The sequence below is a fragment of the Kitasatospora sp. NPDC094019 genome (genome assembly GCF_044764505.1).
Taxonomy (GTDB): Bacteria; Actinomycetota; Actinomycetes; order Streptomycetales; family Streptomycetaceae; genus Kitasatospora.
Genome location: NZ_JBIWIF010000034.1, coordinates 4396 through 46663, shown reverse-complemented (window position 1 = coordinate 46663; position 42268 = coordinate 4396). Strand labels below are relative to the sequence as shown.

Below are 42268 nucleotides of genomic sequence, written 5' to 3'. Positions count from 1 at the left end.
TGGGGGGGCGCGGGGGGGGGGGCGCCCCCGGGGGGGGGCGGGGGGGGCCCCCCCCCGGGGGGGGGGGGGCGCGCCGCGGGGGGGGCGGGGCCCGGCGGGGGGGGGGCCCCCCCGCCGCTTGGTCATGGACCGAACCAACCGTGAGAAGAGGCACAGTGAGCAAGCCTGAGATCGACTTCCCGGTCGGCGACGCGCCGACCGAGCTCCAGATCCGCGACATCACCGTCGGCACCGGCGAGGAGGCCAAGCCGGGCCAGACCGTCGAGGTCCACTACGTCGGCGTGACCTTCGCGACCGGCGAGGAGTTCGACGCCAGCTGGAACCGCGGCTCGACCTTCAAGTTCCCGCTCGGTGGCGGCCGCGTCATCAAGGGCTGGGACCAGGGCGTCGCCGGCATGAAGGTCGGCGGCCGCCGCGAGCTGGTCATCCCGCCGCACCTGGCCTACGGCAACCAGTCGCCGAGCCCGCTCATCCCGGCCGGCTCGACCCTGATCTTCGTGGTCGACCTGATCGGCGTCTGAGCCCACCCGGCAGAAGCGCGGATCACCAGGGCCGCACCCCGTCCGCGGGGTGCGGCCCCACGCGTTCCCGGGCTCGGCTTTTGCACCGCGTACCGCTACCGGTACGGTCGGTCCCGCCGGGTCCACGACGCCCCGGCGGGCGCACCCCGCGCGCGGCGCGGCACACCGGAAGGGTCAGCGATGGCGATCGCCAAGGCAGAGCGGCTGATGAATCTCGCCCTGTGCCTGATGAACACCAGACGACCGCTCTCCAAGAAGGAGCTGCGGGAATCCATCGAGGCATACCGCGAAGCCTGGCAGCACAGCAGCGAGGAAGCCTTCAACCGGATGTTCGAGCGGGACAAGGACGACCTGCGCGAACTCGGACTGGTCATCGACGTCGACGAGAACGCCCTCGACGGCGAACTCGGCTACCTCGCCCGCGCCGACCGCAACCGCCTGCCGGAGATCGCCCTCGACGCCGAGGAAGCCGCCGCGCTCACCCTCGCCGCCCGCGTCTGGCAGCAGGCCAAGATGTCCGGTGCCGCCAGCGGCGCCCTCCAGAAGCTGCGCGCCGCCGGCGTCCCCTTCACCGAGACCGAGGGCCGCCCCGTCCTCGAACCGCGCATCCCCGCCCGCGAGGCCGCGTTCGAACCGCTGCTCACCGCCGCCCGCGACCGCCGCCCGGTCACCTTCGACTACCGCAAGGCCGGCGCCGCCGCCGCCCAGCAGCGCAGCGTCGAGCCCTGGGCCCTGGAATGCTGGCGCGGCCACTGGTACCTGGCCGGCTGGGACCGCGACCGCGAGGCCGCCCGGGTCTTCCGGCTCGGCCGGATCACCGGCAAGGTCCGCGCCCGCTCCGGCCCCTTCCTCGGCGCCGTGCCCGAGCACGTCGACGTCCGCGCCACCGTCGCCGAGTTCGCGGGCGAGGGCGCCACCGCCACCGCCGTCGTCCGGGTCCGCCGCGGCGCGGGCTTCCCCCTGCGCACCAAGGCGCTCGGCACCCGCCGGATCGACGACACCTGGGACGAACTCGACATCCCCTTCGGCAACGGGCTCGGCGCCGACCTCGCCGAGTTCGGGCCCGACGTGCTCGTCGTCGGCCCCGAGGAACTGCGGGCGGACGTCGTCGACCGGCTGCGCGCGGTGGCCGGTGCCGGTGCCGCGGGTGCCGGTGCCGCTATCGCCGATGCTGCGGGTGCTGGTGCCGCGGGTGCCGGGGCGTCCGGCCTCACGGCGGACCGGACCGCGGCGGGCCGGACGGCGGAGCACAGGAACCAGAACGAGGACGTGCGGGCATGAGCAACGCGATCGACCAGACCCGGCGGATGCTCTCGCTGGTCACCTACCTGCGCGAACGCCCCGGCGCCGAGGTGGCCGAGGTCGCCCGCGCCTTCGGCATCAGCGAGCGCGAACTCATCGCCGACCTCAACGTGCTGCCGATGTGCGGCACCAGCTTCCGCGGCGGCGACCTGCTCGACATCGACACCGACGGCGAGCGGATCTGGTGGCACAACGTCGACGACGTCGCGCAGCCGCTGCGCCTCGCCGCCGATGAGGCCACCGCCCTGCTGGTCGCCGCCCGCGCGGTCGCCGGCCTGCCCGGCCTGCGGGCCGGCGACCGCGAGGCCCTCACCCGGGCCGTCGCCAAGATCGAGAACGCGGCGGGGGAGAGCGCCGAGGGCAGCGCCCGGGTCGGCGTCACCTTCGAGGCCGAGAGCCACGTCTTCGCCGACATCGACCGCGCCCTCAGCGAGGGCCGCCGGCTCTGGCTGCGCTACTACTCGCACGGGCGCGGCGGCATGACCGAGCGCGAGGTCGACCCGATCCGGCTGCTCACCGAGGGCCACACCTACCTCGAAGCCTGGTGCCGCACCTCCGAGGACCACCGGATGTTCCGGCTCGACCGGGTCGCCGAGATCAAGGTCCTGGACGTCCCCGCCGACCCGCCCAAGCGCGAGCCGCGCGACCTCTCCGGCGGACTGGTCAACCCGTCCGCCGACGACCCCGAGGTCGTCGTCGAGGTCACCTCCGGCGGCCGCTGGGTCGCCGAGTACTACACCCACGACCACGCCGAGGAACTGCCCGACGGCGGACTGCGGATCACCCTGCGCAGCGCCGACCCCTCGCAGCTGCGCCCGCTCGCCCTGCGGCTGGGCCGGGACGGGCGGATCGTCTCCCCGCCCGCGCTCGTCGAGCAGGCCCGGGCCGCGGCGCTGGAGGCGCTCGCCCACTACGGTGACGGGCTGGTCTGAGCCGTGGAGCCCGGTACCAGATTCAAGGTGTACTGCTCCGAGTGCCGGGAGAAGGTCGAGGTGCCCGCCGAGGGGTTCCGGCTGACCTTCGGCCGGACGGCGGACCGGACGCACTACAGCTTCTCCTGTCCGCTGTGCGGGGCGGCGGTGCGCAAGCCGGCCGGGGAGAAGATCGTCGCGGCGCTGACCGAGGCCGGCGTGCGGACCATGCGGCTGGTGCCGGCCGAGCAGTGAACGGGGGCGGGCCCCGGCGGCGCACTCCGCGGGGTGCGCTCCGGGCACCGCGCTCCGGGGCGCGGGCGGGCCGATAGGGTGGGGCCATGTCCTGGATGCCCGTCGCCGCAGTCCTCCTCGCCACCGCCGGCCTGCTGGTGCTCGGCGTCCTCGCGGTCCGGCTCTGGCTGGACGTGCGGGCGCTGGCCGAGGGAGTGGACACGGCCTCCCGGGCACTGGCCGAGGCGGCCGAGGAGCTCGCGGCCTCGGCGGCGGCCCGGTCCTGAGTCCTGGCTCCTCGACCCGGAGTCCTGAACCCTCGGCCCTCGGCTCTTGCACGGTCGGTGGCTGCGGGGGGCTGCTGCTCGACCGTAGGAGCGCGTTACGCTCTCAGCAGGCTCCTGAGCGCGAACGGGGGGCCGCTGTCCTGTTCGGGCGGCCGTCGTCACGGTGTCATCCGCAGCGGTTACCATCCCCGCAGCGAGCGGCCCGGTCGGTGCCGCCGAAAACTGAAGGTGGTCGAGCATGCGGGTCTCGTTCACCGCGATCCTGGTGGTCGCGGTCATTGCCATTGTGCTCTTCGGCGCCAAGCGGCTGCCGGACCTGGCACGCTCGCTCGGCCAGTCGGCCCGGATCCTCAAGAGCGAGGCCAAGGCGATGCGCACCGACGGCACCGCCGACACCCCGGCCGCGCCCGCCCCGGTGGCGGCCGATGGCGTCGCCGCGAAGACCATCCAGTCCGCCCCGGGCGCCTCCGCGAGCGCCCGCCCGGTGAGCGAGCAGCCCGCCGGGCACTCCGCCGGCCAGTCCGCCCCGGAGGGCGGGGCGCGCTGAGCGCACGGCACGCGCCACCACTGGAGGCCCGCCGACCGGCGGGCCCCGACGCACGAGTTGAGGACCGGGGTTGAGCAAGCTCACGAAGGCGCCGAAGACGGCCAAGGATCCCGAGGGGCGGATGGCCCTCGCCGACCACCTGCGGGAACTGCGGAACCGCGTGGTCAAGTCGGTCCTGGCGATCGTGGTGTTCACGATCGTCGCGCTGATCTTCCACAAGCAGATCGAGACATTTCTGCTCAAGCCGCTGCCGCAGTGCACCCCGGACACGATCGCGTCCACCAAGGGCCGCTGCGCGCAGGTCTCGACCATCGGTCTGACCGCGGGTTTCAACTGGATGCTCAAGGTCGCCCTGACCGCGGCCGTGGTCGCGACCGTGCCGGTCTGGCTGTACCAGCTGTGGGCCTTCGTCGCGCCCGGTCTGCACAAGCACGAGCGCAAGTACACCGTCATCTTCATGGCCTGCGGCGCGCCGCTGTTCCTGGCCGGTGTGACGCTGGCGATCATGCTGCTGCCGCTGACCGTCGAGGTCCTGATCTCGTTCACCCCGAACGAGACCACGCCGATCCTGCCGCCCTCGGACTACTTCGACATCGCCACCCGGCTGGTGATGGTGTTCGGCCTGGCCTTCGAGTTCCCGCTGCTGCTGGTCATGCTGAACATGGTCGGTGTGGTCACCGGCAAGCGGCTGCTCAGCTGGTGGCGCGGCATGGTCATGGGCATCACCGTCTTCGCGGCCTTCGCGACGCCGAGCGCCGACCCGCTGAGCATGCTGGCGCTGGCCGCGCCGATCTGGGGCCTGTACTTCGTCGCGGTCGGTGTGGCGATGCTGAACGACCGTCGCCGGGCCCGGCGCAACCCGGACCTCGCGCTGGACGACGAGGAGGCTTCGCACGTGGATCTGGCGGTGGCGCCGGTCGCCGGGGCCGAGGCGATCGAGGCGTCCGCGACGCCGAGTGCCTCCGGTCACGTGCCGGCCGCGCGGCACGAGCAGATGGACGACATCACCTGATCCGTCGCCGGTGATCCGGCCGCCGGCGATCCGTCGCCGGTGACCGGGCCGCGGTGATCGCGACGATCACGGTGATCCGAATGCCGGGAGCCCCGGCCCGCCGTTTTGCGGTGGGCCGGGGCTTTTTGGTGCGACTCGCCCGTTCGTACCCGGCGCCGTCTTGGCAGCTTCGATGGCATGTGACATATTACTGCCGTGTCCCACTCACAGAGACTCCCGGACGTCGTGGTCGTCGGAGCCGGCGTCGTCGGCGCCGCCTGCGCGTACTACGCCGCGCGGGCCGGACTCGCCGTCGACGTCGTCGACCGAGGCCCGGTCGCCGGCGGCACCACCGGCGCCGGCGAGGGCAACCTGCTCGTCTCCGACAAGGAGCCCGGTCCCGAACTCGACCTCGCCCTGTACTCCGGCGGGCTCTGGCGCGAACTCGCCGCCGAGTTCGGCACCGAGGTCGAGTACGAGGCCAAGGGCGGCCTGGTGGTCGCCGGCACGCCCGAACGGCAGGAGGCGCTGCGCGCCTTCGCGGCCGGGCAGGCCGGCTCCGGCGTCCTCTCCGAGGAGATCCCCGGTGATCGGCTGCGCGAGCTGGAGCCGCACCTCGCGCCGGGGCTGGCCGGAGGATTCCACTACCCCCAGGACTCCCAGGTCCAGCCCGCGCTGGCCGCCGCCCACCTGCTGCGGGCCGCTCGCCGCGCCGGCGCCCGGTTGTACACCGGCGAGGCCGTCCGAGCACTGCGGATCGGTGCCGACGGCGCCGTGCGCGGGGTCGAGACCGAGCGGCGGCGGCTGGACACGGCCGCCGTGGTCAACGCCGCCGGCACCTGGGGCGGCGAGCTGGCCGCGCTGGCCGGCGTCGGGCTGCCGGTGCTGCCGCGGCGCGGGTTCGTGCTGGTGACCGAGCCGCTGCCGCGGATCGTCCGGCACAAGGTGTACGCCGCCGACTACGTCGCCGACGTCGCCAGCGGCTCGGCCGCCCTGCAGACCTCGGCCGTGGTCGAGGGGACGCCGGGCGGGCCGGTGCTGATCGGCGCCAGCCGCGAGCGGGTCGGCTTCGACCGCACCCTCTCGGTCGAGGTGCTGCACCGGCTGGCGGCCCAGGCGGCCGCGCTCTTCCCGGTGCTGGCCGGGGTGAACGTGATGCGCGCCTACCGGGGCTTCCGTCCGTACCTCCCGGACCACCTGCCCGCGATCGGCGCCGACCCCCGGGTGCCCGGTCTGTACCACGCCTGCGGCCACGAGGGCGCCGGCATCGGGCTGGCGCCGGGCACCGGGTTGCTGATCGCCCAGCAGCTCACCGGCAAGGACCCGGAACGCGACCTCGCGCCCTTCCGGCCCGACCGCTTCCCGGCGGCGGACGCCGCGGCCTGAGGCGGTGCCGTGCACTCTGCAGAGTGCGCAACGGTTTTGCAAAGTGCGCAAAGTGCACTTTGCAAAACGCACGGACACCCGAGAACGGACACCCCGGAGGGCCGCTCCCCGGCGGGACGGGGCGATCTGCCCTCGGGGCCGAGCGCCCGCGGGCACACGATCCCGAGAGAGCGTCCACCCGGGGGACCGTCCACCCGCCGGTGCCCCCGACCACCCCACGATCGGCTCGTGAGCTGAACGGAGAACCCCCACCCATGCGCCGTACCCGCACCCCCGCGGAGCTGGTCCGGGCCGAGCCCGGGCCCGCCCACACCATCGAGTTCGACGGTCGGCCCGTGCCCGCGCTGCCCGGGCAGACGATCGCCGCCGCCCTCTGGGCCGACGGCGTGCTCGCCTGGCGCACCACCCGGGTGGGCGGGAAGCCGCGCGGGGCGTTCTGCGGCATCGGCGCCTGCTTCGACTGCCTGGCCACCGTCGACGGGCGGCCCAACCAGCGCACCTGCCTGCTGCCGGCCGAGCCCGGCACCACCGTCACCACCCAGGAGGGCCACGGCCGTGCCGACCTCGAAGTCTGAGCCCGCGCAGTCCTCCGGAGCCCGCAGCCCCGGCGGCCCGTTCCACGACCTCGCGGTGATCGGCGCCGGCCCCGGCGGCCTCGCCGCCGCCGTGACCGCCGCCGACCTCGGCCTGCGCTGCGTCCTGGTCGACGCCGGCCGGAGCACCGGCGGGCAGTTCTACCGCCACCCCGCGCCCGGTCTCGGCGCCGCCCGCCCCGACCGGCTGCACCACGGCTGGTCCGTCTACACCGCCCTCTCGGACCGGCTCGCCGCCCACCGCGCGGCCGGCCGCGTCGAGCTGCTCACCGGCCACCAGGTCTGGGCGCTGGAGCGGGCCGGGGACGGCGACTGGCGGCTGCACGCCACCACCGGCCCGGACGCCGAGGACCGGACCACCGTCCGCGCCGCCGCCGTGCTGCTCGCCACCGGCGCCTACGAGCGCCAGCTGCCCTTCCCCGGCTGGACCCTGCCCGGGGTGGTCACCGCGGGCGGCGCCCAGGCGATGCTCAAGGCCGGTCTGGTGCTGCCCGGCCGGCGGATCGTGGTGGCGGGCAGCGGCCCGCTGCTGCTCGCGGCGGCCTCCTCCCTGGTCACGGCCGGCGCCGAGGTGCCGGCCGTGGTGGAGGCCACCGCGTACCTCGGGTACGCCCGCCGCCCCGGTGTGCTGGCCGCCGTCCCGGCCAAGCTGGTCGAGGGCGCCGGGCACGGTTCGGCGCTGCTGCGCCACGGCGTCCGGCTGCGGCCGCGCAGCGCGGTGGTCGAGGCGCACGGCACCGACCGGGTCACCGCCGTCACGGTGGCCCGGTTGGACGCCGAGTGGCGTCCGGTTCCCGGCACCGAGCGCCGGATCGTCTGCGACGCGCTCGCCGTCGGCCACGGTCTGATCCCGCAGATCGAGCTGGCCACCGAGCTGGGCGCGGCCACCAGGACCACCCCCGACGGAACGGCCGCGCTCAAGGTCGACGCCCGCCTGCGGACCACCGTGCCCGGGCTCTGGGCGGCCGGAGAGGCGTGCGGGGTCGGCGGCGCCGACCTCGCGATCGCCGAGGGCGAGCTGGCCGCGCACGCCGTCGCGGACCGGCCGGTCCGGGTCGGGCTGCTGCGCCGGCGGTCCCGGCTGCGGGCCTTCGCCGAGCTGATGGCCGCCGCCCACCGGCCCGGGCCGGGCTGGACCGACTGGCTGCGGGAGGACACCGATGTCTGCCGCTGCGAGGAGGTCCCGGCCGGACGGATCAGGGAGGCGGTGGACGGGCTGGGCGCGGGCGACGCGCGCACCGTCAAGCTGCTGACCAGGGCCGGGATGGGCTGGTGCCAGGGCCGGATGTGCGGTCCGGCGGTGGCCTGCCTGGCGGGCGGCGCCGACCGGGCCGAGGTTCCGGCGGACAGCCGGCCGTTCTCCTGCCCCGTTCCGCTCGGGCAACTCGCGGCCGAGCGGGACGACCAGGCCGACCGGGACGACCGGGATAACCGGGACGACCGGGACAACCGGGACAACCGGGTCGACCGGGACGACCGGGCCGACGGGCGGGGCCGGGACGACCGGTAGCACCGCCCGGAAGGGACCCACCGGCCGCTCCCGTCGGCCGGTCGGTCCGAATCCGACCGAAAACGCCCGGTGGTGGCTCTTGTCTCCACCGCGCGCCTTCTAATAAAATGTCACACCTCACCAAGGAGTCATCCGTGTCCCAGATCTCGCACGACACCACCCGGCCCTGGCGCGGCATCATGGTCGCCACCACGCTCCCGCTGCGCCCGGACCTCTCCGTCGACTACGACGCGTACGCCGACCACGTCCGCTGGCTGATCGAGTCGGGCTGCGACGGCGTCGTCCCCAACGGCTCGCTCGGCGAGTACCAGACCCTGACCGCCGAGGAGCGCGCCAAGGTCGTCGAGGTCGCCGTCGAGGCCGCCGGTGACGGTTCCCGGGTGATGCCCGGTGTCGCCGCCTACGGCAGCGCCGAGTCCCGCCGCTGGGCCGAGCAGGCCGCCGAGGCCGGCGCCGGTTCCGTGCTGCTGCTGCCGCCGAACGCCTACCGGGCCGACCACGAGGCCGTCCGCGGGCACTACGCCGAGGTCGCCAAGGCCGGCGTGCCGATCGTCGCCTACAACAACCCGATCGACACCAAGGTCGACCTGGTTCCGACGCTGCTCGCCGAGCTGCACGCCGAGGGCTCGATCGTCGCGGTCAAGGAGTTCAGCGGCGACGTCCGCCGCGCCTACGAGATCGCCGAGCTGGCCCCGGGCCTGGACCTGCTGATCGGCGCCGACGACGTGCTGCTGGAGCTGGCCCTGGCCGGCGCCGTCGGCTGGATCGCCGGCTACCCGAACGCGCTGCCGGAGGCGAGCGCAGCGCTGTACAAGGCCGCCGTCGCCCACGACCTGGGCACCGCGCTGCCGCTGTACAAGGCGCTGCACTCGCTGCTGCGCTGGGACTCCAAGACCGAGTTCGTCCAGGCCATCAAGCTCTCCATGGACATCGCCGGCCGCCCCGGCGGTCCGACCCGCGCGCCGCGCCTGCCGCTGACGCCGGAGATCGAGGCGGCCGTCCGCGCGGCCACCGAGAAGGCGCTGGCCGAGGGCCTCGCCTGACCCGAACCGGAATTCCGGTTCCGAGTGTCCGGGACGGCCGGCTGCGGGGGCAGCCGGCCTCCGGGCCACCTTCCGGCGCCGCCGGTCCACCCCCGTCCGGACCGCCCCGGCCTCGACGAAGCCAGCCACCTCCCCACCCACGGAGCGTCAGCAGATGCGCAGCCGTCACGTCTTCCACGCCGTCGACTCGCACACCGAGGGCATGCCCACCCGGGTCATCACCGGTGGGTTCGGTGTCATTCCCGGTGCCACCATGGCCGAGCGCCGGACGCACTTCCAGGAGCACCTGGACCACTTCCGGACCCTGCTGATGTACGAGCCCCGGGGCCACGCCGCGATGAGCGGCGCCATCCTGCAGCCGCCGACCCGGCCGGACGCCGACTTCGGCGTGCTCTACATCGAGGTCACCGGCCTGCTGCCGATGTGCGGCCACGGCACCATCGGCGTGGCCACCGTGCTGGTCGAGACCGGTATGGTGCCGGTCGTCGAGCCGGTGACCACCGTCCGGCTGGACACCCCGGCGGGCCTGGTGGTCGCGGACGTCGCGGTCGAGGACGGCGCCGCCAAGGCGGTCACCATCCGCAACGTGCCGTCCTACTCGGTGGCGCTGGACCGCAAGATCGAGGTCCCGGGCCACGGCACGGTGACCTACGACCTGGCGTACGGCGGCAACTTCTACGCGATCCTGCCGCTCGCGGAGTTCGGCCTGCCGTTCGAGCGGGAGCGCAAGCAGGAGATCCTGGACGCGGGCCTCGCCCTCATGGACGCGATCAACGCGAGCCCGGACCGGCCGGTGCACCCGGAGAACCCGTCCATCCACGGCTGCCACCACGTGAACCTGCTGGCCCCCGGCTCGACCGCCGAGCACTCCCGGCACGCGATGGCCATCCACCCCGGCTGGTTCGACCGCTCGCCCTGCGGCACCGGCACCTCGGCCCGGATGGCGCAGCTGCACGCGCGCGGCGAGCTGCCGCTGGACCGGGACTTCCGCAACGACTCCTTCATCGGGACCACCTTCATCGGGCGGCTGGTGGAGGAGACCGAGGTGGGCGGGCACCCGGCCGTCGTGCCGACCGTCACCGGGCGGGCCTGGATCACCGGTACCGCCCAGTACTTCCTCGACCCGAGCGACCCGTTCCCGGCGGGCTTCCTGCTCTGACCCCGGGCCTGCCGACCCGGGCCTCCTGGTCCGATCCCGCCCCGCGCTCGCTTCCTCCCGCGCACTCGCTCCCCGCTCCGCCCCGGCGGCGCGCCGACCCCCCCGTCCCGGGGCCGGCCGCCCACCGCCGGACCCGCCGTCCGACCCGCTCCGAAAACCCGTCGAACCCCCGAAGGGCTGCCTGCAGTGACGATCCGTTCGTACAACCCCGCCGACCCCGCGGACCTCGTCGCCGAGGCGCCCGCCCCCGGTGCCGAGGCCGTCCTGGCCACCGTCGCCCGCGCCCGCGCCGCCCAGCCCGGCTGGCTCGCCGCCGGCGCCGGCGGCCGCTCGGCCGCGCTCACCCGGATCGCCGAGGCCGTCGAGGCGCACGCCGAGGAGCTGGCCGAGCTGGTCGTGCGCGAGGTCGGCAAGCCGATCGCCGAGGCGCGCGGCGAGGTCGCCCGCACCGTCGCGATCTGGCGCTACTACGCGCAGGCGCCGTTCGCCGCCTCCGGCGAGGTGCACGAGACCGCCGGCGGGCCCGGCCTGCTGCTCACCCGCCGCCGCCCGTACGGGGTGGCCGGCCTGGTCACGCCGTGGAACTTCCCGCTGGCGATCCCCACCTGGAAGGCCGCTCCGGCGCTGGCCGTCGGCAACACCGTGGTGCTCAAGCCCTCCTCGGAGGCGATCGGCTGCGCCCGCCGGCTGGCCGAGCTGATCGCCGGGGCCGGGCTGCCGGCCGACGTCTTCACCGTGCTGCCCGGCGGCGGCGCCGAGGGCGGCACCCTGGTCGGCGCGGCCGACGTGGTCTCCTTCACCGGCTCCACCGGCGTCGGCCGCCAGGTCGTCCGCACCGCCACCGACCGCGGCATCCCGGTCCAGGCCGAGCTCGGCGGGCTGAACACCGCGATCGTCCTGCCGGACGCCGACGTCGACCAGGCCGCCGCCCACCTGGCCAACGCGATCGCCGGCTACGCGGGGCAGAAGTGCACCGCCACCAGCCGGGTGGTCGCGGTCGGCGAAGCCTACGAGCCGCTGCGCGCCGCCCTGGTGAAGGCGCTCGGCCAGGTCGACGGCACCTCCTGCGGGCCGGTCATCAACGAGGCCACCCGGGACGAGATCACCGCGGCCGTCGTCTCCGCCGCGGAGGCCGGCGCCGAGGTGCTGACCGGCGGCGGCGTGCCCGCCCGGGACGGCTGGTACCTGGAGCCGACCCTGGTCGCCGGGGTGCCGGACGAGCACCCGCTGAGCCGGGAGGAGTTCTTCGGCCCGATCGCCGTCCTGCACGCGGCGGCCGACCTGGACGAGGCGATCGCGCTCGCCAACAACACCCCGTACACGCTGTCCGCCTCGGTGCACACCCGGGACCTGGACGCGGCGCTCGCCACCGCCGACCGGCTGAACGCCGGCATGATCCGGGTCAACGCGCCGTCCAGCGGCGTCGACTTCCACCTGCCGTTCGGCGGTGCCAAGGGTGCCAGCCACGGTGCCCGCGAGCAGGGCCAGGCCGCGCTGGACTTCTACACCCAGAGCCGCACCGTCACCCTGCTGCCGGGCGGGGGCGCCTGATGACGACGGCCCTCCCGGACCCGGAGGCGCTACCTGCGGTGCACGTCGACACGGTCGACTACCACACGGCCGGCGAGCCGTTCCGGATCGTCGTCGGCGGCGCGCCCGTGATCCCCGGTGACACGGTCGCCGAGCGGCGGGCGATCGCGATCGGGGCCGGCGGCACCGCCACCGCGCCCCGGTCGGGCCCGCTGGACGACGTCCGGCGGCTGCTCACCCGTGAGCCGCGCGGCCACGCCGGCATGTACGGGGGCTTCCTGGTGCCGCCGGACGACGACGAGGCCGACCTCGGCGTGCTGTTCTGGCACAAGGACGGCTACTCGACCGCCTGCGGCCACGGCACCATCGCGCTCGGCGCCTGGGCGGTCGACTCCGGGCTGGTCGCCGCGCCCGACTACGGCGTCGCCCGGGTCCGGATCGACGTGCCGTCCGGGCGGGTCACCGCGCTGGTCAACCGGGCCGCAGGGCGGACCACCGGGGTGACCTTCCGCAACGTGCCGTCCTGGGTGAGCGAGTTGAAGCTCCCGGTCGAGACCTCGCGCGGCACTGTCGAGGTGGCCGTCGCCCACTCCGGCGCCTGCTACGTCTCGGTGCCGGCCGCGGCCCTCGGGCTCTCGGTGACCCTGGAGCGACTGCCCGAGCTCACCGCGGCCGGACGGGAGATCCGGGCCGCGCTGGCCGACTCCCCGGCCGTGCGGCACCCGGTGGACCCGCGGCTGTCCGGTGTCTACGGCGTCATCCTGTTCGACGAGCTCCCGTCGGTGGACGGCGCGCTGAACCAGCGCAACGTCACCGTCTTCGCGGACGGCCAGATCGACCGCTCGCCGTGCGGCTCCGGCAGCTCGGCCCGGCTGGCCGTGCTGGCCGCCGAGGGGCGGCTCGCCCCCGGCGCGGAGCTGCGGCACGAGTCGATCGTCGGCACGGTCTTCGGCGGTCGGGTCCTTCCCGGCGGCGACCCGTGGGGCGACGGCGTGGTCACCGAGGTGACCGGCACCGCGCACCGTACCGGCGAGCACCGCTTCGTGCTCGACCCGCAGGACACGCTCGGCACGGGATTCCTGCTGTGAGCGGCGACCCGCGGACCACCCCGGAACCGCCCGGCGTGGCGACCGAGCCGCTCCGGCCCGTCACGCCGGGCTCCGCCCCCGCCTCCCCGGCCGTCGGGCCGACCACCGGGCCGGCGGTGCTGCCGACCGGGGCGGTCGGACTGACGCCGGCGGAGGCGGCCCGGGCGATCGAGGGGGTGCTGCTGGACGGGCTCGACCCGGAGAGCGCCCCCGCCCGCTCGGCGATCCCGGTCCCGGCCGGGGAGCTGCTGATGATGCCGGCCGCCTCCAAGGCGTACGTCGGGGTGAAGATCGCCGGTGTCGCGCCGGCCAACCCCGCCGTCGGGCTGCCCCGGATCACCGGTGGCTACCTGCTGCTGGACGGTCCGACCCTGCAGCCGGTCGCGCTGCTCGACGGGATCGCGCTCACCTCGCTGCGCACGCCCGCGGTCACGGCCGTCGCGCTGGACCGGCTGGCGGTGCCGGAGGCCGGGCACCTGGTGCTGTTCGGTTCGGGCCCGCAGGCGTACGGACACCTGGACGCCCTGCTCGCCGTCCGTCGGCTGACCCGGTTGACCGTGGTGGCCCGCAGCGCGGAGCCGGCCGAGGCGCTGGTCCGGTACGCCCGGGGGCTCGGTCTGGAGGCCGGTGTCGGCACCCCGGCGGCGGTGGCGGGGGCGGACCTGGTGGTCTGCTGCACCACCGCGCGCACACCGCTGTTCGACGGGGCGCTGGTGCCGGACCACGCGGCGGTGGCCGCGGTCGGTTCGCACGAGGTGGACGCCCGCGAGGTGGACGAGGTGCTGGTCGGCCGGTCCGCGCTCTACGTGGAGGCTCGGGCGGCCGCGCTGCGGGAGGCCGGTGACCTGCTGATGGCGGGGGTGACCGGCGCCGACCCGCTGTGGAACCTGGCCGAGCTGGTGCGGGGCGAGGCTCCGGTGCCGGCCGACCGGCCGAGGTTCTTCAAGAGCGTCGGGATGGCCTGGCAGGACCTCGCGGTCGCGGCCGAGGCGCATCGGCGCGGGGTGGGCTGATCGGTCTTCCGGTCGGTACGGGTCTGCTGTGGGACCGGGCCGATCGGGTGCCGGCGCTCGGCGCTGTGTCGGTACCCGTTTCCAAGTCCGTGACCTCGGACGAGGATCGGTCGTTGATGTGTCCGGCCGGAGTCGCGGTCGGCGTGGCGGGAAGGGATCCCCCGCCACGCCGGCCGTTTTTTGCGTCCCGGTCAGGGGGCGGCGGTGGTGGTGGCGACGACGGTGGGTGTCGTCCGCGGCCGGTAGGTGTCGATCAGCCGGGCGAGGTGGCGGCCGGTGAGGTGGAGCGGCTCCTCGCTCCGGGCGACCTGGGCGGCGAGCTCGGCGCCCTCCAGGGTGTTGATGACGGTGGCGGCGAGCTCGCGGGCGTCGCTGAGGGCGATACCGCCGCAGTGCAGCTTCTCCTCGACGACGGCGCGCCAGTGCGCGAACGCCGCGGTGACGGCCTCCTCGATGACCGGCGCCCGGCCGACCGTCTCCAGCGCGGTGGTGGTGATCGGGCAGCCGTCCTGCCAGTCGGACGCGCGTAGGGCCTCGGCGAGCAGCCGGGCGCAGGCGGCGACGGCCTCGGCGGGGTCGGCGGCGCTGTCCAGCCCCGTGCGCAGCAGTTCCGCGAACTCCTGGTCGCCGTGGCGGATCGCCGCAGCGGCCAGTTCCTGCTTCCCGCCGGGGAAGAAGTGGTAGACGGAGCCGAGGGTGGCCTCCGCCTCGCGGGAGATCTGCTTGATGCCGGTGCCCTCGTACCCCTGGCGCTGGAGCAGCCGGGAGGTGGCCCGGACGATCCGCTCGCGGGTGCCGGTGGTCGTGGTCTTCACGGGGGCGAGTCTAGCCGATCGATTGGATAGAGCGTTCGTTCCAGTGCTGTGCTAGCTTCACCTTCTGGGTAGAGCGTTCGTTCTAGTCATCTTCGGAGGGGATCCCCATGTCTCTCGCGCGACAGGAGAGCGAGCAGCGGCAGGACGGGTGGCAGGAGGGCGAGCGGCGGGAGAGCCACGGGCCGTCCGTCACCTTGGTCGGGCTCGGCCCGATGGGCCGGGCGATGGCCGGCGCCTACCTGGACGCCGGATACGCCGTGACGCTCTGGAACCGCAGCCCGGGCCGGGCCGACGGGCTGCTCGCCCGGGGCGCCGTGCTCGCGCCGGACGCGGCCGCGGCGTTCGCGGCCAACGACCTGGTCGTGCTGAGCCTGGCCGACTACGACGCGGTGTTCGCCGTCCTGGCCGCCGCGGAGCCGGAGCTGGCGGGGAAGGTGGTGGTCGACCTCGGCACCGGCACCCCCGCCCGCGCCCGGGAGGTCGCCCGGTGGCTCGCCGAGCGCGGCGCCGGGCACCTCACCGGCGGGGTGCAGGTCCCGCCGTCCGGCATCGGACGGCCGGAGTCGTCCAGCTTCTACAGCGGCCCGGTCGAGCTGTTCCGGCGGCACCGCGCCGACCTGGAGGTGCTCACCGGCGCCGACTACCGGGGCGACGACCCGGGGCTGGCGCAGCTCCACCACCGGATCCGGATGGACCGCTTCTGGACCTCGCTGACCGCCTACCTCCACGCCACCGCCCTCATGGAGGCGAGCGGCGCCGCGGTGGACGAGTTCCCGCCCCGCGCCGCCTCCGCGGGGGCCTCCGGGCGGGGAGGGGCCGGTGCGACCGGACCGGTCCGTCCGTTCCAGTCGTTCCGGAGGGAATGAGGGGGCCGGAATCGAGGAGTTGGGCCGCCGACCGTTGTCAGCGGGCGGCGCTCCTGCCACGATGGGGTCCGACCATGGACGCCGTGCGCTGACAGGTCGTTCGAAATCACGGAATGTTGCACACTCAACGTAACGTGACATTGTACGCTGGTGTTCTGCACTCACCGGAGGAACACCATGGCCGACCTCAAACCCCGCACCCTGATCTCCGTCCAGGAGCGGCTGCGCGACCAGGTCGCCCACGCCCTTCGGGCCGCCCTGATCTCCGGCGAGCTGCGCCCCGGGGTCGTCTACTCCGCGCCCGCCCTGGCCGCCGACTTCGGCGTCTCCGCCACCCCCGTCCGCGAGGCCATGCTGGATCTGGCCCGCGAGGGCCTGGTCGAGGCCGTCCGGAACAAGGGCTTCCGGGTCACCGAGCTCACCGAGCGGGACCTCGACGACTTCACCGAGATCCGCGCCCTGATCGAGGTCCCGACCGTCGGCCGGGTCGCTCGCACCGCCACTCCCGAGCAGCTGGAGGCGCTGCGCCCGCAGGCCGAGGCCATCGTCGTCGCGGCCGGCAAGCAGGACCTCATCGGTTACCTGGAGGCCGACCGGCAGTTCCACCTGGACCTGCTCGGCCTGGCCGGCAACTCCCGCCTGGTCGAGGTCGTCGGCGACCTGCGCAAGCGCTCCCGCCTCTACGGCCTCAACCGCCTGGCCGAGCGCGGCGAGCTGGTCTCCTCGGCGGAGGAGCACCTGGAGCTGCTGGACCTGATGATCGCGGGCGACGCCCCGGCCGCCGAAGCCTGCATGACCCGCCACCTCAGCCACGTCCGCTCGCTGTGGGCGGAGGGCCAGGAGGAAGCGGCCGAGGAGGAGTCCCGCACCGGCCTGCGCCTGCGCGCCCGGTAGGGGCAAACCACCCGTTCGGGGGAATTCTCCGCGATCGGGCGGGGTATCGATCCCGCCCGGGTCATGGTGCTCACCGACCCGCAGGACGGTGAGCACCGGGTGCGCGCCGTCCACCACCCCGGGCAGTCCTTCGGCTTGCCGGAGTCGGTCGGTGCTTCGGTGACGCTCTCGGTGGACGACGTGCTGGCCGCCAAGAAGTAGCTCACACCGCCGCCGGCACCGTCAGTCTGCCGTCCTGGACCTCGGCGACCTGGTCGACCGCCGTCAGGTGGGTGCGGTCGTGCGTGACCAGGACCGTCGCGGTGGCGCGGCGGTGGGTGAGGGTGGTCAGCAGGTCGAGCACGGCGGCGCCGCGTTCGTGGTCGAGGGCGCTGGTCGGTTCGTCGACCAGGAGCACGGTGGGGTCGTTCATCAGCGCGCGGGCGATGTTGACCCGCTGGCGCTGACCTCCGGAGAGCTGGTGCGGGCGGCGGCCGGCGAGGTCGCGCAGGCCGACGGCGGCCAGCAGCTCCAGGGCGCGGGGCAGTGCGCCGCGCGGGGAGCGGCCGTCGAGGTGGGCCATCACCTGGAGCTGTTCGGCGGCGGTCAGTGAGGGCAGCAGGTTGGGCTGCTGGAAGACGATGCCGATCCGGTGCCGCCGCAGCGCGGTCAGTCCGGCCCGGTCCAGTCCGGCGGTGTCCGTGCCGTCCACCACCACCCGCCCGGAGTCCGGGGCGATCAGGGTCGCGGCGACCGCGAGCAGGCTGGACTTGCCGGAGCCGGACGGGCCCACCACGGCGGTGACGGTGCCCTTCGGCACGGTCAGCGACACCTCGTCGAGGGCGGTCAGCCGGTCGTCGCCGTCCGGGTAGGTGAGGGTGACGCGGTCGAGGTGCAGGGTCATCGGGCACTCCCCAGGGCGGTCAGCGGGTCGACGGAGGTGATGCGGCGCACGGACAGGGCCGCGCCGACCGCGCCGAGCGCGATCATGACGGCGGCGGGGACCAGCACCGTCGGGGCGTCCAGGACGAACGGGACGGCGGAGCCGATCAGCGCGCCCACGCCGACGGCGACCGCCGTGCCCAGGGCGGTGCCCAGGACCAGCAGCAGGACGGCCTGCCCGAGCGCGTCGCGCAGCAGGTAGCGGGTGGAGGCGCCGAGCGCCTTCAGGACGGCGATGTCACCGCCGCGCTGGATCGTCCAGACGGTGAAGAAGGCGCCGATCACCAGCGCCGAGATCGCGAACAGGAAGCCCCGCATCAACTGCAGCGAGCCGTTCTCCGAGGTGTAGGAGCCGATCGCGGCCAGCGCGTCGGTCCGGCTCCGGGTCTCGGTGCCGAGGGCGGTGTCGGCGGCGGTCAGGTCGGCGCCCTCCGTGGTGCTCAGCGCGACCGCGGTGGCGTGCCCGGCCCCGCCGGGGGCGGCCTGCTGCCAGTCGGCCAGGGTCGTCCACACCACCGGGGTGTGGCTGTAGGAGGCGTCCCCGGCCACGGCGGCGACGGTCAGCGGCCGGCCCGCGACGGTGAATGCGTCGCCGGGGCGCAGCCCGCCGAGGTCCTCGGCGGCGGTCCGCGACAGCACCGCCCGGCCCGGGACGAGGGAGTCGCCCCGGGGTACGAGCGAGGAGCCGTCGGGGACGCCGAAGACGGAGAGCGCGGCGGTGCGCGGTCCGGCGGCCCCCTTCGTGGTGGCGATGCCGAGCGGCTGCGCCGAGGTGACGCCGGGCGTGCGGGCCCAGCCCTGCCACTGCTCGGGGGTGACCTGGGAGTCGGTGAAGGAGAGCTTCCGGCCGTCGGCGGGGCGGCCGAAGGCCAGGTGGTCGGCGGGCAGGCCGGTGACGGCCGAGGTGTTCTGCCGGCCGAGTCCGGCGGTCAGCCCCGACAGCAGGCCGACCAGCACGGTGATCAGCACGATGACGGTTCCCATCAGGGCGAACCGCCCCTTGGCGAACCCCAGATCCCTCCAGGCGACGAACACCGCGAGTCCTTCCGTCCGATCCACTGCGACACTGACGAGAGTGGTCGACCTGCGGTCCCCCGGGCATCGCACCGGGGATTGGATCCTCGGCTTCGAAGGGCGGAAGCGGAGTTCAACCTTTCGATTGATGCCGGTCGGCGGCACGGACCCTAGGCTGGACGGATGGCGACCGATCGACCCCGAACCACCCCCGTCGCCCGCGTGCTCCGGGTCTGTCTGCACCTGCTGGTGGCGGGCCTGCTGGCGCTCGCCGTGGTCCGGGCGCTGGCCGGGCGCGACGGCGACCCGGCGGCGGTCACGGCGGCCGCCGCCGCGATGGCCGCCGTCTACGCGGCCGGTCCGCTGATCGGCGCCGTCGGCCGCTCCCCCCGGGCCGCCGCGCTCTGGCTGGCGTTGCTCGGGGTCACCTGGGCGGGTGTGCTGGTGGCCACCCCGGACGGGGTCTGGCTGGCGTTCCCGCTGTACTTCCTGGAGCTGCACCTGCTCGGTCGGCGGTCCGGGGTCGCGGCGGTCGGGCTCACCGCCGTGGCGGCGATCGTCGCCTACTCCGTCCATCAGCACACCGTCGGCGTCGCCCCGGCGATCGGGCCGCTGCTGGGGGCCGCCTTCGCCGTCGCGACCGTGTTCGGCTACCAGGCGCTCTACCGGGAGAGCGAGGAGCGCCGCCGGCTCATCGACGAGCTGACGGCCGCCCGCGCCGACCTCGCGACCGCCCACCACGCGGCCGGGGTGCTGGCCGAGCGGGAGCGGCTGGCCCGGGAGATCCACGACACCCTGGCGCAGGGCCTGACCAGCATCCAGCTGCTGCTGCGGGCCGCGCAGCGCGCGCTGCCGGAGCGGGCCGAGGCCGCCGGCGAGTACGTGGAGCAGGCCCGGCGGGCGGCCCAGGACAACCTGGACGAGGCCCGCCGCTTCGTGCGCGCGCTCACCCCACCGGCGCTGGAGGGCGACACCCTGCCGGTGGCGCTGGAGCGGCTGTGCGCGACCACGACGGCGCGCGGCGGCCTGCCGGTGCGGCTGCGCGTGTCGGGGGAGCGGTTCCCGCTGCCGGTGCCGCACGAGGTGGCGCTGCTGCGGATCGCGCAGTCCGCGCTCGGCAACGCGGTGCGGCACGCCGGGGCGGGCCACGCCGAGGTGACGCTCAGCTTCATGGCGGGCGAGGTGGCGCTGGACGTGGTGGACGACGGTGCGGGGTTCGACCCGGAGGCCGTGCGGACGCGGGCCGCCGCGGGTGGCGGGCACGTCGGGGAAGGCGGTTACGGGCTGCCGTCGATGCGGGCCCGGGCGCGGGCGCTGGGCGGGACCTTCGCGGTGGAGTCCGCGCCGGGGGAGGGCACGGCGCTGGCGGTGCTGCTCCCGGTGCCCGGGGAAGCGGACGGAGCGGACGGAGGGGACGCGGCGGGCGGCGCGAAGGAGGGGCCGTCGTGACCGGGGCCGTGATCCGCCTGCTGCTCGCCGACGACCACCCGGTGGTCCGGGCGGGGCTGCGGGCCGTCCTGGAGAGCGAGCCGGACTTCGCGATCGTCGCGGAGGCGGCCACCGCCGAGCAGGCGGTGGAGCTGGCGGCCGAGGTGGCGGTGGACGTGGTGCTGATGGACCTGCAGTTCGGGCCGGGGGCGGCGATGAACGGCGCCCAGGCCACGGCGGCGATCACGGCCCGGGGCGCGGGGGCGCCGAGGGTCCTGGTGGTGACCACCTACGACACGGACGCGGACACCCTGCCGGCGCTGGAGGCCGGGGCCACCGGGTACCTGCTGAAGGACGCGCCGCCGGAGGAACTGGCCCGGGCGGTGCGGTCGGCGGCGGCGGGGCGGCCGGCGCTGGCGCCCACGGTCGCGGACCGGCTGCTGGAGCGGATGCGGACGCCCGCGGCGGCGTTGAGCGCGCGGGAGACGGAGGTGCTGGGGCTGGTCGCGGACGGGCTGACCAACCAGGCGATCGGCGGGCGGCTGCATCTGAGCCTGGCCACGGTGAAGTCGCATCTGGTGCACATCTACACCAAGTTGGGCGTCGAGTCGCGGACGGCGGCGGTGCGGGAGGCGCGGGCGCGGGGGCTGATCCGGCGCGGGGGGTGAGCGAGGAGGGGCGGGGAGCGGCGGGCGTAGGGTGGTCGGCGACCCCGTGTGCCCTGTGATCGGAGGATCCCCGGATGGCCGTCCGACTCGACGAACTCGCCGTGCCCGTGATCGGCGCCCCGATGGCCGGCGGGGCGAGCACGCCGGAGCTGGTGGCCGCGGTGAACGCGGCGGGCGGGCTGGGCTTCCTGGCGGCCGGTTACCGGAGCGCCGCCGCCATGGCCGAACAGATCGGGCTGACCCGGAAGGTGACGGACCGTCCGTTCGGCGTGAACCTCTTCGTGCCGGCCGCGCCCGGTGACCCGGCCGCGGTGGCCGCCTACCGGGAGCGGCTGCGGCCGGAGGCGGAGCGGCACGGGGTCGCGCTGCCGGAGGAGATCGGGCCGGACCGGGACGACTGGGACGCCAAGATCGCCGCGCTGCTGGCCGCGCCGGTCGCGGTGGTCTCGTACACCTTCGGGCTGCCCGCCGCCGGGGAGGCGCGGGCGCTGCGGGCGGCGGGGGTGTTCCAGGTGGGCACGGTGACCACGCCGGAGGAGGCCCGGCGGGCCGAGGCGGTCGGGATGGACGCGCTGTGCGTGCAGGGTCCGGAGGCGGGCGGGCACCGGGCCACCCACGGGGTCGCGGACCGGCCGGGGGACGTCCCGCTGCTCGCCCTGCTGGCCGCGGTGCGGTCGGTGACGGGGCTGCCGCTGGTCGCGGCGGGTGGGCTGGCCGACGGGGCGTCGGTCGCGGCCGCGCTGCGGGCCGGGGCGGTGGCGGTCCAGCTGGGGACGGCGCTGCTGCGGGCGGACGAGGCGGGGACGTCGGCGGCGCACCGGGCGGCGCTGACGGAGTTCGAGGGGACGGCGGTGACCCGGGCGTTCACCGGGCGTCCGGCGCGGGGTCTGCGGAACGCGTTCATGGACCGGTACGGGCCGTACGCGCCCGCCGCCTACCCGGAGGTGCACCACCTGACCGGGCCGCTGCGCGCGGCGGCGGTCCGGCGCGGTGACACCGGGGCGATGCACCTGTGGGCCGGGGCCGGGCACCGGTCGGCGCGCGGCGGTCCGGCCGCGGGGATCGTGGCCCGGTTGTGGGAGGAGGCGCGGGGGGGCCGGGGGGGGGGGCCGGGGGCCCCCGCCCCCCCCCCGGGCGGCCCCGCCCCCCCCCGGGGGCGCCGCCCCGCCCCCCCCCCGCCCCCCCCCCGCCCCGCCGGGGGCGGGGGGCCGGGGTGGGGGGGGGGGGGGGGGGCGGGGGGGGGGGCCCCGGGGCGCCCCGCGGCCCCCGACGGTGCCGGCCCGGCCGCCGCGGGGCCGGCACCGCGGGCTCAGCCGAGCAGGTCGGCCATCCAGGACTCGATGGCGGGGACGCTGCGCGGCAGCGCGTCGGACATCAGCCGGGCGCCGTCGGCGGTGATGACCAGGTCGTCCTCGATCCGGACACCGAGGCCGCGCAGCTCGGCGGGGAGGGTCTCGTCGTCGGGCTGGAGGTAGAGGCCGGGCTCGACGGTGAGGACGTGGCCCTCCTCCAGGACCCCGTCGAGGTACGTCTCGGCCCGGGCCCGGGCGCAGTCGTGGACGTCGAGGCCGAGCATGTGGCCGGTGCCGCAGAGGGTGTAGCGGCGGTAGACGCCGTTGTCGTCGGCGAGCGCCTCCTCGGCGGAGACGGGCAGCACGCCCCAGTCGGCGAGGCCCTCGGCGATGACCCGGGCGGCCGCGCTGTGGAAGTCGCGGAAGCGGGCGCCGGGGCGCAGCGTGTCGATGCCGGCCTGCTGGGCGGCGAGCACCAGCTCGTACACCTGGCGCTGGACGGGCGTGAAGGTGCCGCTCAGCGGGAGGGTGCGGGTGATGTCGGCGGTGTAGAGGGTGTCGGTCTCGACGCCGGCGTCCAGCAGCAGCAGGGCGTTGGGGTCGAGGGCGCCGTCGTTGCGGATCCAGTGCAGGACGCAGGCGTGGGCGCCGGTGGCGGCGATGGTCTCGTAGCCGATGCCGTTGCCCTCGGCGCGGGCGCGGAGGTTGAACACGCCCTCGATCCAGCGCTCGCCGCGGTGGTGGCGCAGGGCGGCGGGCAGGGCGCGGACGACGTCCTCGAAGCCGAGCACGGTGTGGTCGACGGAGAGCTGGAGCTGCTCCACCTCCCAGATGTCCTTGACGAGACGCAGCTCGGACAGCACGGCGGCGAACAGGCCGTCGGCGTCGGCGAGCGCGGCGGAGCCGGGGCGGCCGGTGGCGGTGTCGAGCTCGGGGTCGACGCCGGTCAGCACCCGGGTGGCGGGCTGGGGGCCGGTGAGCAACTTGTCCAGCTCGTCGAGGTGTTCGACGCGCACGCCGGTGAGCCGGGCGGCCTCGTCGAGGTCGGGGCGGCGGCCGACCCAGAACTCGCCGTAGCGGCGGTCGCGGAAGAACTCGGCGCCGCGCACCGGGTCGCCGCCGCGGGGGGAGCGGGGGCGCAGGTAGAGGACGGGCTCGTGGCCGTCGGGGCCGGTCGGCTCCAGGACGAGCACGTGGCCGACCTGGTCCTCGCCGGTGAGGCCGGTGAGCCAGGCGTACGCGCTGTGCGGGCGGAAGCGGTAGTCGACGTCGTTGCTGCGGACCTTGAGCCGGCCGGCCGGGACGATCAGCCGTTCGCCGGGGAAGGCCGCGGAGAGCCGGGCGCGCCGCCCGGGGGTGACCGCGTAGCCGGGGACGCGGGTGTCGGCGGGGAGCGGGGTGGGGGCCCAGGAGGTGCCCATGAAGGCGTTGAGCGCGGCGGACACCGGGAGGTCGTGGCTTCCGGTGTTCAGGCCGGTCTGACTGAGGGTCACCGGGTACTCCTAAACGCGTGGTGCGAAGTTGGGGGAGAAGGGGGTCGCACGGACACAGGTCGGTAACGGGTGGCGTCACCTCTTGTGCAGTGCAATTTCACATTACTATGTTACGGGTCACACCGCGGAGCGGCTAGACCCCCTGAGGTCGCCCTCCCGGCCGGGCCCCGGATCCACCCCCGGGGTTGGACGACGGGCCTTCTCGGCGGGCCCCCCACTGCGGAGTCAGATATGAACAGGCGTACCCAGACCGCCCTCGCGGCGGCCATCGCGGCGGCACTCACCCTCGGGCTCGGCGCCTGCGGAAGCAAGGACAAGAGCGACGACGGCTCCGGCGACACCGCCGCCGCCAGCTCCACCAAGGGTCCCGGCGCCGACAGCGGCACGATCGTGGGCGGCACCCCGGTCAAGGGCGGCACGCTGACCGTGCTGACCAACCAGGACTTCGCCCACCTCGACCCGGCCCGCAACTGGACCCTGCCGCAGATGGACTTCGGCACCCGGCTGATCTACCGCACCCTGGTCACCTTCAAGGCCGAGCCCGGCGACGCCGGCAACCAGATCGTCCCCGACCTGGCCACCGACACCGGCCGCCCCTCGGACGGCGGCAAGACCTGGTCGTTCACGCTGCGGGACGGTCTGAAGTACGAGGACGGCTCGCCGATCAAGTCGTCCGACATCAAGTACAACGTCGAGCGCTCGTTCTCCCCGGACCTCACCGGTGGCCCCGACTACGCGGCCCAGTACCTGGCCGGCGGCGAGAACTACAAGGGCCCGCTGACCGGTGAGCACCTGGCGAGCATCGAGACGCCGGACGACAGGACCATCGTCTTCCGCCTCAAGCGGCCGGTCGCCGAGTTCGCGTACACCGCGACCCTGCCCACCTTCGCGCCGGTCCCGCCGGCCCAGGAGAAGGGCACCCAGTACGACATGCGGCCGTTCTCCTCCGGCCCGTACAAGATCGAGAGCTACGACCGCGGCAAGCAGCTGGTGCTGGTCCGCAACACCAACTGGGACCCGTCCTCGGACCCGATCCGCAAGGCGTACCCGGACAGGATCGTCGTCACCCAGGGCCTCAAGGGCGGCCAGGTCGACGACCGCATCATCGCCAGCGACGGCGCCGACGCCTCCGCGATCGAGATGCCCTGGATGCGCCCCGAGTCGGTCGCCAAGGTGCTGCCCAAGGCGGACGTCAAGGCCCGCCTGGTGGCCGAGCGCACCGGCTGCACCGACAGCCTCTACCTGAACACCTCCAAGGCGCCGTTCGACGACCCGAAGGTCCGCGAGGCCGTCATGTGGGCGGTCGACCGCGAGGCCCAGGTCACGGCCTTCGGCGGCCCCGCGATCGCCGACGTCGCCACCTCCTTCCTGCCGCCGTCGCTGACCGGCGGCGTCAAGGCCGACCCGCTGAAGATCCCGGCCGCCGGCGACCCGGCGAAGGCCAAGGACCTGCTCAAGGCGGCCGGCAAGACCGACCTCAAGGTCGGCCTCACCGTCTCGCTCGGTGACAAGACCCGCGGCGAGGCCATCCAGCAGTCGCTGTCCAAGGCCGGCATCGAGGTCACCGTCAACACCGTCGACCCGTCGGCGTTCACCGACACCCTCGGCGACGCCAAGGCCGCGCCCGAGCTGACCATCAACGGCTGGTGCCCGGACTACCCGTCCGGTGCCACCTTCCTGCCCTTCCTGTTCGACGGCCGCACCATCAAGGAGAAGGGCAACCAGGGCAACTACAGCCAGTTCCGCGACCAGGCCACCATGGACGAGATGGACCGCATCGCGGCCCTCCCGGACGTGAACGAGGCCAACGCGGCCTGGAAGAAGCTGGACGAGGCGCTGCTGCAGAAGGCCCCGGCCGTCCCGCTCATGTGGCAGCGCCGCGCGCTGCTGGTCGGTACCAACGTGGCCGGTGCCTTCGGTGCCCCGGGCTACGCCGGCATGATCGACATGGCCACGATCGGCCTCAAGGACCCCGCCAAGAGCCAGGGCTGAGGAACCGTCCGTCATGAGCACCACTACGACTGAGCCCGCCGCCGCGCCCGTCGCGGCGGCGGGCCCCGCGAAAGCCTCCGGGCGCGGGCCCTGGCGGCTGGTCTGGGACCAGCTGTGGGCCAAGGGCTCCGCCCGCTTCGGCCTGATCATGGTCCTCCTCCTCGTCCTGATGGCCGTGCTGGCCGGCCCGCTGAGCGCGCTCGGCGGCTGGAACGCCGAGGAGTTCGACAAGCGCGCCGTCGACGCCTACCTGGGCGGCCTGCCCAAGGGCGACTTCGGCGGCGTCGGCGCCCGGCACTGGTTCGGCGTCGAGCCGGCCACCGGCCGCGACCTGTTCGCCCGGGTCCTCCACGGCGGCCAGGTGTCCCTGCTGATCGCCTTCGTCGCCACCGCCGTCGTCGTCGTCGCCGGCACCCTGGCCGGCATCGCGGCCGGCTACTTCGGCGGCCGCATCGACAGCCTGCTGTCCCGGCTGATGGACCTCACGATGTCGTTCCCGTCGCTGATCTTCATGATCGCGATGATGTCGGTGGCCAGGGACGTCAACCGGATCCTGCTGATGACCGTGGTCATCGGCCTGTTCGGCTGGCCCGGCGTGGCCCGCGTCGTGCGCGGCCAGACCCTTTCGCTCAAGCACCGCGAGTACGTCGAGGCCGCCAAGGTCGGCGGCGCCCGGTCCTGGCGCATCCTCACCCGGGAGATCCTGCCCAACGTCTCCGGGCCGATCATCGCCTACACCACGCTGCTGATCCCCGGCATGATCGCCACCGAGGCCGCGCTCTCCTACCTCGGCGTGGGCGTCCGGCCGCCGACCCCCTCCTGGGGGCAGATGATCGCCGAGTCGATCGTCTTCTACGAGACCGACCCGACGTACTTCCTCATCCCGACGGTCTTCCTGTTCGTCGCCGTCCTCGCCTTCACCCTGCTCGGCGACGCGCTGCGCGACATCCTCGACCCGAAGGGAGGACGGTCGTGATCCTCTACCTCGGGCGCCGGCTGCTCGGCGTCGCCGGCATCCTGCTGGCCATCTGCGCCATCACCTTCACCATCTTCTACCTGCTGCCCAACGACCCGGCGGCGGCCGCCTGCGGCAAGACCTGCAGCCCCGAGCGGCTGATCGAGGTCAAGGCCGCGATGGGCCTGGACAAGCCGGTCTGGGAGCAGTTCTTCGTCTACCTGCTGGGCATCGTGGCCGGCCGCGACTACGGCAGCGGAGCCAGCGCCACCCACTGCGGCTTCCCCTGCCTCGGCTACTCCTACGAGTACTCGCTGCCGGTCTGGGACCTGCTGGTCGACCGCCTGCCGGTCTCGGTCTCGCTCGCGATCGGCTCGGCCGTGCTCTGGCTGCTGCTCGGCCTCGGCGCCGGCATCACCTCGGCGCTGCGCAAGAACACCGTCGTCGACAAGGTCCTCACCGTCCTGTCGGTCGGCGCCGCCTCGCTGCCGGTCTACTTCACCTCGATCATGCTGATCTGGGGCGTGGTGCGGACCGCCGGACTGCTGCCCTACCCCGCGTACCACAACCTCACCGACAACCCGGTGTCCTGGGCCTCCAACCTGCTGCTGCCGTGGACCGCCCTGGCGCTGCTCTACGCGGCCCAGTACGCCCGGCAGAGCCGGACCTCGATGATCGAGGCGATGGCCGAGCCGTACATCCGCACCGCCCGCGCCAAGGGCATGCCGGCGCTCACCGTCACCGTCAAACACGGCCTGCGTTCCGGCATGACACCGATCCTCACCATCTTCGGCATGGACCTCGGCGGCCTGCTGGCCGGTGCCGTCATCACCGAGTCCATCTTCGGACTGCCCGGCATCGGCCGTCTCTTCTACGACGGCCTGCTCCGCTCCGACCAGCCCGTCATCCTCGGTGTCACCCTGCTCGCGGCCTTCTTCATCGTCGTCGCGAACCTGCTGGTCGACGTGCTCTACGCCTTCGTCGACCCGAGAGTGAGGTACTGATGACGTCGTTGTTGGAGGTCGAGGACCTCAAGGTCGCCTTCGACACCCCGCGCGGCACCGTCCGGGCCGTCGACGGCATCAACTTCACCGTCGAGGCCGGGAAGACCCTCGGTCTGGTCGGCGAGTCCGGCAGCGGCAAGTCCGTCACCTCGCTCGCCGTCATGGGCCTGCACCGCGGCGCCCGGGTGGACGGCTCGATCAGGCTCGACGGCCAGGAGCTCAACGGCCTGGGCGAGAAGCGGCTCGGTGCCGTCCGCGGCCGACGGATCGCCATGATCTTCCAGGACCCGCTGTCCAGCCTGCACCCCTTCTACCCGGTCGGGGAGCAGATCGCCGAGCACTACCGGGTGCACTTCAAGGCGTCCCGCAAGGCCGGCCGCCAGCGCGCCGTGGAGATGCTCGCCGAGGTGGGCATCCCCGAGCCGGCCCGCCGGGTCGACGAGTACCCGCACCAGTTCTCCGGCGGCATGCGCCAGCGCGTGATGATCGCCATGGCGCTCGCCTGCGAGCCCGAACTGCTGATCGCCGACGAGCCGACCACCGCGCTCGACGTCACCGTCCAGGCCCAGATCCTCGACCTGATCGCCAGGATCCAGGAGCAACGCGGCCTCGGCGTCGTGATGATCACCCACGACCTCGGCGTGGTCGCCCGGGTCGCCCACGAGGTGCTCGTCATGTACGGCGGCCGCGCCGCCGAACAGGCTCCCGTGGACCGGCTGTTCGCCGCCCCCGCGCACCCCTACACCCGCGGCCTGCTCGACTCGCTGCCCCGGCTGGACGACACCGACGACGCCCCGCTGCGGGCCATCCCCGGCAGCCCGCCGTCGCTGATCGCCCCCGCCCCCGGCTGCTCCTTCGCCCCGCGCTGCGCCCGCACCATCGCCGCCGCCGCCGAGGAGCACGCCCGCTGCCTGTCCGAGCGGCCGGAGTTCGGCCCGCTCGCCCCCGGCCACCAGGCCGCCTGCCACCTGCCGCTGGTGCCGGAAGGAGTCCTGGGATGACCGAACCCCTGCTCACGGTCCGGGATCTGGTGAAGACCTTCCCCGGCCGCCGCTCCCGCACCGGCAAGCCCGGCGCCCCGATCCGGGCGGTCGACGGCGTCAGCTTCGACGTCGGCGCCGGCGAGACCCTCGGCCTGGTCGGCGAGTCCGGCTGCGGCAAGTCGACCACCGGGCGCATGGTCGTCCGGCTGATCGACCCGACCTCGGGCACCGTGAACTTCGACGGCACCGAGATCGGCGACCTGACCCAGGCCCAGTTGCGCCCGCACCGCAAGCACCTGCAGATGGTGTTCCAGGACCCGTACTCCTCGCTCAACCCCCGGCAGACGGTGGCCCGGATCATCTCCGAGCCGCTGCTCGTCCAGGGCAGCAGCGCGGCCGACGCCCGCAAGCGGGCCGCCGAGCTGATGGAACTGGTCGGCCTCATCCCCGAGCACCTGGACCGCTACCCGCACGAGTTCTCCGGCGGCCAGGCCCAGCGCATCGGCATCGCCCGCTCGCTGGCCACCTCGCCCCGGCTGGTGGTCGCCGACGAGCCGGTGTCCGCGCTGGACGTCTCCATCCAGGCCCAGGTGGTCAACCTGATGGAGCGGCTCCAGGACGAACTGGGGCTGGCGTACATCTTCATCGCGCACGACCTCTCCGTGGTCAAGCGCGTGTGCGACCGGGTCGCGGTGATGTACCTCGGCCGGATCGTCGAGATCGGCGACAAGCACCAGGTGTACGGCAACCCGGCGCACCCCTACACCAAGGCCCTGCTGTCCGCGGTGCCGCTGCCGGACCCGGCGGCGGAACGGGCGCGGGAGCGGATCGTGCTGCTCGGCGACCCGCCGAGCCCGGCCGCGCCGCCGCCCGGGTGCAGCTTCCACCCGCGCTGCCCCAAGGCCCAGGAGATCTGCCGGACCGAGCGTCCGCTGCTGCGGATCGCCGGGGCGGGCGGGCGCGAGGCGGCCTGCCACTTCCCGGAGAACTGATCCGGGACACTGTCCCGCGGTCGGGGGCGTCTGCCGATGGGCGCGCCCCCGACCGCGGCCGAACCGCCGTACCGTCCGGCCACCCCCACGGCGGACGGTACGGCACCGAACGCGCGAGGAGCGATCCTCCTCGCGTGCCGAGCCCCCGGTCGGGAGCGGCGGGGAGCCTGTGATGAGGGCCGCGCCCGACCGGGTCCCGTCCGGTGGACCTCCACCGGACGGGCGGGGCTCGCCGGGTCCGACCGGGTCGTCGGGCCCGGCGGGCCTTTCGCCGTTCCCGGGGCCCGCTGCCGACGGGCCCCGTTGTCGTACCCGGGGCCCGCTGCCGACGGGCCCCGTTGTCGTACCCGGGCTCCGGGCGCGCTTGACTTGAAGTTCACTTGAACTCATAGCGTGTCCACGTGACCGAAACCTCGCGTGTCCAGACCGCCTCGACCCCCTCCGAACAGGGAGATCACGCTCCCGAAGGAGCTTCGGCGACGCCCTCCGGCGGCTGGGGGGACCTCTTCTCCAAGCAGTACGCCGCCCCGGCCTCGATCATGGCCGGCGGTGTCGCGCTGTACGCGATGAACCTCTACTTCACCGCCGCCCTGCTCCCCTCGATCGTCGAGGACATCGGCGGCGCCCGCTTCTACGCCTGGGTGGCGACCGGCTTCCTGATCGCCGCGGTGACCGCCGCGATGCTGGTCAGCCGGCTGCTCGCCCGGTTCGGTCCCTCGCGCTCCTACCTGACCGGGTTCCTGGTGTTCGCCGCCGGCGCCGGGCTGACCGCGGCCAGCCCGTCGATGGAGACGCTGATCGTCGGCCGGATCGTCCAGGGCCTCGGCGGCGGGCTGATGGCGGGCCTCGGCTACGCGGTGATCCGCACCGCGCTGCCGGAACGGCTGTGGACCAGGGCCGCCGGGCTGGTGTCGGCGATGTGGGGCGTGGGCACGCTGGTCGGACCCTCGCTGGGTGGGCTGTTCGCCGAACTCGACGCCTGGCGCGGCTCCTACGTGCTGCTCATGGCGGCCGCCCTGGTGCTGGCCGTGCTGGCTCGCCGTTCGCTGCCCGGCCCGAGCGGGTCCGCGCGCACCGCCGAACCGCTGCCGCTGCCCTCGCTGCTGCTGCTGACCCTGGCGGCGGGGGCCTTCAGCATCAGCTCGACCGTGCCGCGCGGCTGGGCGACGGTGCTGTGCATCGTGCTGGGCGTGGTACTGCTGGTCGGCTTCCTGCTGGTGGAGAGCCGGGGTTCGGCGACCGTGCTGCCCAAGCTGACCTACCGGCGCGGCAACCACCTGAAGTGGATCTACCTGACGGTGGCGGTGTACTGCACCGGCGTGATGACCGAGACCTTCATCCCGCTGTTCGGCCAGGAGCTGGGCGGGCTGAGCCCGCTCGCGGCCGGGTTCCTCGGCGCGACGGTGTCGGTCGGCTGGACCTCGGCGCAGCTGTTCAGCGTCAACCTGCGCTCGGACCGGGCCCGTTCGCTGGCGATCCGGGTCGGTCCGGCGGTGCTCACGGCGGGCCTGCTGGCCTATGGCCTGCTGCAGACCTCGCAGGCGTCCGGCGGCCGGGTGCTGCTGTGGGCGGTGGTGCTGGTGATCGGCGGGACCGGCATCGGGGCGGCCTTCCCGCACCTGAGCGTCACGGCGATGCGCAGCACCGACGACGAGGTGGAGGGCGCCAAGGCGGCCGCGGGCCTCAACACCACCCAGCTGATCGCCTTCACGGTGAGCTCGGCGCTGGCCGGGACGCTGGTGAGCTTCGGCGGGGAGTCCACGCTGGACGGTGCCCGGTACATGGTCTTCGGGCTCGGCGCGCTCACCGTGTTCGGCACCGCCACCGCGGCGCTGAGCCTGCGCCGGGCGCGCGCCGGGTCCTGAGCCGAGTCCTGAGCCGGGTCCTGAGCCGGGTCCTGAGTCGGGCGTGGAACGGACCGCCCCGGCCCTCCTGGTGGGAGGACCGGGGTGGTCTGCCTGTCCGTGGGACCTGTCTTCCACGGGGAGGCCCGGTGCTCAGGACACCGGGGCAGGGACCGCCGGTCCCGGCCGCGCGGGGTGGGCGCGGCCGGATCCGGACGGCGGGGTCAGGACGCGGGGCCCACCCGGACGGTGGTGATCCGTCCGCCCTGGGACTCGCGGACGACCTCGATCTTGGTGTTGGTGTCCGGGACCTTCACCCCGAGCTGCGGGGTGGCCGGGTCGCTGTAGACCCCGGTGCGGTCGTTGAAGGCCGGGACGGCCTTCTCGGAGCCGATCCTGACCGGGACGCCGGCCTTGTGCAGCGTGAACCCGGTGGTCGGCTTGAGCGAGAAGGTAGCGTCGAAGGTCTGCGCCCGGCCGTTGACCAGGGTGCCGTCGGCGAACCGGATCGGCGCCGGGTGGGCGTCGACCGGCAGGATCAGGCCGCCGCCGGGGTGGTCCTTGGTGTTGTTGTCGCCGTAGGCGGTGTCCCAGAGCCAGACCAGGACGCCCTCCTGGTACGGGTAGGTGTCGACGATGTCCTTCTTGCCGTCGACCCCGGTGTAGCCGAAGTTGTACGGGCCGGTCTTCAGGAACTCGCCGTAACCGGTGTAGCGCCGGTTCTCCACCAGGTAGGCGCGCGGGTGCTGCTTGACGGCGGTGCGGCCGGTGATGACGCCGAAGCCGGTGGCGGTCCAGCCGTTGGTGCCGTTCTCGGCGCCGTCGGTGAACAGGGTGGTGCCGCCGGCGGTGATCTTCACCGCGTCGACCAGGACGCCCTTGCCGTGGGTGTTGCCGTCCGAGGTGACGTGCAGCCGCAGCCGGACCTTCTGGCCGGCGTAGGCGTCCAGCGGGATGTGCAGCTGCCGGTACGCGCCGGAAGTACCGCTCAGGCCGGGGACGTTGGCGCTGGTGTTGCCGATCGGGGTGCCGTCGACGGTGCCGGGCAGGGCGGTCCAGGTCTTGCCGCCGTCGGTGGAGGCTTCGGCGGTCAGGAAGTCGTAGTCCTGCTCGATGTCGTACCAGACCGCCGCGTCGAGGGCGGCCGGGCCGGTGGTCCCGCCGAGGTCGACGTCCCGGGCCAGCGCGTTGTCCAGGTTGTCGCCGGTGTCGCTCCACCACTGCTTGGCGCCCTCGCGCGGGTCGGCGAGGTCGGTGCTGGTGGTGCCGTCGGGCAGGTGGACCAGGACGGCCTGCGCCTGGTCGGTGTTGTAGCCGCTGACGCCGAGCGCGTGGCTGGAGCGGGTGGCGGCCTGCGCCTCGTCGTAGTTGAGCCAGCCGAACTGCAGCTTGCTCCAGGCGTCGAGGTCGCCGGGGTAGGCGCCGGTGGTGTTCTTGCCCTTGCCCAGGTACGAGGCGGAGGACATCAGCGACCAGAAGTTGACGCTGTTGTCGCCACCGCTGGTGCTGTACATGTCGGGCAGGCCGAGGTTGTGGCCGAACTCGTGGGAGAAGAGGCCGACGCCGCTGTTCTCGCCCGCCTGGACGTAGTCGTAGACGTACAGGCCGGTGTCGCCGACCGGCGCGCCGCCGATCTTGTTGCCGACCGGGCCGGTCTGGCCGGTCGGGTCCGGGAAGGTCCAGCTGCGGTGCGCCCACAGCGCGTCGGCGCCCTGCGCGCCGCCGCCCCAGGTCTCGTCGGCGCCCGCGTGCACGACGATGACGTTGTCCAGGTAGCCGTCGGGCTGGTTGAACTCGCCGTCCTTGTCGTGGTCGTAGCGGTCGTAGACGTCGTACTGGGCCAGCTCGGCCTTGACGGCCGCGGCGGTGCGGCCCTTGGCGATCTCGCCGTCGTACCACGCCTTCACGGCGTCCCGGATGAACTCCTGACCCTGGGTCCAGGCGCCGGAGCCCTGCGGGCCCTTGTTGGAGCCGTAGCGGGCCTCGTTCCACGGCACGGTGACCCAGTTGCTGACGGTGCCCTCGATGTCGTACCGGCCGGAGGACTGGGTGCGGTAGAAGTTGCGCATCGAGACCGCGCCGGGCGAGTCGTCGAAGAACATCTTCTGGTAGTACTGCCGGTTGAAGTCCTGCTCCCAGAGCGTGTGGTTGTCGCTCTTGCCGGGCTTCGGGATGGCGTTGTGCGCCGGGCCGGGGGTGCCCCCGTAGCGCGGCTGGCCTTCGTACTGGGTGGTGTTGTCCACCTGGTCGCCGAACTGGGCGAGGATCACGAAGACCTTGTCCTTGCGCTGCTGAGCGAGTTGGACGTAGTCGTTGCCGACCCGCACCTTGGCGGGTGCCCGGCGGTCCGTGGTCTTGGCCACGGCGCCCTTGTTGAGCTGTTCCAGCGCCTTGGTGCGCAGCGACTGGCGCTCGCGCTCCTGGGGTGCGAGCGGCGCCGGCGGTGCTTCGAGGCCGCCGGCCTCGGCGCTGTCGCCGGACTCGGCGGAGATGGTGGATGCGGGCGTGGGGGGAGCGGCCTGGGCGGGGGTACCGAGCAGGGTGACCGCTATCGCGCTCGTGGTGAGCGCGGCCGCGAACGCCGCGGACAGTCTGCGCAACTGACCTGTCCTTTCCGGACGGTGGGTGGTCGGGCGAGCGCAGGTAATATTTCACATGTCATGGGTCACACGGAAGAGATCGGACACGGGAGGTGTGGGCGGCCTCCGGCGGGGGAACGCGGCCGGGCCGCCCGCGTGCTGCGGCGGGCGGCCCGGTGCGGGTGTGACGCGGGGTGCGGCGCGGGTCAGGCCGCGCCCTCGGGGCGCGGTCTACACGAAGTTGAAGGTCTGGAAGTTCAGGCCGTTGCAGGGGAAGGCACGCAGGCCGGCCGCGCCGCTGTCGTCCATGCAGCGGCCGGTGTTGACGTTCTGGTAGGCCGCGCCGCCGTTCAGGTAGATCAGGCGCCACTGCTGGAAGTTCAGGCCGTTGCAGGGGAAGGCGCGAAGGCCGGCCACGCTGCTGTCGTCGATACAGCGCCCGGTGTTCTGGTTCTGCACCACCCAGGAGCCGTCGCCCTGCTTGTAGTAGTTGAACCGCTGGTAGTCCAGGCCGTTGCAGGGGAAGGCGCGCAGGCCGGCCGCACTGCTGTCGTCCACGCAGCGGCCGGTGTTCTGGTTCTGCAGGGCGTAGGCGTAGACGATGCCGGTGGTGCGGGCCTCGGCGGTGCCGGCGGCGGCGAGGCCGAGGGCCGCCGCGGTCAGGGTCGCGGCGGTGACCCGCGCGGTCCGGGTGCGCAACGCGGTCGTGATGTTCAACGTTCCCCCTGTGAAATGGAGTTGGCTCACCTGGCCCGCGTCACGGTAGGGGTGCTCGCCGCTCGGGCGGCAGTGGAGCGGCGGGTTCCGCCCGAGTGGCGAGCATCACAGCGGATCAGAGTTTCAACGCGGTCCGCAGGAAGGCGAGTTCGGCCTGGGTCAGCTGCTCGTTGACACCACCCGGGGTCATGTGGGTGATTCCGGGCAGGGCCAGCAGGCTGTGCGGCCGCCCGGCCCCGGTGAGCGCCTGCGAGAGCAGCAGGGTGTGCGAGGGGTGCACGTTGTCGTCCGCCAGACCGTGGATGAGCAGCAGCGGCCGATCGAGCGAGGCCGCGTCGTCCACCAGGCAGTCGGCCGCGTAGCCGTCCGGGTTCTCCTGGGGCAGTCCCAGGTACCGCTCGGTGTACGCGGTGTCGTACAGCCGGAAGTCGGTGGGCGGCGCGCCGGCGCAGGCCGCGTGGAAGACGTCCGGGCGGCGCAGCACGGCCAGTGCCCCGAGGTAGCCGCCGTAGGACCAGCCGCGCACGCCGACCCGGTCGAGGTCGAGGTCGGGGTGCGTCGCGCCGAGTGCCCGCAGCGCGTCGGCCTGGTCGTCCAGCGCCACCTGGGAGAAGCGCCGGAAGATGGTCCGCGCGAAGGCGGGGGAGACGAACGGGGTGCCGCCGTTGTCGACGGTGACCACCGCGAAGCCCTGGTCGGCCCACCACTGCTTGAGCTGCCAGCGGCGCGGTTCGTTGGCCACGGCCTGGAAGCCGGGGCCACCGTAGACGTCGAGCAGCACGGGCAGCTTCCGGCCCGGGACGTGCCCGCGCGGGTAGACCACGGCGGTCGGCAGGCCGCGCTCGGTGACCCGGGCGAGCAGCGGTTCGACCCGGTACGGCAGCCGGGCGGAGAGGTCGGTCAGGGTGACGGTGCCGTGCGGGGTGCGGACCTCGCGGCGCACGCCGTCCGGGCCGGCCGAGATGAGCAGCAGGGTGTCGCCGGCGGCCAGCGCGCTGTGCAGGCCGGGGCCCTCGGACAGCCGCTCCGGCGCGCCGCCGTCCGGGTCGACCAGGTGGACGTGCTGGTCGAACGGGTCGCCCTCGCCGGTCTCGCAGAGCAGCCGCGTGCCGACCCGGCCGACGACCCGGCGGATCTGCAGGCCGGTGGTGTCCAGCGGCTTGCCGTCCAGGGCCAGGCCGCGGGCCTCGGGGGTGTCCAGGACGGTGAGCAGTCGGCCCCCGTCCAGCCGGGCCGGCGTTCCGGGCAGGTCGTCCACCCAGAACTCGTCGGTGGTGCGGGAGAGTTCGGTGGTGCCGCCGGTGGCCGGGTCGGCACTCAGCAGCAGCACGTTCTGCTGCAGCCGGTCGGCGACGGTGAGCAGCAGCTCGTCCGGGCCGGCCCACTGGGCGGCGCACAGGTAGGGGAAGGTGCCGGTGTCCCAGCGGAGTTCGACCCGGGTGCCGTCCAGGCCGAGCACCCAGAGCCGGACCTCGGCGTTGGGCCCGCCGGCCTGCGGGTAGGCGAACCGCTCGGGGGCCTGCTCCGGGTGCGCCGGGTCGGCGAAGTGCCGCAGCGGGACGGCGGACTCGTCCACCCGGGCGGCGAGCACGGCGCCGCCGTCGGGGCGCCACCAGTGGCCGCGGTGGCGGCCCAGTTCCTCGGCGGCGGCGAACTCGGCGACGCCCCAGCGGGCGCCGTCGTCCGGGCTGAGGCGCAGGTCGGTGCCGCCGGCCGGGGTGGTGACGTAGAGGGCGTCGTCGGCGACGTAGGCGACGCGCTCGCCGGTCGCGTCCGGGCGGGGGTCGAAGGCGGGGCCGGCGGTGGCCAGTTCGGTGGTGCGGCCGGTCGCGGTCTCGGTGCGGAAGAGCCGGCCGTCGAGGGCGAAGACGGCGACGGCGAGGTCGGGGGTGGCGCCGAAGGTGCCGATGCCGGCGGCGGTGAGCCGGGACCGCTCGCGCAGCCGGCGCTCGACGTCGGGGAGGTCGGCGGTGGAGCCGGTGCGGCCGGGGGCCAGCGCGGTCGGATCGGCGACCTCTCGCTCGGCGCCGGTGGCGAGGTCGAGGAGATGGAGCCGGTCGAACCGGTCCTCGGGACCGCTGGAGCGGAGCAGCAGCAGGCGGGTACCGTCCTCGTTGAGCGAGATCGCTCGCGGGGCACCGAAGCTGAAGCGGCCGGTCCGGGCGCTGAGGGAGAGGTAGGAGTCGGTGATGGTCACCGCCCGATGGTCGCCGTGGAACGGGCTCGCCACCAGTAGGACGACATGTGAAATGTCACACATCACGTGATCTGGGTAACAGACAGCCCGGGCGCCGACCCCCGGGCACCGGCCCCGGCCCCCACCTCCAGGAGGAACGCAGTGACCGAGACCGTGCCGACCGTCGAAGCCCCCGAGCCGCTGGCCGGGACCGAACGGCTGTTCTCGCTGGACCCGGCGGTGGTCCACCTCAACCACGGTTCCTTCGGCGCCGTCCCGGTGCCCGTCCAGCAGCTCCAGCGGCGGCTGAACGAGGAGCAGGAGGCCGACCCGGACGGCTTCTTCGCCGACCTGCCCGGGCGGGTCGCGGCGGCCCGGGCCCGGCTCGCCGACGCCCTCGGCACCCGGCCCGAGCTGCTCGCGCTCGTCCCCAACGTGACCGACGCGATCGCCGTCGCCCTGGCCAACGTCCCGCTCGCGGCCGGGGACCAGGTCCTGGTCACCGACCACGGCTACGGCACGGTCACCGAGGCCGTCCGGCGGCGCGCCGAGGAGCTGGGCGCCGAACTGCGCACCGTCCGGCTGCCGCTCGACCTGCCGGACGGGGACGCCGTCCGGGAGGCCGTGCTGGCCGAGGTCACCGACCGCACCGCGCTCGCCGTCCTGGACGGCATCACCTCGCCCACCGCCCGTCGGGTCGCCACCGCCGACCTGCTCCGGGAACTGCGCGGGCGCGGGGTGACCACGGTGGTCGACGCCGCGCACGAGCCGGGCATGCTGGCGGGGCCGGTCCCGGAGGAGGCCGACTTCTGGTTCGGCAACCTGCACAAGTGGGCGTTCGCCCCGCGCGCCACCGGCGTGCTGGTGGTCCGCCCCGAGTGGACCGGGAAGATCCGGCCGCTGATCCTCTCCTGGGAGGACCACCAGGGCTACCCGGCCGCCGTCGAATGGCGCGGCACGCTGGACTACACGCCCTGGCTGGCCGCCCCGGCCGGGATCGACCTGCTGGACGGGCTCGGCCCCGATCTGGTGCGCGGCCACAACGAGCGGCTCGCCGCGTACGGCGCCGCGGTCGTCGCCGAGCGGGTCGGACTCGCCGTGCTGCCCTCCTCGGCCGGGCTGTCGATGCGCGCGCTGCGGCTGCCGCCCGGTGTCTCCGAGACGCTCCCGCAGGCGCAGGAGCTGATGGCGCAGATGTGGCGCCGGTACGCGGTGCGGACGGTGGCGCGACCCTGGGCGGGCGGCGGGGTGCTGCGGGTGTGCGGGCAGCTGTACAACCGGGCGCCGGAGTACCGGGTGCTGGCGGACGGCCTGGCGGAGCTGCTGGGCTAGGGACCCTCGTCCGCGGCCTCCGTCCCGTCCGCCCTCTCTGCCGCGTTCGCGCCGTCCGCCCTCTCTGCCACGTCCGCGCCGTCCGCCCGGGGGCCGTCCGCCGTGGCGCCGGGGCCGTCCGCGGCGGCGCGGAGCTCGGCGAGCAGCGCGTGCTGCTCCGAGATGAGCCCGGTGAGGATCCGCCGCGCCGCCCGGAGCAGGTCGGCGACGTCCCCGCCGGCCAGCGCGTACACCACCGTGGTGCCCTCCCGGGTGGCGGTGACGATGCCGGACCGGCGCAGTACCGCGAGCTGCTGGGAGAGGCTGGACGGTTCCACCTCCAGCTCCGCCAGCAGGTCGCGGACGGGCGTCGGTCCGGCCTGCAGCAGCTCCAGGACCCGGATCCGGACGGGATGGCCGAGCATCCGGAAGAACTCGGCCTTGGCCTGGTACAGCGCGACCGCCACGGCGCTCCCTCCCTGCGGCGTCCTCGGTACGTCCCCGACGGCGTCGTTCAGATCTCCAGCGAGAGCTCGATCCGCTTCAGCTGGTGGCGGGCCATCGCGAGGTTGGCGCGGGTGCGGTTGAGCGCCAGGAACAGGAACAGCCCGCGCCCGCTCTGCGTGGTCAGCGGTCGCAGCAGGTGGTACTGGCTGGTCAGGCTGACCAGGATGTCCTCGATCTCGTTGTCGTGGAGGTTGAGCATCTCCATCGCCCGCATCTTGGCCCGGACCACGTCGGTGTTCCCGGCGGCGGCGACGTGGAGGTCGATCTCGGCGCCGTCGCCGAGACTCCCCAGTGCCATGCCGCTGCCGTAGTCGACCAGGGCCACGCCGATCGCGCCCTCGATCGCCATGGCCTCCTTGAGCGAGGTCTCCAGATTCGCCATCGTGCGCTCCTCCCGCGGGCCCGGTGGGTGCCACCGGGATCTGGCACCGAATGTAGGGAGGACCCCCGGCGTGGCAACGCGGATGACCGGACTCGTCCGAAGCTGGTCACGGAGTGACTGCTTGAAGACATTTGCAACTATGGATGTGAGAGAGATCCGCTGCATTGCCCGGGAAAAACGGTGCTATCGATGTCGGTCCCGGCGGGTAACCTCTCGCTGAGATGCGAGAACACACCAACGACCCCCGGACGGCGATGAACACCCCTGAGCCCGAGCCCTCCGACGACCGGGAGCTCAGCCCCGCCGAGGCTTTCGCGGCCTCCCGCCGGCGGGCCAAGGAGCAGGCCACCGCCCTGTACGGCTTCCAGGAGCTGTACGACTTCCCGCTGGACGACTTCCAGCTGGAGGCATGCCGCGCCCTTGAGGGCGGCGAGGGCGTCCTGGTCGCCGCTCCCACCGGATCCGGCAAGACCATCGTCGGCGAGTTCGCCGTCCACCTCGCCCTGCGCGGCGGGCGGAAGTGCTTCTACACCACGCCGATCAAGGCCCTCTCGAACCAGAAGTACGGCGACCTCGTCAAGCGCTACGGCGCCGCCAAGGTCGGCCTGCTCACCGGCGACAACAGTGTCAACGGCGACGCCCCGGTGGTGGTGATGACCACCGAGGTGCTCCGCAACATGCTCTACGCGGGCTCCAGCACCCTCGACGGCCTCGGCTACGTGGTCATGGACGAGGTCCACTACCTCGCCGACCGCTTCCGCGGCGCCGTCTGGGAGGAGGTCATCATCCACCTCCCCGAGTCCGTCACCCTGGTCTCGCTCTCCGCGACCGTGTCCAACGCCGAGGAGTTCGGCGACTGGCTGGACACCGTCCGTGGCGGCACCCGGGTGATCGTCTCCGAGACCCGCCCCGTCCCGCTCTGGCAGCACGTGATGGCCGGCAACCGGATGTACGACCTGTTCGCCGACCCGGACCGCGACGGCCGTCCCAAGGACGCCCCGCGCAACCCGGCCAAGGCCGTCAACCCCGAGCTGGTCCGCCTCGCCCGCAGCGAGCTCGACCGCAACCCGCGCGACCGGTTCGGCCGCGGCCGGGGCCGCTCCATGCCCAACGGCCGCCCCGGCAAGGTCTGGACGCCGGGCCGGGTCGACGTGATCGACCGGCTCGACTCCGAGGGCCTGCTGCCCGCGATCACCTTCATCTTCAGCCGGGCCGGCTGCGAGGCGGCCGTCCAGCAGTGCCTCTCCTCCGGCCTGCGGCTGAACAAGGACGGCGACCGCGCCCGGGTCCGCGCCATCGTCGAGGAGCGCTGCGCCGACATCCCCGACGAGGACCTGCACGTCCTCGGCTACTTCGAGTGGCTGGACGGGCTGGAGCGCGGCATCGCCGCCCACCACGCCGGCATGCTGCCCCGGTTCAAGGAAGTGGTCGAGGAACTGTTCGTGAAGGGCCTGGTCAAGGCCGTCTTCGCGACCGAGACCCTGGCCCTGGGCATCAACATGCCCGCCCGCTCGGTGGTCATGGAGAAGCTCGTCAAGTGGAACGGCGAGACCCACGCCGACATCACCCCCGGCGAGTACACCCAGCTCACCGGCCGGGCCGGGCGCCGCGGCATCGACGTCGAGGGCCACGCCGTGGTGCTCTGGCAGCGCGGCCTCGACCCGGAGGCGCTGGCCGGCCTCGCCGGAGCCCGCACCTACCCGCTCAAGTCCTCGTTCCGGCCGTCCTACAACATGGCCGTCAACCTGGTCTCGCAGTTCGGCCGGCACCGTTCGCGCGAACTGCTGGAGACGTCCTTCGCGCAGTTCCAGGCGGACCGCTCGGTGGTCGGCATCGCCCGTCAGGTCCAGCGCAACGAGGAGGGGCTGGAGGGCTACCGCGAGTCCATGACCTGCCACCTCGGCGACTTCGACGAGTACATGGAGCTGCGCCGCAAGCTCAAGGACCGGGAGAACGAGCTCGCCCGCGAGGGCAGCAGCCAGCGCCGCGCCGCCGCCGTCGAGTCCATCGAGCAGCTCAAGCCCGGCGACGTCATCCACGTCCCCACCGGGAAGTTCGCCGGCCTCGCCCTCGTCCTCGACCCGGGCCTGCCGCCGGACCGCCGCTCGCCGCGCGGCGGCCCGCGCCACCCCGACTACCAGGACGGGCCGCGCCCGGTCGTGCTCACCGCCGAGCGGCAGGTCAAGCGGCTCGCGATGATCGACTTCCCGCACCCGGTCGCCGCCCTCGACCGGCTGCGCATCCCCAAGTCCTTCAACCCGCGCAGCCCGCAGTCCCGGCGCGACCTCGCCTCGGCACTGCGCACCAAGGCCGGCCACCTGGAGCCCGAGCGGTTCCGGCGCGGCCGGGCGGCCGCCGCCGACGACCCGGAGATCACCCGGCTGCGGACCGTCCTGCGCCAGCACCCCTGCCACGGCTGCGACGAGCGCGAGGACCACGCCCGCTGGTCCGAGCGCTACCACCGGCTGCACCGCGACACCGAGCTGCTGGAACGCCGGATGCGCTCCCGCACCCACACCATCGCGCGCACCTTCGACCGGGTCTGCGGGCTGCTCGCCGACCTCGGCTACCTCAGCGGCGACACCGTCACCGACGACGGCAAGCGCCTCGGCCGGCTCTACGGCGAACTCGACCTGCTCGCCTCCGAGTGCATCCGCGAGGGCGTGTGGCGCGACCTCGCCGCCGCCGAACTCGCGGCCTGCGCCTCGGCGCTGGTCTACGAGTCCCGCCAGTCGGACGACGCCACCGCCCCCCGGGTCCCGGAGGGCGCGGCGAAGACGGCGCTCGGCGAGATGGTCCGCATCTGGGGTCACCTGGACGCGCTGGAGGAGCAGCACCGGATCAACACCGCCGAGGGCGTCGGCCAGCGCGAGCCCGACCTCGGCTTCGCCTGGGCCGCCTACCGCTGGGCCCTCGGCCACTCGCTGGACCAGGTCCTGCGCGACGCCGACATGCCGGCCGGCGACTTCGTCCGCTGGACGAAGCAGCTGATCGACGTGCTCGGCCAGATCCAGGACGCCGCCGGCGAGGACGCCGAGCTGCGCAAGACCGCCCGCAAGGCGGTCGACGGCCTCCGCCGAGGCATCATCGCCTACTCCTCGGTGGGCTAGCCGACGCTCCAGGGATGCCCGGGCTTCGAGACCCCTCTCGAAGCCCGGGCATCGTGTTTCCGCCCCGCCCTGCGCCTTGCCGCTGGCCGGGGGCTTCGCCCTGGCGGCTTCGGCTGCGCCTTGCCGCTGGCCGGGGGCTTCGCCCTGGCGGCTTCGGCTGCGCCTTGCCGCTGGCCGGGGGCTTCGCCCTGGCGGCTTCGGCTGCGCCTT

The 42268-nt window shown here is 74.2% G+C and carries 35 protein-coding genes and 3 pseudogenes; 29 read left to right on the top strand and 9 right to left on the bottom strand.

The window, feature by feature from the left end; genetic code table 11:
- Nucleotides 1-140: 140 nt before the first annotated feature.
- From ACIQ9P_RS38200 to ACIQ9P_RS38130, 15 genes and pseudogenes are all read left to right on the top strand, one after another.
- Complete coding sequence (locus tag ACIQ9P_RS38200) at nt 141-521, top strand: FKBP-type peptidyl-prolyl cis-trans isomerase (RefSeq protein WP_093862734.1); 381 nt, start codon at nt 141-143, stop codon at nt 519-521.
- Nucleotides 522-701: 180 nt separating this feature from the next.
- Nucleotides 702-1652, top strand: a pseudogene (locus ACIQ9P_RS38195) (helix-turn-helix transcriptional regulator); the annotation flags it as partial.
- A gap of 146 nt (nt 1653-1798) precedes the next feature.
- Nucleotides 1799-2755 carry a YafY family protein gene (locus tag ACIQ9P_RS38190; protein WP_045939668.1) on the top strand — a complete coding sequence of 319 codons (957 nt, stop codon included), beginning with the start codon at nt 1799-1801 and terminating at the stop codon, nt 2753-2755.
- Nucleotides 2756-2782: 27 nt separating this feature from the next.
- Nucleotides 2783-2989 carry a hypothetical protein gene (locus ACIQ9P_RS38185; RefSeq protein ID WP_231977872.1) on the top strand — a complete coding sequence of 69 codons (207 nt, stop codon included), beginning with the start codon at nt 2783-2785 and terminating at the stop codon, nt 2987-2989.
- Between the two features lie 86 nt (nt 2990-3075).
- Nucleotides 3076-3255 (top strand): hypothetical protein, encoded by a 180-nt coding sequence (locus tag ACIQ9P_RS38180; protein WP_402366802.1) that lies wholly within the window; start codon nt 3076-3078, stop codon nt 3253-3255.
- A gap of 238 nt (nt 3256-3493) precedes the next feature.
- Entirely contained in the window at nt 3494-3802 is a 309-nt protein-coding gene (gene tatA / locus ACIQ9P_RS38175; protein WP_402366800.1) for a Sec-independent protein translocase subunit TatA, read from the top strand.
- A gap of 121 nt (nt 3803-3923) precedes the next feature.
- Nucleotides 3924-4814: a twin-arginine translocase subunit TatC gene (tatC, locus tag ACIQ9P_RS38170; RefSeq protein ID WP_402366817.1), complete on the top strand. Its 891-nt coding sequence runs from the start codon at nt 3924-3926 to the stop codon at nt 4812-4814.
- A 195-nt stretch (nt 4815-5009) separates the two neighbouring features.
- Nucleotides 5010-6179, top strand: a complete 1170-nt coding sequence (locus ACIQ9P_RS38165) for an NAD(P)/FAD-dependent oxidoreductase (protein ID WP_402366798.1) — start codon at nt 5010-5012, stop codon at nt 6177-6179.
- Between the two features lie 254 nt (nt 6180-6433).
- Nucleotides 6434-6754 (top strand): (2Fe-2S)-binding protein, encoded by a 321-nt coding sequence (locus tag ACIQ9P_RS38160; RefSeq protein WP_030299963.1) that lies wholly within the window; start codon nt 6434-6436, stop codon nt 6752-6754.
- The gene (locus tag ACIQ9P_RS38155) at nt 6735-8282 is read left to right on the top strand and encodes an NAD(P)/FAD-dependent oxidoreductase (RefSeq protein WP_402366796.1); all 1548 of its coding nucleotides are present in this window, start codon (nt 6735-6737) and stop codon (nt 8280-8282) included. The genes ACIQ9P_RS38160 and ACIQ9P_RS38155 overlap by 20 nt, the downstream gene beginning before the upstream one ends.
- A gap of 179 nt (nt 8283-8461) precedes the next feature.
- Nucleotides 8462-9325, top strand: a complete 864-nt coding sequence (locus ACIQ9P_RS38150; RefSeq protein WP_402366815.1) for a dihydrodipicolinate synthase family protein — start codon at nt 8462-8464, stop codon at nt 9323-9325.
- 154 nt (nt 9326-9479) lie between these two features.
- On the top strand, nt 9480-10484 hold the full coding sequence (locus ACIQ9P_RS38145) for a proline racemase family protein (RefSeq protein ID WP_402366794.1): 1005 nt from the start codon (nt 9480-9482) through the stop codon (nt 10482-10484).
- 177 nt (nt 10485-10661) lie between these two features.
- Nucleotides 10662-12035 (top strand): aldehyde dehydrogenase family protein, encoded by a 1374-nt coding sequence (locus ACIQ9P_RS38140; protein WP_402366812.1) that lies wholly within the window; start codon nt 10662-10664, stop codon nt 12033-12035.
- Nucleotides 12035-13102 (top strand): proline racemase family protein, encoded by a 1068-nt coding sequence (locus ACIQ9P_RS38135; RefSeq protein WP_402366791.1) that lies wholly within the window; start codon nt 12035-12037, stop codon nt 13100-13102. The genes ACIQ9P_RS38140 and ACIQ9P_RS38135 overlap by 1 nt, the downstream gene beginning before the upstream one ends.
- Nucleotides 13099-14115, top strand: a complete 1017-nt coding sequence (locus ACIQ9P_RS38130; RefSeq protein ID WP_402366789.1) for an ornithine cyclodeaminase family protein — start codon at nt 13099-13101, stop codon at nt 14113-14115. The genes ACIQ9P_RS38135 and ACIQ9P_RS38130 overlap by 4 nt, the downstream gene beginning before the upstream one ends.
- A gap of 191 nt (nt 14116-14306) precedes the next feature.
- Here ACIQ9P_RS38130 and ACIQ9P_RS38125 read toward each other — a convergent pair whose 3' ends face one another.
- A complete protein-coding gene (locus ACIQ9P_RS38125) occupies nt 14307-14930 on the bottom strand; it encodes a TetR/AcrR family transcriptional regulator (RefSeq protein WP_402366786.1) in 624 nt (207 codons plus the stop codon).
- Nucleotides 14931-15037: 107 nt separating this feature from the next.
- Between ACIQ9P_RS38125 and ACIQ9P_RS38120 the strand changes: the two genes are divergently transcribed.
- The 3 genes from ACIQ9P_RS38120 to ACIQ9P_RS38110 all read left to right on the top strand — a co-directional run bounded on the left by ACIQ9P_RS38120 (nt 15038) and on the right by ACIQ9P_RS38110 (nt 16891).
- Nucleotides 15038-15796: an NAD(P)-dependent oxidoreductase gene (locus ACIQ9P_RS38120; RefSeq protein ID WP_402366784.1), complete on the top strand. Its 759-nt coding sequence runs from the start codon at nt 15038-15040 to the stop codon at nt 15794-15796.
- Nucleotides 15797-15973: 177 nt separating this feature from the next.
- Complete coding sequence (locus ACIQ9P_RS38115; RefSeq protein WP_402366781.1) at nt 15974-16690, top strand: GntR family transcriptional regulator; 717 nt, start codon at nt 15974-15976, stop codon at nt 16688-16690.
- Between the two features lie 63 nt (nt 16691-16753).
- Nucleotides 16754-16891 carry a hypothetical protein gene (locus tag ACIQ9P_RS38110; RefSeq protein WP_402366778.1) on the top strand — a complete coding sequence of 46 codons (138 nt, stop codon included), beginning with the start codon at nt 16754-16756 and terminating at the stop codon, nt 16889-16891.
- A 1-nt stretch (nt 16892) separates the two neighbouring features.
- Here ACIQ9P_RS38110 and ACIQ9P_RS38105 read toward each other — a convergent pair whose 3' ends face one another.
- Nucleotides 16893-17573, bottom strand: coding sequence for an ABC transporter ATP-binding protein (locus tag ACIQ9P_RS38105; protein WP_402366776.1), 681 nt, complete (start codon nt 17571-17573; stop codon nt 16893-16895).
- Nucleotides 17570-18646, bottom strand: coding sequence for an ABC transporter permease (locus ACIQ9P_RS38100; RefSeq protein ID WP_402366774.1), 1077 nt, complete (start codon nt 18644-18646; stop codon nt 17570-17572). Before ACIQ9P_RS38100 ends, ACIQ9P_RS38105 begins: the two co-directional genes overlap by 4 nt.
- A gap of 162 nt (nt 18647-18808) precedes the next feature.
- Between ACIQ9P_RS38100 and ACIQ9P_RS38095 the strand changes: the two genes are divergently transcribed.
- The 3 genes and pseudogenes from ACIQ9P_RS38095 to ACIQ9P_RS38085 all read left to right on the top strand — a co-directional run.
- Nucleotides 18809-20074 carry a sensor histidine kinase gene (locus tag ACIQ9P_RS38095; protein ID WP_402366772.1) on the top strand — a complete coding sequence of 422 codons (1266 nt, stop codon included), beginning with the start codon at nt 18809-18811 and terminating at the stop codon, nt 20072-20074.
- Nucleotides 20071-20721, top strand: a complete 651-nt coding sequence (locus ACIQ9P_RS38090; protein ID WP_402366770.1) for a response regulator — start codon at nt 20071-20073, stop codon at nt 20719-20721. Before ACIQ9P_RS38095 ends, ACIQ9P_RS38090 begins: the two co-directional genes overlap by 4 nt.
- Before the next feature lie 74 nt (nt 20722-20795).
- Nucleotides 20796-21791: pseudogene (locus tag ACIQ9P_RS38085) on the top strand (nitronate monooxygenase); the annotation flags it as partial.
- A gap of 239 nt (nt 21792-22030) precedes the next feature.
- Here ACIQ9P_RS38085 and ACIQ9P_RS38080 read toward each other — a convergent pair.
- On the bottom strand, nt 22031-23434 hold the full coding sequence (locus tag ACIQ9P_RS38080) for an aminopeptidase P family protein (protein WP_402366810.1): 1404 nt from the start codon (nt 23432-23434) through the stop codon (nt 22031-22033).
- Between the two features lie 303 nt (nt 23435-23737).
- Here ACIQ9P_RS38080 and ACIQ9P_RS38075 point away from each other — a divergent pair, with 303 nt between their 5' ends.
- The 6 genes from ACIQ9P_RS38075 to ACIQ9P_RS38050 all read left to right on the top strand — a co-directional run bounded on the left by ACIQ9P_RS38075 (nt 23738) and on the right by ACIQ9P_RS38050 (nt 31297).
- Entirely contained in the window at nt 23738-25498 is a 1761-nt protein-coding gene (locus tag ACIQ9P_RS38075; RefSeq protein WP_402366768.1) for an ABC transporter substrate-binding protein, read from the top strand.
- Between the two features lie 13 nt (nt 25499-25511).
- Complete coding sequence (locus ACIQ9P_RS38070) at nt 25512-26474, top strand: ABC transporter permease (protein WP_402366765.1); 963 nt, start codon at nt 25512-25514, stop codon at nt 26472-26474.
- Nucleotides 26471-27457, top strand: coding sequence for an ABC transporter permease (locus tag ACIQ9P_RS38065; protein ID WP_402366762.1), 987 nt, complete (start codon nt 26471-26473; stop codon nt 27455-27457). The genes ACIQ9P_RS38070 and ACIQ9P_RS38065 overlap by 4 nt, the downstream gene beginning before the upstream one ends.
- Nucleotides 27457-28458 (top strand): ABC transporter ATP-binding protein, encoded by a 1002-nt coding sequence (locus ACIQ9P_RS38060; protein WP_402366760.1) that lies wholly within the window; start codon nt 27457-27459, stop codon nt 28456-28458. Before ACIQ9P_RS38065 ends, ACIQ9P_RS38060 begins: the two co-directional genes overlap by 1 nt.
- Nucleotides 28455-29432, top strand: coding sequence for an ABC transporter ATP-binding protein (locus tag ACIQ9P_RS38055; RefSeq protein ID WP_402366758.1), 978 nt, complete (start codon nt 28455-28457; stop codon nt 29430-29432). Before ACIQ9P_RS38060 ends, ACIQ9P_RS38055 begins: the two co-directional genes overlap by 4 nt.
- 401 nt (nt 29433-29833) lie before the next feature.
- On the top strand, nt 29834-31297 hold the full coding sequence (locus tag ACIQ9P_RS38050) for an MFS transporter (RefSeq protein ID WP_402366756.1): 1464 nt from the start codon (nt 29834-29836) through the stop codon (nt 31295-31297).
- 203 nt (nt 31298-31500) lie between these two features.
- Here the strand turns inward: ACIQ9P_RS38050 and ACIQ9P_RS38045 are convergent, their stop codons facing one another.
- The 3 genes from ACIQ9P_RS38045 to ACIQ9P_RS38035 all read right to left on the bottom strand — a co-directional run bounded on the left by ACIQ9P_RS38045 (nt 31501) and on the right by ACIQ9P_RS38035 (nt 36769).
- A complete protein-coding gene (locus ACIQ9P_RS38045; protein ID WP_402366753.1) occupies nt 31501-33876 on the bottom strand; it encodes an immune inhibitor A domain-containing protein in 2376 nt (791 codons plus the stop codon).
- Nucleotides 33877-34086: 210 nt separating this feature from the next.
- The gene (locus tag ACIQ9P_RS38040; protein WP_402366750.1) at nt 34087-34572 is read right to left on the bottom strand and encodes an RICIN domain-containing protein; all 486 of its coding nucleotides are present in this window, start codon (nt 34570-34572) and stop codon (nt 34087-34089) included.
- A gap of 115 nt (nt 34573-34687) precedes the next feature.
- Complete coding sequence (locus ACIQ9P_RS38035; protein ID WP_402366748.1) at nt 34688-36769, bottom strand: prolyl oligopeptidase family serine peptidase; 2082 nt, start codon at nt 36767-36769, stop codon at nt 34688-34690.
- A gap of 141 nt (nt 36770-36910) precedes the next feature.
- Between ACIQ9P_RS38035 and ACIQ9P_RS38030 the strand changes: the two genes are divergently transcribed.
- Complete coding sequence (locus tag ACIQ9P_RS38030; RefSeq protein ID WP_402366745.1) at nt 36911-38080, top strand: aminotransferase class V-fold PLP-dependent enzyme; 1170 nt, start codon at nt 36911-36913, stop codon at nt 38078-38080.
- A 122-nt stretch (nt 38081-38202) separates the two neighbouring features.
- Here ACIQ9P_RS38030 and ACIQ9P_RS38025 read toward each other — a convergent pair.
- A pseudogene (locus ACIQ9P_RS38025) lies at nt 38203-38526 on the bottom strand (ArsR/SmtB family transcription factor); the annotation flags it as partial.
- Nucleotides 38527-38573: 47 nt separating this feature from the next.
- Nucleotides 38574-38948 (bottom strand): hypothetical protein, encoded by a 375-nt coding sequence (locus ACIQ9P_RS38020; protein WP_402366742.1) that lies wholly within the window; start codon nt 38946-38948, stop codon nt 38574-38576.
- 254 nt (nt 38949-39202) lie between these two features.
- Here ACIQ9P_RS38020 and ACIQ9P_RS38015 point away from each other — a divergent pair, with 254 nt between their 5' ends.
- On the top strand, nt 39203-42058 hold the full coding sequence (locus tag ACIQ9P_RS38015) for a DEAD/DEAH box helicase (protein WP_402366807.1): 2856 nt from the start codon (nt 39203-39205) through the stop codon (nt 42056-42058).
- Nucleotides 42059-42268 lie beyond the last annotated feature (210 nt).

Bases quoted from the DNA above. Each gene is read 5' to 3' on its own strand.
- ACIQ9P_RS38060 (WP_402366760.1), top strand. From the start codon at position 27,457: ATGACGTCGTTGTTGGAGGTCGAGGACCTCAAGGTCGCCTTCGACACC.
- ACIQ9P_RS38095 (WP_402366772.1), top strand. From the start codon at position 18,809: ATGGCGACCGATCGACCCCGAACCACCCCCGTCGCCCGCGTGCTCCGG.
- ACIQ9P_RS38135 (WP_402366791.1), top strand. From the start codon at position 12,035: ATGACGACGGCCCTCCCGGACCCGGAGGCGCTACCTGCGGTGCACGTC.
- ACIQ9P_RS38055 (WP_402366758.1), top strand. From the start codon at position 28,455: ATGACCGAACCCCTGCTCACGGTCCGGGATCTGGTGAAGACCTTCCCC.
- ACIQ9P_RS38150 (WP_402366815.1), top strand. From the start codon at position 8,462: ATGGTCGCCACCACGCTCCCGCTGCGCCCGGACCTCTCCGTCGACTAC.
- ACIQ9P_RS38110 (WP_402366778.1), top strand. From the start codon at position 16,754: ATGGTGCTCACCGACCCGCAGGACGGTGAGCACCGGGTGCGCGCCGTC.
- ACIQ9P_RS38190 (WP_045939668.1), top strand. From the start codon at position 1,799: ATGAGCAACGCGATCGACCAGACCCGGCGGATGCTCTCGCTGGTCACC.
- ACIQ9P_RS38020 (WP_402366742.1), bottom strand. From the start codon at position 38,948: ATGGCGAATCTGGAGACCTCGCTCAAGGAGGCCATGGCGATCGAGGGC.
- ACIQ9P_RS38180 (WP_402366802.1), top strand. From the start codon at position 3,076: ATGTCCTGGATGCCCGTCGCCGCAGTCCTCCTCGCCACCGCCGGCCTG.
- ACIQ9P_RS38105 (WP_402366776.1), bottom strand. From the start codon at position 17,573: ATGACCCTGCACCTCGACCGCGTCACCCTCACCTACCCGGACGGCGAC.
- ACIQ9P_RS38015 (WP_402366807.1), top strand. From the start codon at position 39,203: ATGAACACCCCTGAGCCCGAGCCCTCCGACGACCGGGAGCTCAGCCCC.
- ACIQ9P_RS38145 (WP_402366794.1), top strand. From the start codon at position 9,480: ATGCGCAGCCGTCACGTCTTCCACGCCGTCGACTCGCACACCGAGGGC.
- tatC (WP_402366817.1), top strand. From the start codon at position 3,924: ATGGCCCTCGCCGACCACCTGCGGGAACTGCGGAACCGCGTGGTCAAG.
- ACIQ9P_RS38160 (WP_030299963.1), top strand. From the start codon at position 6,434: ATGCGCCGTACCCGCACCCCCGCGGAGCTGGTCCGGGCCGAGCCCGGG.
- ACIQ9P_RS38120 (WP_402366784.1), top strand. From the start codon at position 15,038: ATGTCTCTCGCGCGACAGGAGAGCGAGCAGCGGCAGGACGGGTGGCAG.
- ACIQ9P_RS38070 (WP_402366765.1), top strand. From the start codon at position 25,512: ATGAGCACCACTACGACTGAGCCCGCCGCCGCGCCCGTCGCGGCGGCG.
- tatA (WP_402366800.1), top strand. From the start codon at position 3,494: ATGCGGGTCTCGTTCACCGCGATCCTGGTGGTCGCGGTCATTGCCATT.
- ACIQ9P_RS38115 (WP_402366781.1), top strand. From the start codon at position 15,974: ATGGCCGACCTCAAACCCCGCACCCTGATCTCCGTCCAGGAGCGGCTG.
- ACIQ9P_RS38080 (WP_402366810.1), bottom strand. From the start codon at position 23,434: ATGGGCACCTCCTGGGCCCCCACCCCGCTCCCCGCCGACACCCGCGTC.
- ACIQ9P_RS38075 (WP_402366768.1), top strand. From the start codon at position 23,738: ATGAACAGGCGTACCCAGACCGCCCTCGCGGCGGCCATCGCGGCGGCA.